Raw genomic sequence first — 57,671 nt, 5'->3', positions numbered from 1 at the left:
TGAATGCCGTATGCGGGCCGCGCTTTTGATACGAGCTTGATTCCGCACTTGCTGACAAATTGGAATTTATCACGTAACGACGGCGCCAGGCTAAGCGCCTCGCCAAGCAAAGATTCACTCTGATAATCGCCATAAATATCAGCCTGATCTATCGTAGTGATACCCAACGCCAATGCTTGCTCCAAAAACTCAACGCGAGATTGCGGCGTCATATTCCAATCCGCAAGCCGCCATAAACCAAGCACAATGCGAGAAAATTCAGGCCCTTCCGGGGCGATTTTTATGCGTGGCACGGTGAAGGATTGATTCATAGTATTTCTATACAGTTTTGATTTTTAAGAACTTACTACTTGTGTCATCGCAGCGCGCAACTCGGCAGTTTTTGTATAGCCAGCAGCGATCATGTGCAAAGCTTCATTGTGCACAATCAACAAAGCAGGAAAGCCGCGTATTCCCCAACGCTGACATTGTTCAAATTCATCGCGGACATCGGACATACATTGCGGTGACAAAAATGTTTCCAGAAAACTGTCGACATCAAAACTGTCGTGACCATCAATTTTATTGAGTGTGCTCACCACAACTTCAGCTAAGACTGCTGACTGAGTCACGTCCAGACCTTGTGCATAAAACGCATGTTGGATTGCATGAAAAATTTCCAGCAATTGTTGTCCGCTTAAATGATCAGCAATGATTTTTGCCGCGACAATGGCGCGACACGCGGGTTCGGTATCATACTTAAAACCAGCTTGTGTCATTCCTACATCAGAAAACGGCAAGCCACTGGCTTCTGCGACATGATGCCAATGTTCACGTATTGTCGTTCGCTGTGATTCGCCCATTATTTCCTGATTGTAGGCACGTAAGCCACCGACAATCATTTCCAGACTGGCACCCGGCGTTTCATCGAGCAACGCCTGTAATTCAGGCCCGAAGCCATAACACCAGGAACACATCGGGTCGGCGATATAAATAAAATGGGGCATATGTTCCTTTACTTTAATTTTTTGTAGGACGGGTGCAAACCCGCAGCGATACTTTCAGCGTAACTTGCGTTGGGTTGCATCCGCCCTACGCTACGCCGGGTACAGAGCACCGAGCACTCTCAAACCTTTGGCACCCGTAACCTCCGGCAAATTACCTGCCTGACGTAAGCAAAATTGCTGCGCCAGCCAAGCGAATGCTAATGCTTCTACGTGTTCTGGTGCGACACCTAATTGTGCCGTACTTTGTACTTGAGCGTTTGAACCCGCACTTTTTAAGGAAGCTTGCAGCATGTTCATCAATGTCGTGTTGTAAGCGCCGCCGCCGCACACATACACCGTCTGTGCTTGTATTGCGTTAGCCAGGATCGCTTGCGTCAGGCTTTGTGCTGTGTAAGCGCATAGCGTTGCCTGCACATCCACTGCGGCCAGCATCGAAAATGCCTGCAAATGCTGCTGTAACCAATCAGCATGAAATAAATCACGCCCGGTACTTTTTGGAGGAGCCAGGTGCAAATACGGTTCTGACATCAAACTCGCCAGCAAGCTTTGGTTGACCTGCCCTTGTGCAGACCAGGTACCGTTGGCATCATAACTCAAACCTTGGTGCTGTTTGATCCAATAGTCCATCAATACGTTACCTGGTCCCGTGTCAAAGCCAGTGGTTGTGCCATCTGCTGCAAGAATACTGATATTGCTGATGCCGCCGATATTAGCGACAACGCGGCACTGCTCTTTTGCAGCAAAAACGGCACGATGAAAAGCAGGTACCAAGGGTGCGCCTTGCCCACCAGCTGCTACATCACGACTACGAAAGTCGGCAATGACATCGATTCCCGTCAACTCAGCGAGTAAGGCTGGGTTATTGGTTTGCCGTGTGTAACCGAGCTCAGGTCGGTGACGTATAGTTTGGCCGTGGACGCCAATCGCATGCACGGAAACTTCCGGATGATGTGCCAATAAAGCCTTCACACAATCGGAATAGCATTGAGCAAGCGCGTTTGCCAACAAAGCTTCGCGATGTGTTTCATTGTCACCTGGCTGCTGTAATTGCAAAGCTTGTTGCCGTAATTCCTCGTTAAACGGAATGTATGCAGAACCTAGCAATTCCATGTGTTCATGCTCCGTTGCAGGCAAGCGAACCAATACGCCATCGGCGCCGTCGAGACTAGTTCCTGACATGAGTCCTATATACACAGCATTTTTATCCGGATTCTTTGTTGTCAACATATCGTTTTTTGTTATCTCAAAGCTCAATAAAAAAAAGGCCGAACATGAGGTTCGGCCTGAAGAATAGATTGCCTTTAGCTGGCGGTCGTTTTACTATTTTGCGCCACGCGTTCCGGACGCAATAAATCAAAACGGTGATGCATATCGTTAGCTACCGCTTTAAAACGTGGCAAATCAACATTCGACAATGCCTGTACATTTGGTACTACGATAGAAAGCGGGTCACGAGCATCATTATTCACACGGAACTCGTAATGCACGTGTGGGCCAGTGGACCAACCCGTTGTACCGACAAAACCAATCACCTCACCTTGAGAAACGTGGCTACCTTTACGAATTCCCGGAGCAAAACGTTGCATGTGCGCATAAGCAGTGCTATACCCACCCCAATGTTTAATCACCACCAGATTGCCATAACCGCCGCTCATCGCTGCAGAATCAACCACGCCGTCTGCAGTAGCACGGATTGGTGTACCAATACCAGCTGCAAAATCAACACCTTTATGCTGCTTCCATTGACCAGAAATCGGGTGAACACGCATAGAGAAACCTGAAGAAATACGCGTGAATGCCAGCGGCGATTTCAAGAACGCTTTTTTGAGTGATTTACCGTCAAATGTGTAATAACCGCCCTGACCACCTGCTTCATCAAACCAGACGGCTTGATATGGTTTTTCAGCATTGGTAAATTCACCTGCCAACACACGACCCGTTTTTACTTTTTGGCCATTTTGCCAAAAACTCTCATAGACGACGTTGAACTGGTCACCGCGTTGTAATTTACGGAAATCAATATTCGTTTCAAACATGCTAATAATTTGTGACGCGACGTTATCCGGAATATTTGCATCATCGGTCGCAGCAAACAGCGAGGATATGATATTCCCAGATGCCATTTCAACCCGACGCTCTAAATTGGCAGGAGTATCCACCGCTTTAAAATGTCCGTTAGCATCACGGGTAATTTCTATATTTCTGGCGGGTTTATCAGATCCATCCACAACGGTGGTCTGCAACCATTCCAGCTCACCTTCTTCATTGGTTTTAGCGCGAACCGCTTTGTCTGTGCGCAATTGCAACAAGCTACGGGCAACGCTATCAGTTTTAATGAACTTGTCAGCTTCATCATCTTCAACGCCTAGACGTAACAACAAAGCACTGAGCGTATCGCCACGGCGTACGGTTTCTTCACGCACAAAGTGTTGTTCATTTGCTTCAATGGCGGCAATTTGCTCATCAAGCGTAGGCAACGGTAATTCTTGTGTCAGTTTTTTGACTGGTAAATCGGCGGCATCTGGCGCCAGTGGCGCAACGGCTGCGGCACCAATAGCGCATACGGCAAAGAACAAAGCTGAAATCGACACCGCACGGGAAACGCGACTGGAACCGAACAACTGCCTTCTGCCAGTAGCGATATGAAGGAATTTATCTATTGGACGCATGCAATAAGTTAAAATTAACAGTGTTAGTCGAAAATGAGTCGAAAATTCGTCATTGCTGTCATGATTCAATGTGGCGCGACGACTTAGACATCGGCATCAACACATAGTCATCAACACCATTTTGGTGCAATGATTTGCAAGTAAACTTACATATCAGTGACGAACAAAGACGGGATTATAAAGCAAGTTTGCCGGGTCCCATCAAGAAACCAACACCCAGAATTTGGCAAACGCTGATTATGGATTCAGAATAGAAATCCTGACCAGCGCTGTTACAAAAAATTTGATGTAAATAAAATATGACTTCTGCACAACACTCCAATTCCTCCCCAGCATTATTGCCACTTTCCGACGCTGTACAACACGCACTTGCAGTGACTAAGCGCGGCGTTGACGAATTACTAATTGAATCCGAATTTGCCCAAAAATTGGCGCGTAGTGAGCAAACTGGCAAGCCTTTGCGCATCAAACTCGGCCTGGATCCAACTGCACCAGATTTGCACTTAGGCCACACCGTTGTTCTCAACAAAATGCGTCAATTGCAAGATCTAGGCCATAACGTGATCTTTTTGATTGGTGATTTTACTTCCATGATCGGTGATCCGTCTGGCCGTAATGCGACCCGCCCGCCATTGACACGTGAGCAAATTGAAGCAAACGCGCAAACCTACTTCAAACAGGCGAGTCTGGTATTGGATGCGGCAAAAACGGAAATCCGCTACAACTCTGAATGGTGCGATCCGCTCGGCGCACGCGGCATGATTCAGCTATCTTCCAAATACACCGTTGCCCGTATGATGGAGCGCGACGATTTCACGAAGCGCTTTAAAGCCGGCACCCCTATTTCAGTGCATGAATTTTTGTACCCACTCATGCAAGGTTACGATTCCGTCGCTTTGCAAGCAGATCTGGAGCTCGGTGGAACAGATCAGAAATTCAATCTGCTGGTCGGTCGTGAATTACAAAAAGATTACGGACAAGAACAACAATGTATTCTGACCATGCCTTTGCTGGAAGGTCTGGACGGCGTTGAAAAAATGTCAAAATCCAAAAATAACTACATCGCCATCACAGAACCCGCTAACACCATGTTCGCCAAGGTCATGAGCATCTCTGATGACATGATGTGGAAATACTACGATTTATTGTCCTTCACCTCCATCGAGCAAATTGCAGGCTACAAAAAAGCTGTCGCCGAAGGTCAGAACCCACGCGACATCAAAGTCGCACTGGCACAAGAAATTGTGGCGCGCTTCCATAGCAAACAAGCAGGTGAAGACGCATTGGCAGATTTTGTGAATCGTTCCAAAGGTGGCATCCCTGACGATATTCCAGAAGTCAGCCTCAGCGGTGCGCCAGTAGGCGTTGCACAATTACTCAAGCAAGCTAATTTGTGTGCATCGACATCAGAAGCATTGCGTATGGTAGAACAAGGCGGTGTGCGCGTTGATGGCAATGTCATCAGCGATAAAGGCTTAAAGCTTGATGCCGGTACCTTTGTACTGCAAGTCGGCAAACGTAAATTTGCGCGTGTAACCTTGGCAGCATGATCGCTTTACTGCAACGTGTATCCCAAGCCAGTGTCGTCGTCGATGGTGAAATCATTGGTGCGATTGACGCTGGCTTGATGGTTTTAATATGTGCCGAGCGTGGTGATACAGAAAAAGAAGCCGATGCGTTATTAACGAAATTGCTCGGCTATCGTGTGTTTTCTGACGCTGCTGGCAAGATGAATCTGAGCGTAAAAGATAGTGGTGGCGGTTTATTGCTGGTACCACAATTTACCCTCGCGGCAGATACCAATTCCGGCACCCGCCCATCATTCACTCCTGCAGCACCACCCGATGTCGCCAGAGAATTATTCGGCTATTTTCTCCGACAAGCCCAGCGCCAGCATCCGCTGGTGGAGAGTGGTCGCTTTGGGGCTGATATGAAAGTCTCATTGACTAATGATGGTCCGGTCACATTTTGGTTGGAAACTAAGCGCCCTGCCCCTTCGGCTTCAACGTAATGGTTTCAACATAATTCAAAACAAGAACATAATGACCGAAATACTTTTAATACGCCACGGCGAAACCGCCTGGAACGCCGTCAAACGCTTGCAAGGTCACCTCGATATTCCACTCAATGCCGAAGGCACGCGCCAGGCTAAAGCACTAGCTTATGCATTGCAAAATGAAAAATTAGACGCCGTGATTTCCAGCGACTTACAAAGAGCGGTGCAGACTGCCGGCGAAATTGCCCGCTTGCAAGGCGTGAGTACACGCCTCGATGCGGGATTGCGTGAGCGTTGTTTTGGTGGTTTTGAAGGTCAACTTTACAGTGACTTGCCGCACCTGTTTCCGCTCGAACACGCAGCCTGGCGAGCGCATGATCCGGACGCCGAATTTCCACCGGGAGAAAACCAAGGTGAAACCATTCGTCAGTTTCATCGACGCATCATGACGCACATCACCTACTACGCAAAACAATTCGAAGGCAAAAAAATTGCCATCGTGGCGCACGGTGGTGTGTTGGAATGCGCATACCGCGCCGCCAAGGATCTGCCATTGGATGCACCAAGAGAAGTGACCATCTACAACGCCAGCATCAATCGCTTTAGCTACGACCAGGATCGGCTGCTATTAGTCTCTTGGGGCGACATCGCGCATCTCGATGCTGATGCAGTGGATGAAATTAACGCGGCGATTAATCCACAAAAGCACTAGTCCGCGTTACCTTCACAACATTCACATCTGCCGGAACTGATGCTGATATGGCTGCGACACGTTCAACCATTCAGCTCTGTTTTGTAATCGTAGCGCCAGTCCATTATCGATGCGTTGTACCGTGTCGATTGCCGATACATTGACAATCGCACTACGAGAAATTTGCCAGAATTTTTCCAGATCTAATTGCTTCAATAAATCCTTAATCGGCGTTCGTATCAAGGCTTCAAAACGCGTAGTGATCAATTTAGTATATTTAGCATCGGCATGAAAACATTGGACATCATCCACATTCACAAAACGTAGCTGGTTGCCAGAGGAGGCTTGTATCCAACGCAAAGCTTCACTTTTTGCAGGAACAGATAGTGAAGACATATCCGCAGGTTGTTGATGTAAGCGTTGCTTGAGTCTTTGTATCGTTAAAGCTAAACGCGCCAGATCCAGCGGTTTAAGTAAATAATCGACTGCCCCATGATCAAATGCTGCGATCGCATGATCATTGTATGCGGTGATAAAGACAATATGACAGCGATGTGTTGCCAGACGAGCGACATCTATACCGCTTAGGCCCGGCATTCTGACATCCAGAAAAGCAATTTCCGGACGTAGTTCATTCAATTTTGCAACCGCATTTTGTCCATCTGAGACCTCAGCAACAATCTCCAGATCCGGCCATAACATGGCTAATGCCGCGACAAGTTCCTTACGTAAAATTGCTTCATCTTCAGCGATCAAAGCACGGATTGAATGAGCTAATGTTGGACTATTCATTCCACTTTACTTTCTTTGATTTGATCGTCTATCAAGCGCGGGAGTCGCAAACTGGCAATGACGCCACCACAAAGACCTGAAACAAGACTTAATTCGGCCCGGTTGCCATACATGGTATCGAGCCTTTGTTGAATATTCAGTAAGCCGATGCCATTTCCAAGTTCATCCTGAAAACCTGCACCATCGTCAGCAACAATGATATGCAAGAGATCATCTTCGCAACACGCACTGATCTTTACATGCGTCATACTAATCTTCGGTTCGACACCATGCTTGATGGCATTTTCCACCAGTGTCATTAATATTAACGGTGGAATTTCACATGCTTGTGCCTCGTCATTACATTCAATACTAAACTGCAAACGCTCAGGCAAACGAATTTGTATGATTTTCAAATACGCCTCTGCACGCTTCAATTCCTGCGCCACGCTAATGGTTTTGGCACGCATATCAGGCATCGCCTCTTGAAGATAAGCGATCAAGTGTTGCAGCATACTTTCGGCTAATGGTGGATCTTGTCTGAGCAAGGCGCGTGTGGTGGCTAAGGTGTTAAATAGAAAATGTGGTTCTATTTGCCCTTGTAATGCCATCAGTCTGGCTTCGAGTAATTGTCTGTCGGCAGCATGGGCAGACTCCGCACGCTTTAACTGCTCCGATGCGGCTCTCGACACCTCTGTTTTTATTGCTGATGGCAAAATCGTTACCAACAAAAACAAAAAAACGACAATCCAAACCGTCCATCCCTCATGCGTCATGACTGACACTGGCCATAAAAAGAACTGTAGTCGCACGCCACTGATTGTCGCTATCACAATAGCCCCACAGACAAGCAACCATCGTAGACCAGGATGGTTCAATTTTCTACTGGTCTGTGCAAAAACAAAACCAGATTGGGCTATTGCATAGGCAGTCAGCAAACATAGCAGGTCAACCAGCCATGTTTGCTGCATGGAAAAGCAAACAATCAACGACCACAACGCGACGCTCAAACAGGCTGGAAAATAGGGCCATTCGCGTTTCGTTGGAAAATAGTCGCGTTGTTGTCCATGACCCGAGATCCGGTCATTCAATAGCAATGTCAACATTAACGCTCACTGAAATTGAGATTTTTAAATTCCGCCTGGGGCTCTGCCAACTTTACTCTTTCAGCCAGAGGCTTTCTTTCAAGTGTTTTCTGATCAATTGTGGCGGTATTAAAGCGAATATCACGAATCCATAGCTGTCCTTGGCCACGCACCCCAATACCGATTTCGAGTTGACAGCCATCAGCAGGCAACTTCATGTCCATACTGACCTTACTCCAGTCTTGCATCTCTTTGCCGAAACTTGATGCAATTGCGTTCCATTTTTTAGATTTTTCAGATTTATGGCAACGTATCCAGAATTCGCTATTTTTGCTATCGCCAATAAATTTAGCCGAGACGGTAAGCTCGACGACTTTCCCGCTGAAGGCGCCTGACTCAATGACCTGCGTGAGGCTTGCAAAATCATTTTCTTTTGCCTGCTTGGCGCCAATATAGAGTACCGGATGCTCTTTGCTTCCTATCGTAGTATCGACACCAATTTGATACTTTTCTTGTGCCACGTCGTTAAAAGTCCAGCCAGCCGGAACACCCGGTGTCATTCCTTGCGCAAGCGAAAAGTTCATCCCTATCGCAGTCAACAAGGCAATCAAGATTATTTTCGAATATTTCATGACATCTTCTCCTATGGTTTGAGTAAAGATGGTCAAATTACGCCTCATGATTCGTCCTTGCAGTCTGTTTGCGATAATAGGTCAGCGATTCCCGATAAAGGACGGGAATAAACCGATCAATGATTTTCCATTGCCAGATTATTTTTTCCTGAAACGCGAGATATGGTTTTGACGACTTCTCTGCACCGACGGCAACGCGTGTGGTGATAAAAAAAAGAAAGACTCATCAGCAAACGATAAAAATCCAGCAAAATACCATCAGTTAAGCGCAAATGCGCACCTAAGTTGAAATTATTTAGAGAAACCTCTCTAAAACTATCAAAAGCGTCTTTTCATAGAAATAAATATTCCTATAAATCACACAGAATTTTGCCAATTATTTAGGCAGGTTTCAGGTAGAATAGCGCTTCTTCAAATTTCCCCCAAAGCCTCATCGTGCAAATCGGTTCCTACGTCTTGCGTAATAATATTTTCGTTGCTCCTATGGCTGGAGTAACTGATAGGCCGTTCCGGCAATTATGCAAAGAGTTAGGTGCGGGTTATGCCGTTTCTGAAATGGCAGCCTCGAATCCCAAATTATGGGAAACCGAAAAATCCACCCGCCGTACCAATCACGAAGGCGAAATGGAACCGAAAGCGGTGCAGATTGCCGGTGCTGATCCCGTCATGCTCGCAGATTGCGCCAAATTCAATGTCGATAAAGGTGCGCAAATCATCGATATCAACATGGGTTGCCCGGTCAAAAAAGTCTGTAACGCCTGGTGTGGTTCTGCGCTATTACAGCACGAAACTCTGGTCGGACAAATTCTGGATGCGGTGGTCAAGGCAGTTGATGTGCCTGTGACACTGAAGTTCCGGACGGGATGGGACAGAGCAAACAAAAATGCCCTGAATATTGCACGCATGGCGCAGTCTGCCGGCATACAAATGCTGACCTTACACGGGCGCACACGCGCAGATGGCTACAAAGGTGATGCCGAATACGAAACAATTACTGCGGTCAAAGCCGCGGTGAATATCCCTGTGGTCGCCAACGGCGACATCACAACACCGGAAAAAGCCAAATACGTTTTGGAAGTCACCGGTGCGGATGCCATCATGATCGGTCGCGCCGCCCAAGGCCGACCGTGGATTTTCCGGGAAATCGAGCATTACCTGAGGACAGGGGAACACTTACCTCCACCACTAATCAGCGAAGTCAGGCATCTGATGGATAGCCACTTAAAAGAGCATTACGCATTTTACGGTGATTATCTGGGTGTACGAACGGCGCGTAAGCATATCGGCTGGTATGTACAAGATCTGGTGGGTGGTGAGGAATTCCGGCAACAAATGAATTTACTGACCTCGTGTGATGAACAATTAGCCGCCGTCAGTCATTTTTTTGATCGCATGGCTGGGGAACGGTTACAATACCGCCCCTTTGAAGAAAAAATGGCCGCCTAAGGCAAATGTTGTAACAGCGTAGCACTACCGTAACAACAATATTGCCTGATGGTTCGTAAACACGGACTATTCCGCCGCCCGGCATAACCGAACAGTGACAATAAAATATGAGCAAAGATAGCATTCAAGACGCCGTCCACAAAAACCTGGAAAAATATTTCCGTGACCTGGGTGAACAACCCGCCTCCAATATTTACGATATGGTTGTATTAGCCGTCGAAAAGCCTATGCTTGAAATGGTGATGACACGTGCTGAAAGCAATCAATCACAAGCAGCAGACATGTTAGGCATTAACCGTAATACCTTGCGCAAAAAATTGCAGCATCACGGTTTGCTGTAATTACATGGCTGGCTCTGACACCGATTTCCTTACTCTTTCATTCTCATCATGATCAAACAAGCCCTCATATCCGTCTCAGACAAGACTGGTGTGCTCGATTTTGCACGTGAATTGTCGGCACTCGGTGTCAAGCTGCTGTCCACTGGTGGTACCGCTAAACTGTTGGCTGACAATGGCCTGCCAGTAACGGAAGTGGCCGACTACACCGGTTTTCCGGAAATGTTGGATGGTCGCGTCAAGACTTTGCATCCCAAAGTGCATGGCGGCATTCTGGCACGTCGTGATTTTCCTGAACATGTAGCAGCGCTCGAACAACACGGGATTCCTACCATCGATATGGTGGTCGTGAATCTGTATCCGTTCCAGCAAACCGTTGCCAAAGCAGAATGTTCACTGGAAGATGCGATTGAAAATATCGATATCGGCGGCCCGACCATGTTGCGCTCTTCCGCGAAAAATCACAAAGACGTCACGGTCATCGTTGATCCTAGTGATTACGCGATTGTATTGGCTGAAATGAAGGCGAATCAAAACGTCGTCAGTTACGATACCAAATTCACTTTGGCGAAAAAAGTCTTCGCACACACCGCGCAATACGATGGCGCGATCACCAACTACCTGACCAGCCTCGGTGAAGATAAAGCGCACACAACACGTAGTGCGTATCCGCAAACCCTGAACCTGCATTTCGATAAAGTTCAAGAAATGCGTTACGGCGAAAACCCACATCAATCCGCAGCGTTTTACCGCGATCTGAAAGCGGTTGACGGTGCATTGGCGAACTACAAGCAATTGCAAGGCAAAGAACTGTCTTACAACAATATCGCTGATGCCGACGCAGCATGGGAATGCGTAAAATCATTCAATGAATCGGCATGCGTGATCGTTAAACATGCCAATCCTTGTGGCGTAGCCTTAGGCGTGACGCCATTCGAAGCCTACAGCAAAGCGCTGCAGACAGATCCGACTTCAGCTTTTGGCGGCATCATTGCATTCAACCGCGAGCTCGATGGCAAAGCAGCAGAAATCGTTGCAAAACAATTTGTTGAAGTCTTGATCGCACCATCATTCACTGCCGAAGCAAAAGCAATTTTCGCCGCAAAACAAAATGTGCGTCTGTTAGAAATTTCGTTGGGCAATGCTGTTAATCAATACGACGTCAAACGCGTTGGTGGTGGTTTGTTAGTGCAAGCGCCTGATGCGAAAAATGTGTTGCAAGAAGAATTGCGCGTCGTTTCCAAATTACAGCCGACACCACAACAAATGGCCGACATGATGTTTGCGTGGCGCGTTGCAAAATACGTTAAATCCAACGCCATCGTCTTCTGCGGTAATGGCATGACATTGGGTGTTGGTGCAGGCCAGATGAGCCGCATTGACTCAGCCCGTATCGCATCGATTAAAGCACAAAACGCAGGGCTGACACTGGCTGGTTCAGCGGTCGCTTCTGACGCTTTCTTCCCGTTCCGTGATGGTTTAGATGTTGTGGTTGATGCTGGTGCGACATGCGTGATTCACCCAGGTGGTTCTATGCGAGATCAGGAAGTCATTGATGCTGCGGATGAACGCGGTGTGGTCATGGTGTATACCGGGACACGTCATTTCCGTCATTAATCAGGCTTCAAATAAGCTTCAAATGAGCTTCAAATAAATTGAAAGACATGGCCTCCGGCGCAAACTGGAGGCCATTTTTTTGCGCTTTGAATGAAGATTTACCGTAACGACATTGGATTCAGATATCATTAGCCGATCTAATTACACCCCACACATCCAGCTCGCCCAGGAAAAATAACTTCCAATGAGAATATTAGGCATAGACCCCGGCTTACGCACCACCGGTTTCGGGGTCATACAAAAGCAAGGTAACCACCTTACCTACGTCGCCTCTGGCACTATCAAAACCACAGAAGGCTCATTACCTGAGCGGCTCAAAACCATCCTTGCCAGCGTTTCAGAAGTAGTCAGCACCTACCAACCAGACTGTGCTGCGATAGAAATTGTCTTCGTCAACGTCAATCCGCAATCGACTTTACTGCTTGGTCAAGCCCGTGGCGCGGCAATTTGTGCGCTGGTAGCGGCAGATCTGGCGGTTGCCGAATACACAGCCTTGCAAGTCAAACAAGGCGTGGTTGGTCATGGCCGTGCAAAAAAAGAACAGGTACAGGATATGGTGCAACGGCTGTTGAAACTTTCTGGCAAACCTAGTCCTGACGCTGCGGATGCGTTAGGCGTAGCGATCTGTCACGCACATAGCGGCGAAGCATTAGCCACCCTCAGTGCGATTGCGCCGGAACTGGCAAAAAAGGGGTTGCGCGTCAAAGGTGGCCGTCTGATAGGTTGATTCTGCATTGCCTTCCAAACGTCCTCGTCAAGTAAGACAGAATCGTTTATTATCACTGTTTATTCATACAGTATGAAAGCCGTCTCATGATAGGTCGTATTGCAGGCACATTGCTAGAAAAAAATCCCCCACAATTGCTCATTGATTGCCAGGGTGTCGGCTATGAAGTCGACGTACCGATGAGTACTTTCTACAATTTACCTGCGTTGGGTGAAAAAGTAGCCTTGCTGACGCACCTGGCGATACGCGAAGATGCACATGTCTTGTTTGGTTTTGGCAGTGCAGAAGAGCGTGCAACGTTTCGTCAATTAATCAAAATCAGCGGCGTCGGCTCGCGCACAGCCCTGGCAATTTTGTCGGGTATGTCAGTCGCTGATTTATCACAAGCGATTACTTTGCAAGAAGCCGGACGCCTGACACGCATCCCAGGCATAGGCAAGAAGACGGCTGAACGTTTGCTGCTCGAACTCAAAGGTAAATTAGGGGCGGATCTGTTCACCAGCAGCGCAGCGGTTGCCGCAGGTGACCATAGTGGTGATATTTTAAATGCTCTGCTGGCTTTAGGTTACTCTGACAAAGAAGCAGCCATCGCCATGAAATCTGTCCCGGCTGGTACCGGCGTTTCTGACGGTATCAAACTGGCTCTCAAAGCACTGTCTAAGGCGTAAGCAATGAGCATACAAACTGATAATCTGTTTTCTGAACCAGCTGAAACCCGGATCATTTCTGCGACGCCGGTGTCTTCGCAAGAAGAAGCGATAGAACGTGCGCTACGCCCTAAGCAACTCGACGAATATGTTGGCCAGGAAAAAATCCGCGCCCAGTTAGAGATTTTCATCACAGCAGCGCGACAACGCAAAGAAGCACTCGATCACACCCTGTTGTTTGGTCCACCTGGTTTAGGAAAAACGACGCTGGCACATATTATCGCCCGCGAAATGGGTGTCAATTTACGACAAACGTCCGGGCCAGTGCTGGAACGCGCTGGCGATCTGGCTGCGCTCCTGACCAATCTGGAGGCCAATGACGTTTTGTTTATTGACGAGATACACCGCCTGTCGCCCGTGGTGGAAGAAATTTTATATCCTGCATTAGAAGACTACCAAATCGACATCATGATCGGGGAAGGCCCGGCAGCACGCTCGGTCAAACTCGATTTGCAGCCATTCACGTTGGTAGGCGCCACGACGCGTGCGGGCATGCTAACCAATCCTTTGCGCGATCGTTTTGGTATCGTGGCACGACTGGAGTTTTACACACCGGAACAGCTGACGCGTATTGTCACCCGCTCAGCATCGTTGTTAAATGCACCTATCCACGAAGAGGGAGCGCGCGAAATTGCCAACCGTGCCCGAGGCACACCCCGTATTGCCAATCGCTTATTACGCCGCGTACGCGACTATGCTGAAGTCAAAGGCAATGGCAATATCACCAAAGACATCGCCGATGCGGCATTAAAAATGCTCGATGTTGATACGGTTGGTTTTGATTTGATGGATAGAAAACTGCTGGAAGCGATTCTGTTTAAGTTTGGCGGCGGGCCAGTGGGACTTGATAACGTTGCAGCTGCGATTGGCGAAGAGCGCGATACCATCGAAGACGTACTGGAACCGTACCTTATCCAACAGGGCTATTTACAGCGAACCCCACGTGGTCGTATCGCGACAACGCTTGCGTATGAACATTTTGGTGTGAGCGCACCTGGTCGTTTAACCAGCGACGATTGATTAAGTCCTTGGCAGGTTTGCGTCTGAATGCAACGAGCCTTGGTCGTTGAATCAAATCTGCAGACAACAAAAAAGCACCCAGAAAGGTGCTTTTTTGTTCAACATAGGATTCATCTTACTAACAGGCTTGCGCCTGTCGATAATTAGAAGGAGTGCAGAATACCGAAGTTGAACACATAGTCTTTTGCACCGTTAGATGCAGCCAAACCAGCACCGTTTACGTTTGAGTCATTGCTCACGCGGGATGCGGAAGTGTACAAGTTAGTACGTTTCGACAATGCATGCGTCGCACCGATAGCAAGTTGAGTGCTTGAGCCGTTTGCGTAGTCATCTTTCAAACGTGCTGCGGTTGCCAAAATGTTGTCAGCTGCAGTTACTGGCACTGTAACACCTAATGTATAACCTTTTGTGTTCAGTGTACTATCATCAGATTTTTCAGTAGCGTAACCCAATGCCGCTTTAGCAACGCCGAAATCGTAAGTGCCACCTAACAACACTGTTTTGATTCCGTTACCTTTAGCAATCGCGTCATTAGCTTTGTAATACACAGCGCCGACATATACCGGACCAGCTGCGTACTGGCCACTAATACCAACAGAACGACCAGCTGAATTATCACCAGCGAATTCACCTGCACCGTACAAGGCCATGGCACTGAAACCTTGAATATTAGCGGATTGATAGCTAACGCTATTATTTACTCGCCATGCTGTATTTGATGTCAGGAAACCAAAAACGCCGCCTGTAGATGTAGAAGCGTTGACTGGCTTACCACCAGACAGATAAGAACCTGCGTGACCAGAAGTGAATCCCAGATCAAACGGGTCAACTGCATCATAGAAATAGAACTGTGGTGTGTATTGACGACCAGCTTTGACTGTACCAAAGTCACCTGTCAAACCAACCCATGATTGACGACCAAATGTCAGACCACCCTGGGATGCACCAGTGTCAGTCCAGATACCAGCTTCCAGAGCGAAGATTGCTTTCAGACCGCCGCCAAGATCTTCTGAACCTTTGAAGCCGATACGTGAACCAGCTTGTTCGCCACCGTCGATAGCATACTTTTTACCTGCGCCATTGCTTTCAGCTTGGAAAGCCATATCAACAACACCGTAGATAGTGACGTTAGACTGCGCTTGCGCTGCGCCAGACATTGCTGCCAATACTGACAGAGCGATAAGTGTTTTTTTCATTTTTTTCTCCAAAGGATTTAAATTTAAATCTAACTACCTTAAGCACGAAACGCGAAGATCACATACAAAAGAAGGCACGAAACGCGCTAATACTTGAAAACAACTAATTTCGACAAAACAGAAGTTAACGTATTTGACCAAATATGACGGTTTATAGCCAAGTGAAATCGAGCTTTAAAGTACTACAGATCGATAAATTGTCTCGCATTCGCAACGAAAATTATCAAAAACACATTTATTCTTACTCTTTACACTCAAAAACCTGTTTCGAAAAATATCACCCGAAAAATAGCGAAAATATCGAGCGCCAAATTAAAATATAAAAGCCTCAAAAATGAGGCTTTTATATTTGGAAAAATAAAATTTTACAGAATTAAATGCCAATCAAAATGAGTGCAGAACGCCAACGGCTGTACGTACAGCTGAGGAATTTCCCGCAGCAATTATACCCAGTGACAACCCAGTATCTTGTGGATTGGATGACCCGGCTTTTGCGTAGGTTAATGATGCATAGGCTGTCGTACGCTTACTCAATGCGTATTTACCTAAAAGAATATACTGATCTGCTTTGCCGTCCAATGCACCACCGACGTCACCAGAACGCTTGGTATCATAGTAAGCGCCAGTAATCGTTGTTTGCGGTGAGAACGTATAATCAACACCCGCGCCAATGATTGCAATCTTGCGTTGATCGGCATTCAAAGCCAGATTGGCTGCGACAGGAATCAAAATAGTACCGTCGACTTTATTCTGAGAATACGTGAAGTTAAACCTGAATTCGGGCGTAACAACATAACGCAAACCAAGCGCAACGCCCGACAAGGATGCATTACCAGAAGCATCAGTCAACTTGGCATACGACATCGCAGCACCATTTTTGCCATCAGTAAAAAATGCTGAAGCCCCCATGTAACGGTTTGCAGAGGTATCTCCAGCCTTTTCACCAAAACCGTACATCAGTCCGACACCAAAGCCCGACATATTTTGGTAAGGCGATACATATTTAATAGAATTATTCTGGCGTAACGCTGTTCCACCCTGATTTGTACCAAAACCACCGTACGTGGCGCCAGAATTCAGCGCACTGAACATCACGTTAGGGTTACTACCTGCATGCGCTAAACCCATAGGATCAGCCATACCAACAGAATCCACACCCAAAATATTATTGCGACCAGCGGTAACTGTACCAAAATCACCCGAAAGTCCGACCCAGGCAAGACGATCGAACAATGAAGTTCCACTACCAGCCTGTGTAAATGATTGCGCCCCTGTACCGCCAAACCCGGCGCCAGCTGCACCTGTATCATTGGTTAAGGTACCTTCGAGGTTAAAGATGGCTTTCATTCCACCACCCAGATCTTCGCTGCCCTTGAAGCCCCAACGCGATGTCAATAACTGACCCGCATCGACGGTAAGCTTTTTACCGCCGCCGGCCGTCTGATTAGTGTTGTACATCGCCGCAGCATCAATAATGCCGTACATGGTTACATTGGACTGTGCGGACGCGCTGGCTGCAAACGCGCTGAGAACTGCAAAAGCAATCAGTGATTTTTTCATTATTTAAGTCTCCAAATTGGTCAGTTTACGGGTCTGATGATGCAACTGAATAACAGGCTCTAGGCGGCCATTTTTTGTCGTTGACTTGCTAAAACTTCGAAACATAAAGAATCAGAAGCTAAGACTGATTGAAACAAACTCGCTGCTTTTGAGCAAAGCAAATTTGCGAACGATCGTGTTTAAACGAATAAAATGTGGCGAGGTCGCAACAAAGTTTCTATTTACCAATGAAGGTAAAAAAATGTTGAACAAAAGTTCGGCTTTCTCTTACTCTGGCTCAAATTCTGAGCAAGTCCCAGTAAATCCGAAGTGATCTACAATAGCGCTATTCTTTGCCAAATCAATTCACTCTATGTCATTACCTCACCCAGATCGCCTGCTCCTGGCATTTGATCGCGCTTTGCGTACCGTTTCTGCTCAGGCCAAAAGCTCACGCCCCAATCCGGCGGCACATATCCTGACTGACAACCTCAGCGAACAAGAACAAAAACATAGCGCAGGCTTAATGCGTGTTAACCATGTTGGCGAAATTTGCGCTCAGGCTTTGTATGATGCACAAAGTAGCTTTTCGCATACACCTGTCGTTGCACGGCAACTCCAGCATTCTTGTGTGGAAGAAGAGGATCACCTGGCCTGGACTGCAAACCGACTGAAAGAATTAAATTCTCGCACCAGCCTGTTAAGTCCGTTGTGGTACGCCGGTGCTTATGCTTGTGGCGTGGTTGCTGCCAAATGCGGCGACGCAGCAAGTTTGGGGTTCGTGGTTGAAACTGAACGCCAGGTAGAAGCCCATCTTGCAAGTCACCTGCAAGCATTGCCTCAAAATGACGCTAAATCTCGCGCCATTGTTGAACAAATGCGAGTCGATGAAGTAGCCCATGGCGCGGCTGCACAATCGCTTGGGGCTAGTGAAATGCCTTTACCTGTGCGAACTGGCATGAAGTTGATGGCAAAGATCATGACAACGACGGCCTATTACGTTTGAGTTAGTATCATTCCCCTAGCTGCCAAACAACACGACATCTGGCAATGAAGGAACGACGTCACGATGACGTTCATGGCGCTGACAGCGCCTCTTCATTGCGCCGCAATACGCTGCACACCTCACTAATAATCCTTTGTTTTTCATTTTGCGTGCTCTATTCTTAAGAAAAAAATGCACAACAAATACCTCAAGTAAAAACCAAGGACAATTCACGTGCGAAATAATCAGCCCAATTCAGGAGTTGAACAATTCATGAGCGATGGACAATCTATCGTCTCCAAAACTAACCTCAAAGGCATTATTACTTATTGCAATCCGTATTTCATTGAAATCAGCGGATATGAACAAGCAGAACTCATCGGTAAGCCACACAACCTGGTGCGTCACCCAGACATGCCAGAAGCAGCCTTTGCTGATTTGTGGAGCACAATAAAAGAGGGCTTACCGTGGTCCGGTATTGTCAAAAATCGCTGTAAAAATGGTGATCATTACTGGGTTAACGCTAACGTTACTCCCCTCATAGAAAATGGCCATGTGGTCGGTTATATGTCTGTCAGAACCAAGCCTGGACGGGCTGAAGTGAAGGCGGCTGAAGATCTATACCATCGCATGCGTACCGGTCAGGCAAAACACATCCAGCTTAAACATGGAAAAATACTTTCCACCACCCTTGGCGGGAAAATTCTGAATGTTTTACAAATGCCGGCCCACCACCGTCTGGCGCTCGGCATGTCAATTACGTTACTGTTCTTAGTCGTTTGGGGCGGCTTACATATCGCTACAGAAGGCGTCAGTTTATGGAATATCATCGGTCTCATCGCGAGTATTACACTGGTGATTTATCAATGGTTCGTTATTCAAACGACCTTACTTAATCCTATACAATCTGCGCTCGATAGTGCCAGAGCGATTGCCGGTGGTGATTTAACACGCAACATCCCCCTCGGAGATGACTCGGAGATGGGACAACTCATGCAGGCCTTGCGTCAAATGAATATCAATTTAGTTTCTATCATTGGTGATGTCCGAACCAATGTCAGATCTATTTCTACTGGCACACAAGAAATCGCCGATGCGAATCTGGATTTATCAAGCCGCACAGAATCGCAAGCCTCCAGCTTGCAAAAAACCGCCGCCAGTATGGCGCAATTTGCTGACAACGTAAGACAGAATTCGGCCAATGCCAACCAGGCTAATCAACTTGCCGATCAAACCTCGACAATTGCCAAACAAGGTGGCGAGATGGTTAATCGAGTAGGTGTGACTATGCAAGAAATCAATACCTCAGCAAAAAAGATCGAAAACATTATCAGCCTGATCGATGGCATCGCATTTCAAACCAATATTTTGGCCCTGAACGCAGCAGTAGAAGCTGCACGCGCTGGCGAACAAGGTAGGGGATTTGCGGTGGTCGCAAGCGAAGTGCGCAATCTGGCACAACGTTCGGCGTCCGCAGCAAAAGAAATTAAAGTTTTAATTGATGATTCAGTAAGCAAAGTCACTCAAGGAAATCACATGGTCAATGACACGACCAATATCATGCAAACCCTGGTTGAATCCGTGCAAAAAGTGACCCAGGTAATTCATGAAATCAGCGCTGCCAGCGGAGAGCAAAGTGTAGGAGTTGAGCAAATGAACAGTGCCGTATCGCAGATGGACGATATAACCCAGCAGAATGCCGCAATGGTTGAACAAGCTGCAGCGTCGGCGGCGAATCTGGCCGCCGAGGCCAAAGGTTTAGAGCAAGCCGTCAGTGTCTTTATTCTGGATCGCACGCACGTGCATGGCACATCCATTCATCGAGCCACCATAGGAGCTCAAATAGCGAACAAACGAAACGCTCCTTAAAACACCAGAAAGAAGAAAGCTGCCACCGCGCTTGGTATTAATGCTGATAAAAATAATCCTAAAGGACTAATCGCGCTTTCATCAAAGCATTCTTTCAAAATCGCATAACCAGCTGGGTTCGGTGCGTTGGCAATGACCGTTAAACCACCACCAGTCACCGCACCTGCTACCAGCGCATATTTCGCACTGTCAGATAAGCCACTGACCAATGAACCGAGATAAGTTAATGCAGCATTGTCTGTAATTGCAGTCAGCGACATCGCACCAAAAAATAAAACAATATCATTTAAACCCGCAAGTATCGGTTGCAACCACCACTGCTGCATCCCGCCTAATACAACCAAGCCTGCAAGAAAAAACGCCACCAGCAAGCCCTCTCGGAGCATCAGTCGGTCTTGATAACGTTCATAGGCTTCAGTAAAACCTAAGAAAAATAAAAATAAGCCTAAAAACACCACTGGGTAGTGCGCATACAAAACGGTCAATGCCAAAAATAAAATATGAATTGCGATGATGGGAACAGGCATTTTAGTGCTCGTCTCTGTCTCTTCCTCAGCAGGAAGACGCAGCAGTTCACGCTTGAACCACAAGGTTGCGATTAAACCATTCATGAGCACTGCCAGTGCGGCTTTCCAACCGAAAGTGCTACTCATAAACGCAATATCCCAGCCCCATTTTTCTGCCACCATCAATACTGGAGGTGCAGCAAACGGTGTCAGCACACCACCAATAGACACATTGACGAACAACACGCCGAGGGTCAGATATTTCATACGGGTAGAAATCGCTTTTTTGTAAAAGCGTTCACGCAACATCAACGCACCCAAGGTCATCGCTGCCGGCTCAGTAATCAAGGATCCGAGCAAAGGCACCAAGGTCAGACACAACAAATACAAGGACAATTGGCGCGAAAATGGCAGTATGTTTGCGACGCGAGAGACGAATTCCTGCACCGTCCACAACACAGGACGCGTTCCCGCCATGACGAGAATCACGAATACAAATAAAGGCTCAGTAAAATTTTGCGCTTCGAGATAATCAATCGCCTTGTGCTGATCACTCAGCAAACCAATTGCACAGACCAATAACAGCGCCCAAAATCCAAACACCACCTCCACCTCACCCAACAAATGCCACAAACCTGCATGTCGTGTGCTGCGATGAGCAAGATTTAAGAAATATTTGGTAGAAAAAGTGTGCAGCACTGCCATGAAAAACAGGCCCGCACCAATGTATTGCAATAACTGTTCTTTTACCATAAACCGTCCTTGTTCCTATCTGGCATTGCGTAAAAACGACCAGAGCGACCTGATGTAAGCCCTAAAACTTAGCTGCGTTTACCTGTGCCGGAACACCAACCATCTGGCGATACAAGACCCCGCCGACGGCACTCAAACCAGCACAGACAATCTCACTGGTGTTCCTGTGTTTAAATTTTTTCCAGCTTAGCGACGCTTAAATCGAGCAGTTTCATCCCAAATTGCCCAAAATTGATATGCGCCCGCGCGTTCGTGCCGCTACCCTCGATATTGACAATCACGCCTTCACCGAACTTGGGATGAGCAACCCCTTGCCCAATACGCCACGTCATAGACGGACTTTGCCTGGTCATTTGTTGCGCAATACGATTCGATTCTTCGATTGGCGCATCATCCCATGCCGATTTTTTGCTATTGCCAAACCAGCTAGGTTGAATTTTTGGGGACAGCCATTTCAAGGACTCTTCCGGCAATTCATCAAAAAATCGTGAACGCATGTTATAGCGCGTCTGGCCATGCAACATGCGGGTTTGCGAAAAGCTCAGATACAAACGTTTGCGCGCACGCGTAATCGCCACGTACATCAAACGTCGCTCTTCTTCAACGCCGGATTCTTCTTGTGCGCTATTTTCATGCGGGAACAAACCTTCTTCCAGTCCCGTAATAAACACCGCATCAAACTCCAGACCTTTAGCCGAGTGCACGGTCATTAGTTGCATCGCATCTTGCCCAGCCTGCGCCTGATTGTCACCCGCCTCCAAAGAGGCATGCGACAAGAAAGCAGATAATGGCGACATCAATGTTGGCAGCGCTGCATCCGCATCAATGATCGCTGTGCCGTCACCGTTTTCCAGCAAAACTGCCGCGCTGCTAGCGGGGCCGCTAAAAGCTGGCGCCTCTTTGCCGAAACCTTCTTCCGACACGAACAGCGTTGCCGCATTGACCAACTGTTCCAAGTTTTCTATCCGGTCTGCGCCTTCTTTTTCGGTTTGATAATGCGTGATCAGAGTACTCAGATCAAGCACAATTTTGACCATTTCAGGCAAAGGTAAATTTTGTGTTTCGAAACGTGCGCCTTCAATGAGCTTCACAAAATTCGCCAGCGACGTGCCAGCTTTACCGCCGACATGCCGCACCGCTGCATACAAAGAACTCCCCTGCGCTCTCGCAGCATCCTGCAATTGTTCAATCGAACGGGCACCAATACCGCGGGTGGGGAAATTCACTACCCGCAAAAATGCCGAGTCATTGTGCGGATTGTCCATCAACTGCAGATACGCAATCGCATGCTTAATTTCAGCACGTTCAAAGAAGCGTTGACCACCATACACACGATACGGAATATTGGCGGTGAATAAGGCATGTTCAATCACGCGCGACTGCGCATTGGAGCGATACAAAATCGCAATTTCGCTACGCAAAGAACCTTCGCGTATCAAACTTTTTGCCTCTTCGATAATCCAGTTGGCTTCCTGAATATCGCTGCTGGCTTCCATGACCCTAACCAATTCACCATGCCCGGCATCGGTACGTAAATTTTTACCGAGACGCTTGCTATTATTCGCAATCAGGATATTGGCGCTATCTAAGATATGACCATGGGAACGGTAGTTTTGTTCCAGCTTAATCAGATTTTTTACTTCAAATTCGCGCTCAAATGCCGACATATTTCCAACATTCGCACCGCGGAAGGCGTAAATACTTTGATCATCATCACCCACCGCAAATACTGCGCCAGCGCGGCGATTACCTGCACCAGCCATGAGTTTGAGCCATTTGTATTGCAGGTCATTGGTATCCTGAAACTCATCGACCAACACGTGGCGGAAGCGCTCCTGATAATGTTCGCGCAAAGGCTGATTGCGGCTCAACAATTCATAGGTCCGCAGCAATAATTCAGCAAAATCCACCACGCCTTCGCGTTGGCATTGGGCATCATACAAATCGTATAAGCCAACCATCTTGCGATTGAAATCGTCGTAAGCGTCGACCTGCGCTGCACGTAAGCCCTGATCCTTTGCGCTGTTGATGAAATACATCAGCGTCTTAGGTGGGAATTTTTCATCGTCGATATTATTCGCTTTCAATAAGCGTTTAATAAACGATAACTGATCGCCAGAATCCAAAATTTGAAATGTCTGCGGCAAGCCAGCATCGCGATGATGGGCGCGCAATAAGCGATTACACAAACCATGAAAAGTGCCGATCCACATGCCACGGGTATTGATGGGCAACATAGCAGACAAACGCGACATCATTTCTTTTGCCGCTTTATTGGTAAATGTCACCGCTAGAATACCGCCGGGCGAAACCTGTCCTGTTTGAATCAGCCAGGCAATGCGGGTCGTTAACACGCGCGTCTTGCCAGAACCGGCACCAGCCAAAATTAAAGCCGACTGCGCCGGCAGAGTAACAGCAGCGAGCTGTTCTGGATTGAGATTATGAAGTAAATTTTGCATACCCCGATTATACGGGACTGCAAGCTTGCTGCGCCCTTCTCTGCACTTCATCAAAGTACGATAGCGCAGCCAGGCGAGGAGTTAAATCACATACTCCCCCTTAATTTTTTATAAACACCTTATTTACCAAAGCAGATTATAGGGTGATTTTATATACTCCATACCAGTATAATAAAAACACAAAATAAGAAAAGAATACCCGAATTTACATTGTGTATTTAAGTGTCAATCCTATAGTTCGCGGCCGTACGATGCCGAGTCGTCGTGTCGTCGGCAAATCAGCAGAGATTGCCACCGGTAAACCGGTTTCGCCAATTTTATTGGTGACGTTATCGACAAATGCTGCCCACCCCCAGTGGCTGTTGCCAGGCAATTGGTTTTCACCAAGTCGCAGATTAAACATGCCGAATGCAGGGCGTTGATAAAAAGGACTCGTCCTGTCATACAAAGAATTCGTCGTTCCGGTATAGCTGTAATCAAGCCGTGCGTAACCTGGAACACCGTTTGGCATCAACGCAGAATACTCGGCCGATGCCGACATCGTCCAGCGTGGCACGTCAACCAATTGATCGCCTTTTTTCGCATTGGTGCCAGGCACGTCATTACCTAATTCAGCTTGTGTAAAATTGCCGGCAAGACGGAAATTCCATTCACGCACTGGATGATAAACTACTTCCAATTCAAGGCCTTTGCTGGTCGCCGAACCAAAATTGGCCGTAATATTAAATCCACATTGCAACACAATTTGCTGCTGTACCTGATTCCATTTAATGTAGTACAACGAGCCATTCAAAAATAATTTGTCATCCAGCCACGATGACTTGGTACCCAATTCATAATTCCAAACGGTATCTGGCGCAAATTTCACCAAAGAACTTGGACTCAGATTCAGACTAGCTACTTCGGAACCACAAACCGCAGCCGGAGCCGGATTATTCGGCCCACCAGGACGGTAACCTTTGGACGCGGTCGCATATAACAACATATCCTTATTCACTTGCCAGCCCAGATTGAATTTTGGATTCAGACCAGAGTCCGATGAGCTACCTTGCACAGTCGTAGGTACGTTTCCTACAAAAGCACCGTCAGTCTGTTGAATAAAGGTTTGATTCACTCTGAAACTGCGCAATCCAACTCTGGCAGTGAGCTGAGGTGTCATTTGGTACGAGGTTTCTTCAAACAAGGCAGTTTCACTCACCGTCGCTTCTCGTGAGCCGGTAAAAAAAGTATTTATATGCGTTCCAAACGCAGCATTGTAACCATCTGGGGTAGGAATCGATGATGCCAACGGCGCATTCACATGATGATAATATGCGCCACCAATAATTTGCCACGGTCCTTTGAAATCGGAGGTGAAACGGAATTCCTGGGTAAACTCACGATTTACATAGTCGCCCTTCATGACAGACGGATAAACGTAAGTTTGAGGTTTAGGGGAATAAAAGTAATACAACACCTTCGATGAATCTTCATCGATTTCTACATTCCTGTCGTAATAGGACGTCGATGAGAGTAATTCAAATTGATCAAAGCCTTTGCGGATAGAAACGTTTGCTAAGGTCGAGACTTGCGTACTGGGCTCAGGCACCAATCGCGCCTGCATCAAAGAGCTGATGCTGCCGGGCGGTACATCAATCTGAAATGGTGCCGCTAAAAATGTGCGTTGATTAAATATCGACGAGGTAATGGTGAGCTGATCTTCCAGTTTGAATGACACAATCGCCCTTACCCCAGTGGTCTTCTCTGAGTTAGCGCTTTCTTGCTTAGACCCACTAGTGAGCGCTCCGAGATAATTATTAGGATCAATCTGATAGCGATCAATAAAGCCATCCTGATGCCGCTCAAACGCAGCCAGCCGAAATGCGATTTTATTGTCGACCAAAGGGATGTTCAGCATCGCATTACTACCCCAATTCAAGCCACCACCTTTAGTCTCTGAAACTGTAGCGCTTCCATTGAATTGAAATTGACTAAAATTAGGCTGCTTAGTCAGATACTTGACTGTGCCACCCATGGAGCTCGACCCGTATAAAGTTCCTTGCGGACCACGCAATACCTCAACCTGATCGATATCAAATACTGAGGGGTCAATGACGCCGCGTAAAGACAATAGTGAAGCATTGCTTGATGCAGCAATTGGAATATCATCCAGATAATAACCCACTGTTCCGGCCGTACCTGCAGACGAGGAAATACCACGCATGACCAAAATGTTTTGTCCGGGACCCGATGAGACGACATTTAATCCTGGCGTCATGCGTGCCACATCCACCACACTTTCTATGCCCATTTTTTCTATTTTTTCAGCATCCAATGCCGTCACACTGAGCGGTGCATTCTGCAATCGTTCTGTCCGTCTTTGAGCGGTAATTACGACTTCTTGGGTATCTTTTTCCGCTTTTTCCGCTTTTTCCGGTTCTTCCAAGCTTGTAGCACCAGCAGAATGTTGCACCTCTTGTGCCAATACCAAAGGAAAACGCGCCAGTAGTGCTGTCGCTAAGCAAGAAAGGTAAGAAATACGACGCAGACGGAGAGGATAAAAACTGATCGGTACCATGACAAACTCCTACTATCGATGATAAGCGGGTGTTTTGTGCTCGAATCGTTGATGCGGGATGACCGTATAGTGCTTATGGTTTACTTGTTTGAACTTCGCTTGATGCGGCTAATTGAGACTTATATACCTCTATCATTTTTTCTAACTGCCCCGAATCAGAGAGTTGCTGAAAACCCTGATCAAAACGGGCAATAAATTCCTTGGCATTAGGCAATGTACGACGCACGACCAAATAAACTGGAACGATAGAAATGGCTTTATTCTGAAATTTAATTCTACGCTGCTCTTCCGCTGAAAAATTATTTTTTAGAAAATATAGTCCGACATCGTGATCGATAGGGAAAATATCGATGCGGCCAAGCAATAATTTTTTGAAATTTGATATATCACTGGGGGCTGGGTCTATCTTTAATTTTCCGGATGTCGTCAAAGCCGAAAATTCACTTGAGTAATAGTTCCCTTGAGTAATACCGATATTATAAGGACTCAAGTCTATCAAATGCTCCCATTTATATTCTTCGTTACTACGCTGAAAAAAAACGATTTTTAAAAAATAGATTGGCTTTGCTGAATACAATAACTTGGCGTCCCGTTCCGGGCTATGCGTCCAGCCATAACTCCCATCATACAAGCCCTGCATTAAGCCATTAATGGCACGATTATTCGGCACTGCTGCAAAGGTAACCTCAACCCCACGCAACTTAAACGCTTCTCGCACCATATCCGTTAGCAAACCACCGACTTGCGTATCGTAAGAAATAAGTGGGGGATATTCTTGTTCGGTGAGAGTGATTTTCAGATGTTCTTGTGAAAACGCTTGTGGCATGAAAATGCCCGCCAGCACCAATATGGCAACAAAGATGACTAACTGGCCAGAGATCATACGTAGGTAAAGCAATGTATCCCCGATATGCTGTAAGCAAAAAATGTTTATGTTCGTAAAACTACTTTTTGCGCGGTGAAGTCAGATTTTCTACATATACCTATTTGCTCAACTTGAAAACTCATTCAACATTGTCCCTCCACCAGATCACAATTCAAAGGGCAAAAATCGTACAAAACTTTACAAACTGGAGCTTATTCTCAGTTGACGATATATCGTGTTAGTTCTGGAGCTCAGTCTAAAACAATGCTGCACAGAATGCAAAAAACTTGTGGCATTCTTTACCAAAGATAAAAAAATGTCTGGCATACAAAGAACCACACTAATACATTCAAGGCTAAGAAAATTAATCCGACAGCATTATTTCTTATAATTCCGTCGGATAAACGTAAAGTATCTCAGGCGAACAAGGCGCTGAATTGTTGCGCTGCCAGCTTAGGATCATCTGTCATATACACACCACTAATTACTGCCACCATCTCAGCACCGTACTGTACCAGCGGCTGACAGTTTTCTAAGGTCATGCCACCAATCACCACCTTTGACAATTGAAATTCCTTGCCGGCATCGGCAACGATAGTCGCAGCCGTCGTTACCGCATATTTTTTGATACGCGAAGGATAAAAGCCACCAAACGCGACGTAGCTTGCGCCGCTGCTTACGGCAGTTCGTGCCAGTTCCAGATCACCATAACACGAAGCACCTAAAATTTTATCAGTGCCAATTTGTGCTCGGGCTTGTGCGACAGAAATATCCATGCCACCGACATGCAAACCGTCTGCATCCAGTTCTAAAAATAAGTCCAGATGATCATTAATGATAAATGGCTTTTGATACTGACGGCACAATACCTGCAGTGCTAGCGCCTGTTCTTTGCGCAAACCCACACTGGCAGTTTTATGACGGTACTGAACAATATTGGCGCCGCCTTGCAGTGCTTGTTCTGTGGCTTTCAATAGTTGTTCGGTGTCATCCCAATCTGGCGTGACGATATACAATCCACGTAAATTATTCATCATTATATTATTTGAAATTTCGCTGCGGAATCAGCTGGCCGGCAGCAATTGCATAGGCTTGCTGTAAACAATGTTGTGTATAGATTTGCGCTGTATTCAACGCCTGCCCCAGCGATTCACCCACAGCCAGACGACCAGCAATGGCCGATGCTAAAGTACAACCGCTACCGTGAAATTCTCCCGGCAATCGTGGCCACAACCACTCTTGTTTTGCCTGTAAATATTGTGCCTGATACCAACAGTTTTTGACCTGATCTTCAGCGCCATGACCGCCTTTCACTAAAACATCAGCTGACGTCTCTTGCAGCAAGCACTGTGCCTGTGCGACATAACCGTCAATGGATGGACACAAGCGAGACAATTCCGGAAGATTAGGCGTAATCAAGCTCGCAACGCCAAGCAAAGGCTGTATCGCCGCCACCGCATCATCGAGCGACAAACTATCCCCATGACCACTGCCCAATACCGGATCAAGTACCACCTGCAAATCTGGCTGCTGTTGTTTCAGTTTCAAAATAAAGTTGGCAATAGCTGCTGCATTTTTTTTATGTGCGACGATACCAATCTTGACGACCTTGACTGGTATTTTAGCAACCAGCGTCATCGCTTGCTGCAAGATAATTTGTGCATCAACGGCATGCACTGCATAAGCATGGTCATTATCTTGTACCGTCAAAGCGGTAATGACAGGCAAGGCATGTGCACCTTGCGCTGCGATCGCTTCGATATCAGCCTGAATCCCGGCACCACCGCTGGGATCGTGACCAGCGAACACCAACACGCAAGGACGTTTTTCAGCTTGCATCAAACTATACGTCCAGCCATCGGTGATGAAGGCGAGGCTGCGAATTTGCGTGGCATGCGACCAGCCAAAAATGCCTCGCGTCCAGCTTCTACCGCCAACCCCATCGCGCGCGCCATACGTATAGGATCTCCGGCACCGGCAATCGCGGTATTCATCAACACCCCATCACAACCAAGCTCCATCGCAATCGCCGCATCAGACGCAGTGCCGACACCGGCATCGACCAGTACTGGTACTTTAGATTGCTCGATGATCAGCGATAAATTCCAAGGATTTAAAATACCCATCCCCGAACCAATCAGCGAAGCTAAAGGCATGATGGCAACACACCCGATATCTTCCAACATTCTTGCCTGGATAGGATCATCGCTGCAATACACCATTACATCAAAACCTTCATTGACCAGGGTTTTAGCGGCCTTTAAAGTTTCTGGCATATTCGGGAATAAGGTTTTTTCGTCACCCAATACTTCGAGTTTGCATAACTTATGTCCACCTAATAATTCACGCCCCAATTGCAAGGTGTAGACCGCGTCTTCGGCGTTATAACAGCCAGCAGAATTAGGCAGTATGGTGTACTTCGAGGGCGGCACCGCATCAAGCAAACTTGGCGCATTAGGGTCTTGACCAATATTCACACGACGTATCGCCACCGTGATAATTTCTGCGCCAGCAGCTTCTGTTGCTAAGCGTGTTTGTTCCAGATCTTTGTATTTACCACTACCGACCAACAGGCGTGAGCGGTAGGTCTTTCCGGCAATCGTTAAACCATTTTCGGTTTGCATTTCAAATTCCTTTTCAATTTTGCCAACAGCACAAGCGACTCAGATTCGTCAGGCACGAAGAGCATCTTCTGATTTCCTGTCTCGTCCACTTCGTCGCTTGCAAGCGACTCAGATTCGTCAGGCACGAAGAGCATCTTCTGATTTCCTGTCTCGTCCACTTCGTCGCTTGCAAGCGACTCAGATTCGTCAGGCACGAAGAGCACCTTCTGATTTCCTGTCTCGTCCACTTCGTCGCTTGCAAGCGACTCAGATTCGTCAGGCACGAAGAGCATGCTCTTCGTGTCCTGTCTCATCCACCGCCAATTGCGCGGACGATGTCGACTTTGTCGTTGATCCGTAATGACTGACTAATCCACTCATGACGAGGAATAATCTGCCGATTCACTGCCACAGCAATATTTTTTTGGCTGAGATCGAGAATGGCGATTAAATCGTTGACTGTGTTTCCTTCAGTGAGCAGATAGGGGCTTCCGTTTAATTCAATATCCATAAAAGGTTTACTGTTTGCGGTAAATTTCTGCACCATTTTTTACGAATTCAACCGCCTTGACTTCCATGCCTTGTTTCAATGCAGCGATCTCTGAAATGCCTTGTTTTGCCGCGTAGTCACGCACTTCCTGGGTGATTTTCATGGAGCAGAAATGCGGGCCACACATAGAGCAGAAATGCGCAACTTTGGCTGAATCTTTAGGCAAAGTTTCATCATGAAATTCACGAGCTTTGTCCGGGTCAAGTCCGATATTGAATTGATCTTCCCAACGGAATTCAAAACGTGCTTTCGACAAGGCGTTGTCGCGAATCTGCGCGCCGGGATGACCTTTCGCCAGATCGGCGGCATGCGCTGCAATTTTGTAGGTAATGATGCCGTCTTTAACGTCGACTTTATTTGGTAAGCCCAGATGTTCTTTTGGCGTCACGTAGCACAGCATCGCCGTGCCATACCAGCCGATTTGGGCAGCGCCAATGCCAGACGTAATATGGTCATAACCTGGTGCGATATCGGTCGTCAATGGTCCCAAAGTATAGAACGGCGCTTCGTGGCATTGTTCTAATTGCAGATCCATGTTCTCTTTGATCAGATGCATCGGTACGTGACCGGGCCCTTCAATCATTACTTGTACATCATGCTTCCAGGCGATTTGTGTCAGCTCACCTAAGGTTTTCAATTCACCCAATTGCGCTTCGTCATTGGCATCATAAATGGACCCCGGACGCAAGCCATCGCCTAAACTAAATGACACGTCGTAGGCTTTCATGATCTCGCAAATGTCTTCAAAATGCTCGTACAAGAAGCTTTCTTTGTGATGCGCTAAACACCACTTTGCCATGATAGAGCCACCGCGAGAAACGATCCCAGTCATGCGTTTTGCCGTCAGCGGTACGTATTGCAAACGGACACCAGCGTGGATCGTGAAATAATCGACACCCTGTTCAGCTTGTTCAATCAACGTGTCGCGGAAAATTTCCCAAGTCAGATCCTCAGCTTTGCCATTCACCTTTTCCAAGGCCTGATAAATAGGCACAGTGCCGATCGGTACTGGTGAATTGCGGATGATCCATTCGCGCGTTTCGTGGATGTGTTTGCCCGTCGACAAATCCATCACATTGTCACCACCCCAACGGATTGCCCAAGTCATTTTTTCGACCTCTTCACCGATTGACGATGTAACGGCGGAGTTGCCGATATTAGCGTTAATTTTGACTAAAAAGTTACGACCGATAATCATCGGTTCAACTTCAGGATGATTGATGTTAGCCGGGATAATCGCTCGGCCACGGGCGACTTCAGAGCGGACAAATTCTGGTGTAATTTCTGCTGGAATCGATGCGCCAAAAGATTGCCCTGGATGCTGACGTCCCATCATCTCGGCCAACTTATTGCCCATAGGCCCGGAGGCTTTTAAGTTTTCTAAATATTCTTTACGTTGCAGGTTTTCACGAATCGCGATGTATTCCATCTCAGGCGTGATAATGCCTTGACGCGCATAATGCATCTGAGACACATTTTTGCCAGCTTTAGCACGGCGTGGCAAACGTTTTAAATTGAAACGTAATTCTGTCAATTGCGGATCGTTCAAACGCTCCTGACCATATTTAGAACTTGGACCAGACAGTTCTTCAGTGTCGTCTCGCTCAGCAATCCACGCACCCCGTACAGATGCTAAACCGGAGCGAATATCAATGCTGACGTTCGGGTCCGTGTAAGGGCCTGAGGTGTCATAAACATAAATCGGTGGATTTTTTTCTGCGCCAAAAGAGGCTGGCGTATCCGACTGGCTAATTTCGCGCATAGGCACGCGGATGTCAGGGCGACTGCCTTGTACATACACTTTGCGCGAATTTGGCAGCGGCGCAATGGCGGCTTCGTCAACTGTCGCTGTCGCGGACAGAAATTTAGGATTGGCATTCATTAATTTTGGCTCCTTTGCTTGTTGGCATGGAGCCAGCAAAGGAGTTTCTAAAAACACGATGCGCGGGATGTCGGGTACGGCAAACACAAAACACGACACTGGCACGATTTTTAGCGGCTTCCCTTCGCTGGCATTATCCAGATCAGGTTCGAGGGTATTTCTCACCCGATATCAACATTGATATCAGGACCCCTAGCATTGTTTAACTTGGCAGCGCTACGATGATTGGTAACTCTGCGTTTGTGGCGGCATTATAGCGCTATCTCATGATTCTGAGAAAAAGATTATGCAAGAACATTTATTTTGAAACAGGCAAATCTAATTTAGCAGGGCCAACAACTTCGATCAATTCCACCATCCCTGAACTCACGGCAGCGGCCAGATCTTCTTCTAAGAATGGCAATGCAGATTCGGAATCGACCATAATTTTGGCAATACCATAGCCACGATTACGACCATTTGCCTTACCCAGGTACAGTGCCATATCGGCGATTTGTAAGGCTTTCTCCCAATCTAATTTCAATTCAGAAATATCTGAAAATGGTAGTGAAATAAATCCGGCAGTCATGGTCACCTGAACTTCATGATCTCCAGCAACGATACTCGTCCCACCGACCGACTGTAAGACGCGATCGACCAATCCAGCAATTTGTGAAGGATTGGATTTTGGAGAATAGACTAAAAATTCCTCACCGCCCCAGCGTAACACCATATCTGTGTCGCGTACAACCTTACGCAATCGTTGTGCTACCTGAATCAGTACTGCATCCCCTGCTGCATGACCTAGGGTGTCATTAATGTGCTTGAAGTGATCGATATCAAGCAAAATCAGACAGTCAGGATTGCCTTCTCTCTCTTCTCGTCTGTCTGCTTCAAGTTGTACGCTCCTGGTTTTCATCAATTCAACAAAAGAACGACGGTTATACAATCCAGTCAGAGGATCACGTATCGCATGGAATTCTAATTGGCTATTCGCTTCACGTAATTGTTGATTGATGCGCTGGACACGTCGATAAAGCAAGTAGATGAAGATACCAACCATCACCGTCACCATAGCCCCCAACATAGTGATGACTTGTTGCAGGCTATGATTGCGGATATCCGCATCTTTTAAGGCATTTTCTTTGCCCAACAATTCAATTTGTTTTTGTCGCTGTTTGGCATTGAATTGCTCTTGCAAGCCTGCAACTGCTTTTGAGCGATCGGCGCTGAATAACTCGTTACTTAAGCTCTGCTGTTGACGCAGCGTTGCTAATGCCTCTTTGTACATACCAGCCTTTTCGTACATATTGGCTAGTTCACCGATAACGCTTTCTGCATCCGTCTTGCGTCCGGATTGCAGGAAATCATGTATCACACCATTGACTAATTCAACCCCACTTGCGATCCGTCCTTGCCCAGCCAGTGAAAAACCCAAATTAATTTTAGCGATGTCGATTGAGCCCTTATCACCAAGAGCCTCAGCACGCTTAAGGCTGAGCCTAGCGAACTCTTCGGCTTTCTTATATTCATTCGTCGTCAAATAATGATCACTGATATCAATCAGGCAAATCACTTCAAAGGTAGCCATGCCCGCTTCGCGAGCTATTTTTAATGCCCGTTTATATGCCTCAACAGCTTTAGCATCTTGATTCAAGTTCGCATAGGCAATCCCTTGGCTTAGACTCAATGATGCCAAAATCTTGGGAGCACGCGCCAGTGGAGAAATTTCTAATGCCTCATCAACGGTTGCCAGTGCCTTCTCTGGATCTTTCATGTTGATGTACAATTTTGCGATGGAATCAAGCCGGCGAATGCGATTTTCCACTTTGCGCTCAGGCAATTCATCCGTGAGCTTCAGCGCCTCCAGGAAATATCGCAATGACGAATCAAAATTTCCGAGGACATAACTGGCAGTTCCCAAGGCACTATCCAGACGCATTTTCAGCTCGGCGGATGCATCCGGTTGCAAAGAACTGTCGATCAGGTTGAGTTTATTGAGAGCTTCTTGCGGTTTGCCATCTTCGATCAACTTATATGCCGCCATAATATTGGCGATACCGATACCTTCAACATCTTTTTCTGCTGTTGCAAGAGCAAGGAGCTCGTTAATCGTCGCTTCGCTGGACTTAATTTTTCCAGCATCATAATAAAGACTGACCAATACCTCAAGAGTTTGCAGTCGAATCTGCACCGGGGTTGCAGCGCTTTGCTGCTCTTTGACCGCCATCAGGCGCTTCAACGCCTCGGTGTTATCACTATCGCCTAAGGTCAGAATGCTGGCTATTTGCTCCTTTTCAAATGCCTCGTTCGCGTAGGCACTATGTCCAAGCAACATCACTCCCACCAATGTGCACACGTAGAAACGTACGATAGCCAGCAACTTTTTATTCACCATAGGTATCAATTTGGCAGTAAATTTGGCGATAGATTCAATAATAATTTTAACAACAAAGGAGTGACAATGAATTTGTTGTTCATCCTAACACTATATAAGGAAAGTTGAAAAAAATGACAGCAAATACAAGATTTTCATTTATGTGATTGAAAAAAAGTAGCTAAAGTCCCACAGACCTGAAATATTTTTTACCAGAAATCCCCGGCGATAGCGGCGTCAACCACTGCTCAGTCATTTATAATCAATGGTTTAGCACACTCATCACAGATCATCATGGAACTAGCGAAGTCTTTCGAACCAGCAGAAATCGAACAATATTGGCGCTCTGAATGGGAGCAACGCGGCTATTTCGCAGCCAGCATGGACGATGGCAAACCATCTTTCTCTATCCTGCTACCGCCACCAAACGTGACTGGCACGCTGCACATGGGGCACGCGTTCAACCAGACGATTATGGATGGTTTGACTCGCTACTACCGCATGCGTGGTTACAACACGGCGTGGGTACCGGGCACTGATCATGCTGGTATTGCCACCCAAATCGTCGTTGAACGCCAACTCGATGCACAGAAAATTTCGCGCCATGACCTTGGTCGTGAAAAATTCTTAGAAAAAGTCTGGGAGTGGAAAGAAAAATCCGGCTCCACGATTACCAGCCAGATGCGCCGCATGGGCGCGTCAGCCGACTGGGATCGTGAATATTTCACGATGGATGCTGAACGTTCTACCGCAGTGACTGAAGTTTTTGTTCGCTTAGTAGAACAAGGCTTGATCTACCGCGGTAAGCGTCTGGTCAACTGGGATCCGGTACTCGGCACCGCAGTTTCTGATCTGGAAGTGGTATCGGAAGAAGAAGATGGCTTTATGTGGCATATCCGCTACCCCTACGCGGATGGCAGCGGACATCTGACCGTCGCCACCACCCGTCCGGAAACTCTGCTGGGCGACGTTGCGGTGGCAGTTGATCCGACGGATGAACGTTACATGCATTTGGTTGGCAAGATGCTGAAATTGCCGCTGACAGATCGTGAAATTCCTATCATCGCTGACAGCTATGTCGATAAAGAATTTGGCACTGGTTGCGTCAAGATTACGCCTGCGCATGATCTAAATGACTATGCTGTTGGTCAACGCCACCAGTTAGAGGTGATTTGCATCATGACACTGGATGCAAAGATCAATGAAAATGCACCAGCCGTTTATCAAGGCATGGATCGTTTCGTTGCACGCAAACAAATCGTTGCCGATCTCGATGCACAAGGTTTGCTGGCAGAAGTTAAGCCACATAAACTGATGGTGCCACGTGGTGATCGTACGAATGTCATTATCGAACCGATGCTGACCGATCAATGGTTTATGGCGATGAGTAAGCCAGCGCCAGAAGGGACGCACTTCCCTGGTAAATCGATTGCTGAAGTAGCGCTTGAAAAAGTCGCTTCCGGTGAAATCAAATTCGTACCGGAAAATTGGACTAATACCTACAACCAATGGCTCAACAATATCCAAGACTGGTGCATCTCACGCCAATTGTGGTGGGGTCATCAAATCCCGGCATGGTATGGTGATAATGGTGAAGTATTCGTTGCACGTAATGAAGCAGATGCCAAGGTCAAAGCAGCAGCGGCTGGTTACACGGGTGCATTGAAACGCGATGATGACGTGCTTGATACCTGGTTCTCGTCTGCACTGGTACCGTTCTCCACGATGGGCTGGCCAGAAGAAACGCCAGACATGAAGCACTTCCTGCCATCCTCCGTGTTGGTAACAGGTTTTGATATCATTTTCTTCTGGGTCGCGCGTATGGTCATGATGACCACGCACTTCACTGGCAAAATCCCGTTTAACACGGTCTACGTTCACGGTCTGGTGCGTGATTCCAGTGGTCAGAAGATGTCCAAATCCAAAGGCAATACACTCGATCCTATCGATCTGATTGACGGCATCAAGGTTGATGATCTGGTTGCCAAACGTACTGCAGGCTTGATGAATCCTAAGCAAGCGGCCTCAATTGAAAAAGCGACTCGCAAAGAATTTGCCGATGGTATTCAGGCGTATGGTACCGATGCGATTCGTTTCACCATGGCGAGTTATGCATCTTTAGGTCGCAACATAAACTTCGATCTGGCGCGCTGCGAAGGCTACCGCAATTTCTGCAATAAATTGTGGAATGCAACACGCTTTGTGCTGATGAATACCGAAGGTAAAGATTGCGGTTTTGGCGCTGATATTACTGATGCTGATCTCGATTATTCAAAAGCAGACAAATGGATTATCTCTGCGATGCAACGCACCGAAGCAGAGATCGAAAAAGGCTTTGCTGAATACCGCTTCGACAATATTGCTTCAGCGATTTATAAATTTGTGTGGGATGAATACTGCGACTGGTATCTGGAAGTATCCAAGGTACAAGTTCAACATGGCACCGAAGCGCAGCAACGTGCAACGCGCCGCACTTTATTGCGCGTATTGGAAGTGATACTGCGTCTTGCTCATCCTGTCATTCCGTTTGTGACAGAAGCGTTGTGGCAAACCGTCGCACCACTGGCTGGAAAGCAACTCAATCCAGCGGGTGACTCGGTTATGATGCAGCCGTATCCACTTGCCGTTGCTGCTAATATTGATGAATCTGCCGAAGCCTGGATGCATGCTTTGAAAGCCATGACGGATGCATGTCGCAATCTGCGCGGTGAAATGCAATTGTCTCCAGCCTTGCGCGTTCCACTGTTGTTGCAAGCTGCAAACGCTGATGACAAAACACGCCTGCAATCATTTGCTCCGTATTTGCAAGCATTAGCAAAATTGTCTGAAGTGGATGTGGTGGATAGTCTGCCAGAATCTCCGGCACCGGTTTCTATTGTTGGCGAATCCAAACTGATGCTAAAAGTTGAGATTGACGTTGCAGCAGAACGTGAACGTTTATCCAAAGAAATTACGCGTCTGGAAACGGAAATTGCTAAAGCGGAAGTCAAACTCAGCAATGAAAGTTTTGTTGCCCGTGCTCCTGCAGCAGTGGTGGCACAAGAGAAAGAAAGAATGGCGAATTTCTCTGCAACATTGGTCAAACTGCGCGAGCAATTGGCAAAACTGCCGGTAGCCTAAGCCAGCACTGCATCCGTTGTTAAAGTACTTGCTCTAAAATTTTGTACGTGGTGATCAGCTTCACCACGTACAATTAATTGAGCGAATATGCTGGCTAAATCAGAAAAACTGGCCATCAACAAAAACTATATCAACAACGGAGACAACATGAAAAAACTCGGGCTGATCGCCATCCTTTTCTCTATCGCCCTCGCGCCATTTGCGTATGCCGAAGATTCTCCAGTTGGTCTTTGGAAAAATATCGACGACAAAACAGGTAAGCCGAAAGCCTTAATTCGTATCATCGACAACAGCGGTGAATTGCAAGGGAAAATCGAGCGCTTGTTTCTTGAGCCAGATGCAGACAAAAATCCTAAATGCGACAAATGTGAAGGCGTCAACAAAGATCAGCCGATTATCGGGATGACGATTTTGTTTGGTTTGAAGAAAGACGGCGATGAATACACCGGCGGGAAAATTCTTGACCCGGGCAATGGCAAACTATACAGCAGCAAAATTACGCCGGTAGAAAACTACAAAAAACTCAATGTGCGCGGTTATATAGGCACACCATTTTTGGGACGTTCACAAATTTGGGTGCGAGAACAATAATTCAATCAACGAATAATCATTAAATAATCTAAAAAAGGGAGCAGCGGCTCCCTTTTTTATTATCGACCGAAATGGTAATTGGTAGGGCTGATCCAACCCACGCCGCTCATCAATGCGAATCGGAATTTGGCGGGTTACCGCCGGCCACAAAACTCAATCCGTTTTTTTATTAAAAACTATGACCTACTTTGATCACAGCCAGGTTTGCGCCCGGGTTAGGATGTTTGATTGCGCCATTTGAAAAATGCTGTACCTTCAACGCTACATCCCAGCCACTGTCAAATACATAACCTACGCCTAAATGATCACCGAACTGAAATGCGGTAGAAAACTGACGATTATTATTGCTGTAAATATGTGAAAACAGATGAAAACCAATCGCCGCTTCACCGTACAAACCTTTTCGGTTGTCGTTTTGCCAGCGGAATACGGGCGTGATGCCGATATCGGTAATATTCTGCGTATCTCCCTCAACACCTTTATAGGCATTGTTACGCCATTGGGTCAGTGTTGCATCCCAATAGCCACCGATGAAGTTACCATTCGATTTATACCATTGGTTGTCCCAGTTCCATTGCGCACCTGCACGCACAAATTGAGAACGGTTACCGGAAGCAAATTCACCTGATACTGAATCGATTGCGGATGCATTCAAATGCAACAGCGCCAATCCCAATCCAGCTAATATTATTTTTCGATTCAAGATTTTCATATATTGGGTCTACAAGTTGTCAAGACAGCAGCGGTACAGAATAGCATAAATTCGATTTTCACAAGCAACATCACTTCATTTGAAAAGCGTTATCATAAGAACGAGATAATAACGCGAACTGCCAACAACAAATGATGATGATGCAACATAAGAAAGAACATATCGCCTTTTTAGGCACAGGGCTGATGGGATTACCAATGGCTATGCGCTTATTGCAAGCGGGCTATCCACTTACCGTCTGGAATCGCACCAAAGCCAAAACACAGCCGCTTGCCTTGGCTGGTGCAAAAGTCACTGATTCCGCTGCCGCTGCCGTCAATCGCGATGGTTGGCATGCCGATATCATCATTACGATGCTAGATTCTGGCCCGGTAGTTGAAGAAGTATTGACACAAATTTTACCAGTACTAAGCACAGGTAGCATCGTGATTGACATGAGCTCAACCAAACAATCGGAAGCGCTTAAGTTCCACGCTTTACTTGAAAAGCAAACAGTTGCATTCATCGATGCACCGGTTTCCGGCGGCGTGATCGGCGCACAAAACGGCAAGCTCGCTATTATGGCCGGCGCAAGTGAAATCAGTTTCTCTCGCGTAAAAGAGGTCTTATCAGTTTTTGGTCAGGTCACACGCGTTGGCGAACCTGGAAGTGGTCAACTGGCTAAGTTGTGCAATCAACTTATCGTCGGCGGCACCATCAACATCGTGGCGGAAGCGCTTTTACTGGCGCAAGCTGGCGGCGCTGATCCTGCCGCTGTACGCCAAGCCTTGCGCGGTGGCTTTGCCGAAAGCCGGATATTGGAAGTACACGGCCAACGCATGCTCGACCGTAACTTTACTCCTGGCGGACAAGTGAAATCACAAGCCAAGGACATGCGCAATATACTGGACGCAGCAAAGAGTTTTCAGCTCGATTTGCCACTGACGAATCAAGCTGCCGCTATTTTTGAACACTTGCTCACCAGTCATCCGGGCGCCGATCATTCTGCGGCGTTGCTTGAATTAGAAAATAGGAATTCAGGAATACGCTTAGGAAAGCAAGAAAATCAACTTCCTTAGAATGGGGTAAACAGTTCTAAAAAAAAATGAAAACCACGAAAAATTGATGTTCTAAGAATCAAAAATCACCAAAGCTTTAATCGAAAATTTTTACTAATTTTTTGAGGAAAAGTGAGTGCAAGTAAATATAAAATCACTTTTTTAATGTTATATTTTTTAATGTTTATACTTATACCATTTCTCTCAATTCGCAGATGATCCATGAAGGCCATCATTTGAAGAAGAAATTTAAGGATCCAAAAACAGCATAATTTGGATGCGATGGATAGTATAACTGCATTCCCTGCAAATCTTGCCTCAGAAACATCCTGTAAATAGCACTTCAGGTTCTTTAATTTAACAAACTGCACCTTAGGCCTGAAGACACCCTCGATTTGCGCTCAAATTGCTTGCCTTGACGAGATTTAGGCGATAGCATCAAGCGTTGGAATACTGCCATCATTAAAAAGAACGATCATGCTTTTTTTTAGTTTTCAAATCAGGTAAAAATAGCGAATATTACAAACACAATAACGAACAGAGACGAGGAAATTTATGGATAAGTTTTGGCTTAAATCCTACCCGCAAGGGATGCCTGCAGAAATTGATGTCACGCAGTATCAATCGTTGGTGCAGTTGTTAGAAGAAGCATTTAAAAAATTTGCCGCACGTAATGCCTATGCTTGTATGGGGAAATTATTGACGTATGGCGAACTCGATACGATGTCGCGTCAGGTAGCAGCCTGGTTGCAACAGCGCGGCCTCAAAAAAGGTGCCCGTGTTGCCATCATGATGCCTAACGTGCTGCAGTATCCAGTAGTGATGGCGGCGATTTTACGTGCTGGCTATGCTGTAGTGAACGTGAACCCACTGTACACTCCGCGCGAATTAGAGCATCAGCTAAAAGATTCCGGCGCCGAAGCGATTTTTATCCTCGAAAATTTTGCGACCACACTGGAACATGTGATTGCCAAAACCGACGTCAAGCATGTTGTCCTAGCGAGTATGGGCGATATGTTAGGCGGTTTCAAAGGCACCTTAGTTAATTTTGTTGTTCGCAATGTTAAAAAAATGGTGCCGGCATTTAAGCTGCCGACCGCGATTCGCTTCAACAAAATGCTGTCGGATGCCCGTCAATTGAGTTTTAAACCTGTAGAGATTTTGCACACGGATGTAGCTTTTCTGCAATACACCGGTGGCACGACTGGTGTTTCAAAAGGGGCGACACTGACACATCGCAATGTTGTTGCTAACGTTTTGCAAAACGACGCATGGTTGTCACCTGGTATGGCGGGGCATGAACACGAATCCAAAGTGATCGTTTGCGCGTTGCCGCTTTACCATATTTTTGCGTTGACAGTATGCAGCTTGCTTGGAACCCGCATTGGTGCGATGAATTTGTTGATTCCAAATCCTCGTGACATTCCGGGTTTTGTTAAAGAATTGCAGAATTACAAAATCAATATTTTCCCTGCCGTGAATACTTTGTATAACGGTCTGTTGAACAATCCTGACTTTGCTAAGCTCGATTTTTCTGGCTTGGAAATTTGTAGTGGCGGTGGTATGGCAGTACAAAAAGCAGTAGCCGACAAGTGGCTCCATGTCACCGGTTGTGCGATTGCAGAGGGTTATGGTTTATCTGAAACTTCACCAGTAGCAACGGCAAATCTGGCGAACACCAAAGAGTTTTCCGGCACCATAGGCATGCCGATTCCTTCGACAGAAATTCTGATCCTTGATGATGATGGTAATCCAGTTCCACTGGGGCATCCAGGTGAAATCGCAATTCGTGGTCCACAAGTCATGGTCGGCTACTGGAACCGTCCGGATGAAACAGCCAAGGTGATGACAGCTGATGGCTTCTTCAAAACTGGTGACGTCGGGATTATGGATTTCCGCGGTTACACGACGATTGTTGACCGCAAAAAAGATATGATTCTGGTGTCTGGCTTTAATGTCTATCCAAATGAGATCGAAGGCGTAGTCGCGCTGCATCCAGGCGTACTCGAATGCGCCTGTATCGGTGTGCCAGATGCTAATTCTGGTGAAGCCGTGAAATTGTTTGTGGTACGCAAAGATCCTAATCTGACCGTTGATCAACTCATGGATTATTGCAAAGAGCAATTCACCGCCTACAAAAAACCGAAGTACATTGAATTCCGCATGGAGTTACCGAAAACCAACGTCGGTAAAATTCTGCGCCGTGAATTACGTGACGAGAAAAAAGCAGCTTAAAAAATAAAATGGAAGGCAACGCGCCTTCCATTTTATTTTGTTCGGGTGCTAGCTGCACTGATAGGTTGTTGCATCGATATGAGGGGTTGCATCCGCTCAATAATCAATGAAATTAGCGTTTATAATAAAAAACTAGTCAGTAAAATATCAGGCTGTGACTACACCAGTTTTTCCATCTTCCACCACAAAAGTCTGCAACGTACTGATCCCCGAATCCGCCCTCAAGACATCGTCCAGCGCCACAAACTGGGTCAGCATTTTTTTCTCTGTAATTTCCATCAATATATAACCGCGTTTATCACTACGGCCATATTTGATGTGACGGTTTCGAGCCAAAATTTGCTCGGTACTTTCTTGCGGGCGTGAATTGGACGTAATCGACGTGCCGCAAAATTCAGTAGCAATAACCGGATTACTCGCCGATGCTTTTGCATCAAAATCGCGCTTCAGATTTGCCGCATAAAACGTATGTACATCACCTGAAATGACGACAGGATTGGCGGGCTGATGCTTTTGAATATCTTCCAATAATCGTTGACGTCCGGCGGGGCAACCATCCCAACCGTCAGTCCAGAATTTTGCTTCTGGCGTATGAAAATCAGCACCTACATCACATTGTGCCATCAAGGTTTGTTGCGTCAGAATATTCCATTTCGCTTGGGAACTGGCAAAACCACGCGCGAGCCATTGCTCTTGTTCAGTGCCAAGCAATGTGCGGGTAGAATCACGCAAATCACTACATTCAGCACGGCTAACGATACTGGAACCACCCTGCCCCGCTTTGACGCACGGTTGATAAGACCGGTACTGCCTGTCATCGACCACATGAAAACGAGCTAACCGTCCCCAGTCATAGCGATCATAAATCCGCATATGGGAAAATTGTTCAGAAGTGGTGGTCGGCTGTTGCAGGCGCACAGGCATATGTTCATAAAATGCCTGATAAGCAGCAGCGCGTCGTTGCAAGAAATTCAGGTCTAATCGCTCGTCTCTGTCATTGCCGTAATCATTACTGACTTCATGATCATCCCAGGTCACAATCCAAGGCGCGGCATGATGTGCCTCTTGTAGTAAGGGATCGGTTTTATATTGAGCATAACGGGAACGGTATTCTGCTAAGCTGAAACTCTCTATATCCCGGCGTCGCGGTTTTAGTGGGTGCTTGGTATCGTAAGGTCCCCATTCATAAATGTAGTCACCGAGAAAAGCCACCAAATCCGGTGCTGACCGCGCTATATGATGGTGTGCTGCATATTCGCCAAACTCCCAATGCTGACACGATGCAACAGCCAGTTTTAAGCTGCTCCCTTGGGCATCAACTGCCGGTGCGGTGCGGGTACGACCATAGGGACTAACTGCATCACCCACCATAAATCGATACCAATACCAGCGATCCGGACGCAACGCAGTCACATCCACATGCACACTATGCGCCAGCTCGGGCAAAGCAATCGCTTCGCCTTTATCGACAATGCGCTTAAATGCTTCGTCCTCTGCGATTTCCCAACGCACTTTATACGCCACTGGTGGCAACAGTAATGAATTCAAAGGTCCAGGCAACAGCCGGGTCCACAACACCACACTGTCATGTCGCGGCGAACCAGATGCCACACCCAAAGTAAATGGGTAGGATGGCGTACCACCGGATATTTTCTCAGCGGCATAGCCTGGAAACGCCTGTGCCAGTGCTGCCAGCGAACCAAGTTGTAAAGACCGCTGCAAAAATTGACGCCGCGACCACATTTTATTTGCCAGCGGAAAATGCCTCAATTGCTTCTAAAGGCGGAATCTGGCGTGGCTTACGATCTTCACCGGTTGCTACATAGGTCAAGGTTGCTTCAGTCACCTTCACGGTATCAGCTTGCAACCGGTTTCGCTCCGCATAGACTTCGACTGCAATCGTGATCGAGGTATTGCCGACTTTGACCACGTCTGCGTAAAACGATAACAAATCACCAACAAATACCGGCTGTTTAAACAAAAATGAATTCACCGCAATGGTCGCCACACGGCCATTGGCGCGTCGGGCAGCCGGAATCGCGCCCGCAATATCCACCTGCGCCATAATCCAGCCACCGAACACGTCACCATGCACATTGGCATCGGAAGGCATAGGCATCACACGCAAAGTAGGCATGTGTGGAGGAAGCGTGGTTTGGGTATGGTTTGTCATCATTATCTTTCTAAAACTAAATCATTTGAATTGGGTGCAACATCAATGCAAAAACTATTCCTGAGAGGCTGACCGCGCAGACAGTACACATCAGACGCTGCTAACGGTTACAATCTGAAGCGTAAGTCCAAGCTTAAATTCAAGCTTAGCTCGCAAATCAACAAAGTAAAGATCGTCCTGTAGCAAGGCTTTCACCGCATTGCTTTTGACCTGAAATTACCCGGAACACGTACGCCAGCTTTTGCCAGCAGGGCTGACATCATAAACTACTTCTAGAAAAGACTCTTACGATGCGCAATCGCAGAGAAAACACCGGCAACAGCGTGCCACCCGCTGCACCTGTAAATCGTCAACGTAGTGATTGGGCAACCATCAAGACGCTGTTACCGTATTTGTGGGCGTATAAGCTACGCGTCCTGCTCGCTTTGAGTATGTTGGTCGGCGCAAAATTAGCTACGGTAGGCGTGCCTTTGGTGTTAAAGCGCTTAGTGGACAGTATGACCATTACACCGACGCATCCGGCCGCGATGGTCGTGTTACCGATTAGCTTAATCATTGCTTACGGCGCTTTACGCTTATCGACGACCGTCTTTACCGAGCTACGCGAGTTTGTATTTGCAAAAGTGACGCAAAGAGCGGTTCGCAACATTGCGCTCAAGGTATTTCGCCATCTCCATGCGTTGTCTTTGCGTTTTCATCTGAACCGCCAAACTGGTGGTGTGACGCGGGATATCGAACGCGGAACGCGTGCCGTTTCTTCATTGGTTGCTTATGCACTGTTCAGTATTTTTCCGACCTTGTTAGAAATCACGCTGGTATTAATTTATCTGAGTACGCATTACGATAAGTGGTTTAGTATCATCACGTTTGTCGCGCTCACGACCTATATCGTGTTTACGATTTCAGTCACAGAATGGCGTACGCATTTCCGTCGCACCATGAATGACCTCGACTCTAAAGCCAGTACCAAAGCCATCGATTCTTTATTGAACTACGAAACCGTGAAGTATTTCGGTAACGAAGAATACGAAGCACAACGCTATGATCAGGGTTTAAAAAATTACGAAACAGCGGCAGTCAAATCACAGAGCAGTTTGTCTTTATTAAATACCGGCCAATCGATGATCATTGCCACCGCCGTGACCTTGATTTTATGGCGTGCAACACAAGGTGTCATAGACGGAAATATGAGCATCGGTGATCTGGTGTTGGTCAATTCCTTCATGCTGCAATTGTATATGCCTTTGAATTTTCTCGGCGTGCTCTATCGCGAAATCAAACAAAGTCTGGCGGACATGGAAAAACTGTTTTCCTTACTTGATCAGAATCAGGAAATCGCAGATCCAGTTAGTGCCAAACCATTGATGATCAAACATCAACAGGGTGGCGAAATTGTCTTCAATCACGTCGATTTCAGCTACGAAAGCAAGCGTCAGATTTTGTTTGATGTCGACTTTAAAATTGCCGCCGGCACTACCACGGCAGTGGTTGGTCATAGTGGTTCAGGCAAATCAACCTTGTCCCGTTTGCTGTTCCGTTTTTATGATATCCAAGCCGGCACCATCAGCATCGATGGGCAGGATTTACGTCAGGTAACACAAGCATCAGTACGCGCTGCGATCGGTATCGTACCGCAAGATACGGTGCTGTTTAACGACACGATTGAATACAATATCGGCTACGGCAAACCTGGCGCAACGAAAGAAGAAATCGTCGCCGTTGCCAAGGCGGCGTATATCCATGAATTTATCGAATCACTACCCGACGGTTATCAATCGATGGTGGGTGAGCGCGGCTTAAAATTATCTGGCGGTGAAAAGCAACGTGTGGCTATTGCGCGTACGTTACTGAAGAATCCAGCTATCCTCATTTTTGACGAAGCGACCTCGGCACTCGATTCGCGCTCTGAACAAATGATACAAACGCAGTTAAAAGAAATTGCTCGCAGCCGCACCAGCCTGGTGATTGCGCATCGCTTGTCGACCATCGTCGATGCACATCAAATTTTGGTCATGGACAATGGCAGGATTATTGAACGCGGCACACATCAGGAACTGTTAAATTTACAGGGCGCTTACGCACAAATGTGGGAACGTCAACAAACCGGCATTACTGACAATGACGGCAATACTGAAGACGAGCAATTACAAGTAGCAGGGGTGTAAATGGAAACCAAGTGGTTAGAAGATTTTGTCTCACTCGCAGAAACCAATAGCTTTAGCCGTTCGGCAGAATTACGGCACGTAACGCAGCCGGCTTTTTCTCGTCGTATCCAATCGTTAGAAGCTTGGTTAGGCAGTGATCTGATTGACCGCACATCATATCCGACCCGTTTAACCCATGCAGGTGAAGTGTTTTACGAACAAGCGATTGCGATGTTGGGGCAAATCAATAACGCCCGCGCTTTGTTGCGTGGTAAGCGCACCACTACCCAGACCACGATCGATTTTGCGGTTCCGCATACACTATCGCTCACGTATGTGCCGCGTTGGCTGACGGGCCTGGAAGCAACGTTTGGAGAAATCCATAGCCGCTTGCTGGCTTTGAATGTACATGATGCGGTCATGACCTTGGTCGAAGGTGGTTGCGATCTCTTATTGTGCTACCACCACCCGCGCCAGCCTTTACTGCTCGACGCAAGTCAGTACGACATGATCAGCATGGGTCATGAAGCATTACGCGCCTACACCCGCTGCGACAAACAAGGCAATCCAGAGTTACTTTTGCCCGGTAATGAAAACGAACCGATACCGTTTTTAGCCTATGCAAACAATGCCTATCTGGGACGCATGGTGGATCTGATTCTAAACGACACCCGCACGCCTTTGCATCTGGAAAAATGTTACGAAACCGATATGGCAGAAGGCTTAAAAATGATGGCACTCGAAGGCCGCGGTATCGCCTTTTTGCCAGAATCCGCCGTCACTCGTGAGATCAAACAAAAACAACTCGCACGTGCCGACGACGGCACCGGCGCATGGGAAGTCAACATGGAAATTCGCCTCTATCGCGAACGCCCATCATTACAAAGACCCGGCAAAATGATCGTCTCACGATTATGGGATTATCTGGAACAGCTTCAGACCGCAGAAAATAAAAAAGCGCACAGGGCAGCGAAGCGAGTTTAGTACTTTGGGTAGTGCTGGATGCAACCCGCATAGTGATGGCGAATTACACGGCTCAGGCGGCTTGCCCCCCATGATGTACCTTGTCGTCGGTCCACTTTCATAGTTATGCAATTCCTGCATAGATTAATGCAAACAAAGCATTGGCTGAACAATGACCAGAACGACTACTATGCCTCACCTTTTTAGTGCGAATTTAAAAATAACGCACCAAAAGAAGCCATTTTTTGTCTTTTCTGTTTACATCATCAGGAGATACCATGTCCAGCCAACACCAGATCCCGTCCTATCTTACCCCGACAGAGACCGGTCCTTGGTCCGTTTACCTCGAGCAGATTGATCGCGTCACCCCTTACCTCGGCAACCTGTCGCGTTGGGTAGAAACGCTGAAGCGCCCAAAACGTATTCTGGTGGTGGATGTGCCTATCGAACGTGATGACGGCACGATTGCCCATTTTGAAGGCTATCGTGTGCAGCACAACACTTCCCGTGGTCCAGGTAAAGGCGGCGTGCGTTTCCACCAAGACGTGACTTTGTCGGAAGTGATGGCCTTATCAGCCTGGATGACGATCAAGAACTCCGCGGTTAACGTTCCATACGGTGGCGCCAAAGGCGGTATCCGTGTTGATCCTAAAACCCTGTCTAAGGGCGAATTGATGCGTATGACACGTCGTTATACGTCTGAAATCGGTATCATCATCGGACCAGACAAAGATATTCCTGCACCAGACGTCAATACCAACGAGCAAACCATGGCATGGATGATGGATACCTATTCCATGAATGAAGGCCGCACCGCAACTGGCGTTGTGACTGGTAAACCAATTTCTCTCGGTGGTAGTTTAGGTCGTCGTGAAGCAACTGGGCGCGGTGTATTTGTAGTAGGCTCTGAAGCCGCAGCTAAACGTGGCTTGAACATCTCAGGCGCAAAAATCGCTGTACAAGGTTTTGGTAACGTCGGCGGTATCGCAGCACGTTTGTTTGCAGAAGCTGGGGCGAAAATCGTTGCTGTTCAAGATCACGGCGGCACGATTTTCCATTCCAACGGCCTGGATGTGAATAAACTGTTAGAACACGTTGCAGCTAAAGGTAGCGTTGCTGGTTTCGAGGGTATTGAAGCGGTATTGCCGGATCACGAATTCTGGTCAGTCAATTGCGACATTATGATTCCAGCAGCACTGGAACAGCAAATCACCACCAAAAACGCGGATCAGATCAAAGCCAAAATCATTCTGGAGGGCGCAAACGGCCCAACGACACCAGAAGCGGATGACATTCTGCGCGACAAAGGTGTGTTGGTGGTGCCAGACGTGATCGCTAATGCTGGTGGCGTGACTGTTTCTTACTTTGAATGGGTACAAGATTTCTCCAGCTACTTCTGGTCTGAAGACGAAATCAATCAACGTCTGACCCGTATCATGAAAGAAGCATTTACATCGGTATGGCAAGTAACTGAAGACAAGAAGGTATCCCTGCGTACTGCAGCGTTTATCATCGGTTGCTCACGCGTCTTGCAAGCCCGTGAAGTGCGTGGTCTGTATCCATAATCTGTAAAGCATAGTCACACGAGCAAATTTTTTTGCATGTAATGTGGTAACTGCAACGCCCATCGCCTAAGCTGGAACTGAGTTAGAACTCAATCGAATCCAGTACCTTAGGTTAATGGGCGTTTTTATTTGTCGTAAACACACAATGGTGCTTTTTTAACGCGTTAAAGCTTCAAAAAAATCAATTTCTGATAGCAAGGATTGATGCAAATGCGACACAAAATAATTAACTTTTAAAAAACTAATTATCAATAAATAATTCATTTAAAACACTATTTGTCTTTATATTAAGAAGAAAAATACGACATTTACCTTACAAAGTTTTGAAAGAAATTGCAATTTCCCTTGAACAACTAAGTGGTTTGTCATTACCATCCTGAGCTACTTAACTCGGAGGTCTTATGAAAGTAGTGCAAAAATGGTTGAAGGCAAGTTTACCTTGCGTGCTGGCTTTCGGAATTCCGCTTACATGCGCAGCCGATACTCTCAGCAATATCAAAGCAACCCAAACTATCACAATCGCACATCGTGAATCTTCTGTGCCGTTTTCCTATTTGGTCGATGGTAAGCCTGTCGGCTATTCAATGGATATTTGCCTTAAGTTTGTGGACGCTATCAAAAAAGAACTCAAGCTCCCCCAATTAAAGGTCAACTACTTGCCGGTGACATCGAGTAATCGTATTGCTGCGATTATCGATGGCAAAGCGGATATGGAGTGCGGTTCGACAACTAATAATGCTGAACGCCGCAAGCAAGTCAGTTTTACTATTCCTCATTTTTTTGCTGCGGCTCGCATGGTGGTGCGTAGTGATGCTGGCATTAAAAATTGGCCCGATTTGAAAGATAAAAAAGTTGTCACTACCAAAGGAACCACGACCGTCAAATTACTCAATGACCGCGATAAAGTGCGCGGACTGAATGTGCGTTTTCTTGAAGGCAGTGAACACGCAGAATCATTTTCGATGGTAGAAAAATTTCAAGCCGATGCTTTTGTGATCGATGATGTATTGTTGTATGGCTTACGCGCAAATAATGCTAATCCAGATAAATTCACCATTGTTGGCGATGCTCTATCCACGGAACCCTACGCCATTATGTTACGCAAAGATGATCCAGCATTCAAAGATCTGTTGGATCGAGAAATGGCAAAAATGATGAACGATGGTGACGTCACAAAACTCTACGACAAATGGTTTAAAAAGCCGATTGCACCTAAAGGTATCAATTTGAATATGCCGATGGGCTTTTTATTGCGCGATAACATTCGTTTTCCTAGCGATAAAGTTGCTGATTAACATCCTGACAACAATAAAGCCGCTCATAGCGTTATCGCATGGTACGCCCCATGAGGTAACGCCATACACTGATAATTTTTTGTGGTTTGTGCGATTTTTATGGTTATAAAAAGGGTGTGAAAGCCTTAAAAATTACTTACAACTTAATTTTAAAATATGAATGCATAGATCGCATGTTTTGATACACTCTGTTATACGAATTTCGTCGTTTAATTTTGGAGACAGTATGAAATTATTGAAAACATTAGTTTTGATGATCAGTGTTGGTATGACGTGTAACGCAGCACAGGCGCAAGAGAGTGGAACATTAAAAAAAATCAAAGACAGCGGCACCATCATTCTAGGTGTACGCGATTCATCTATTCCGTTTTCTTACCTCGATGATAAGCAATCGTATCAAGGTTACTCGGTTGACCTGTGTATGAAGATTGTGACTTCAGTGCAGCGACAATTAGGTTTAAGCACATTAAATGTGAAGTTGAACCCGGTAACCTCAGCAACACGTATTCCCTTGATGGCCAACGGCACTATCGATCTGGAATGCGGCTCTACCACCAATAATCTAGAACGTCAAAAACAAGTATCGTTTGCGCCAACAACATTTGTTACCGCTAACCGTATCCTGTCTAAAAAATCGGCTCACATTAAATCGCTTGCCGATTTACGCGGTAAAGTCGTCGTTTCAACATCGGGAACTTCGAACTTGAAACAATTAACGACCTTAAATGCAGATCAAAACCTGGGCATCAATATTCTGCCTGCGAAAGATCATGCTGAGGCTTTCCTGATGGTAGAAACTGGCCGCGCTGCTGCGTTTGTGATGGATGATATTTTGCTCGCATCACTGGCAGCAAATTCTAAATCCCCATCCGATTTCGAAATCAGTAAAGAAGCCTTATCGGTAGAACCATATGGCATCATGCTGCGTAAAGATGATCCTGCATTCAAAAAGGCAGTCGATACGGCGATCAGTAACATCTTGACTTCGGGTGACATCAATCGCATCTACGATAAATGGTTCATGCAACCAATTCCACCAAAAAGTATTACGTTGAACTGGCCTATCTCTGACCAATTTAAAGCAGTCATTGCAAAACCAACTGATTCCGGTGAGCCATCAGCGTATGCAGCTGTACCAGAAGCGCAAAAAGCCGTACTGAAAAAGAAAAAGTAATCTTTTCTGAATTGAGCCACATCATTTGCTGTTGATTGGTTCAAGGATGATCAAAGAGCGGGGGGTGAGTTCACCTCCCCTTTTATTTGGAATAGTTGAAATATTACTTTCACCAGAATGTAAAAGGTGGCATGCGTGCTATCTTTTAGTAGTCGACAATCAGAAGTGCGAATCAGAAATACAAATCGAGAGATGGTAGTGAGGAGATACACATGAATTACAACTGGAACTGGCAGATTTTCTGGGAGGATGCGCCAGATGGCACGGGCACTTACCTTGACTCCCTGATTTCTGGCATGCAATGGACATTAGCCACCGCGGGAGCGGGTTGGGTGATTGCGCTGGTATTGGGAGCAATCATCGGTACCATGCGCACGGCACCGAATAAATGGATGGCAAAATCGGCCAATGCTTACGTCGAGTTATTTCGGAATATTCCTTTATTGGTACAGATGTTCCTCTGGTATTTCGTCATGCCTGAAGTTGTGCCAACCGCACTTGGTGACTGGCTCAAATCATTACCCAATATGGCGTTCATTACTGCCGCGTTGAGTCTGGGTTTCTTTACCTCAGCCCGCGTTGCAGTCCAGGTCTCAGCAGGTATTAATGCGCTGCCACGCGGTCAACTCATGGCAGGGACTGCGCTTGGCTTAACCTTGCCGCAAACCTATCTTTACGTGCTGCTGCCGATGGCGTTTCGCATCATCATTCCTTCACTGACGAATGAAGTCGCGGCGATCATTAAAAACAGCTCGGTCGCTTCCAGTATTTTTGTGGTTGAACTGATGCAAAGTGCCCGTTCCATGCAAGAATTTTCAGCACAAGTATTTGAAGCATTTACAGCCGTAACGCTGATCTATCTTGGTATCTCCGTCATTGCGATTCTCTTGTCGAATTTGCTGGAACGGGTCACCGCAGTTCCGGGGTTCATTACCTCTGGCTCCGCTAAAGTGAAAGGGAATTGATCATGTTAGGCTCTTTCGACTTTGATGTGATTCAACGCACCTGGCAGCATTTGATTTTTGAAGGTCTGTTATTCACGGTTAAATTAACATTGGTCGCCATGCTGGGTGGCATCATCCTCGGTACCGTGCTGGCAATGATGCGCTTATCGAGCAATCGCCTTATTTCTTTCGTTGCCACCACCTATGTCAACCTGATTCGTTCGGTACCCCTGTTGTTGGTGATTTTCTGGTTCTATTTCCTCGCACCGTATATTGGCGCATGGATTATCGGGGCGCATGAACCAGTGCAAGTTGGCGCTTTCTCATCTTGCCTGATTACCTTCATTCTGTTTGAAGCAGCCTACTACTGCGAAATTATGCGTTCCGGTATTCAATCGATTCCGCGTGGTCAGATTTCCGCCGGGTATGCGATAGGAATGAACTACTGGCAAACGATGGCTTATATCGTTTTACCGCAAGCATTCCGCAACATGATTCCTATCTTATTGACGCAAACGATCGTGTTATTTCAAGACGTTTCCCTGGTGTCTGTGCTTGGGATTCCGGACTTTGTCGGCTCCGCCAATGCCGTTGCGCATCGTGATGGACGATTGGTAGAAATGTATACCTTTGTGGCCGTCATCTATTTCATTTTATGTTTTAGCTTGTCTAGCCTGGTTAAAAAATTACAGCAAAAAGTGGCGATTATTCGCTAGGAGTGGGTCAGATTCCATTCCCCTGAAAGATTTTGGAGATAACATGATTACATTAAACAACGTTAGCAAATGGTATGGTCAGTTTCAGGTATTGACTGATTGCAGCACCCAAGTCGCCAAAGGTGAAGTGGTGGTCGTATGCGGCCCTTCTGGTTCGGGCAAATCAACACTGATCAAGACTGTCAATGGTTTAGAACCTTTCCAAAAAGGTGAGATTATTGTTGATGGCATTTCTGTGGGCGACCCCAAAACGAATTTATCCAAACTGCGCGCTCGCATCGGTATGGTGTTTCAAAACTTTGAGCTGTTCCCACATTTAACTATCCGGCAAAATCTGACGCTGGGTCAGGTCAAAGTATTGGGACGTTCTGAAGATGAAGCGACAGAACGTGGATTGAAATATCTGGACCGCGTCGGGCTGTTGAATCAGAAAGATAAATTTCCTGGTCAATTGTCCGGTGGTCAGCAACAACGTGTGGCGATCGCCCGTGCCTTATCGATGGATCCTATCGCCATGTTATTTGACGAGCCGACATCAGCACTTGACCCTGAAATGATCAATGAAGTGCTGGACGTGATGGTAGGTCTGGCACAAGAAGGCATGACCATGATGGTGGTGACGCATGAAATGGGTTTTGCCAAAAAAGTAGCAAACCGCATCGTTTTCATGGACAAAGGTGTCATTGTCGAAGATTGTCCCAAAGATGATTTCTTTACCAATGCCCGCTCAGATCGCGCCCGCGATTTCCTGGCGAAGATCATCGCGCATTAAGCAAGGATCAGCAAATGTGAAACCTGTTTCTGCGTTTGTTCATCACGGATGACAAATGTAGATGCGGTTTCACACCGTCTTTAAATATACTCCCCCAATATTTTTAATTTTTACCCTATTTGTCATTATCAAACATGGGAGAAAATTACATACTATGGTGGAGTATATTTTTATCCTTTCAGCCTGTCGTGCAGAAAGGTAAAATGATGGCTATCGAGAATTTGACACCGAAAGCGATCATGTCCACACCATCCTCACAATCTCTGACCATCACCCGACCAGACGACTGGCATTTGCATTTGCGTGATGGCGCCGCACTCGCAAGCGTCTTACCGCACACTGCTGCGCAATTTGGCCGTGCCATCGTCATGCCTAACCTGAAGCCACCAGTCACGACCACGGAACAAGCCGCAGCCTATCGCGAGCGTATCCTGGCCGCGTTGCCAGCAGGGATGAAGTTTGAACCATTGATGACTTTATATCTGACCAATAACACACCACCAGATGAAATCCGACGCGCCAAGGACAGCGGTTTTGTCCATGCTGTGAAACTCTACCCGGCTGGCGCAACGACCAATTCAGATGCTGGCGTGACCGATCTGAAAAAATGCTACAAAACACTGGAAGTCATGCAAGAAGTCGGCATGCCTTTTCTGGTTCATGGCGAAGTCACTGATTCAGACATCGACTTATTCGATCGTGAAGCTGTATTTATTGATCGCGTAATGCAACCTTTACGCAAAGACATGCCAGAGCTTAAGGTCGTGTTTGAGCACATCACCACCAGCGATGCTGCGGCTTACGTTGCAGAAGCGCCTGGTGCGATTGCAGCGACGATTACTGCACATCATTTGCTGTACAACCGCAATGAGATCTTTAAAGGCGGCATCCGCCCGCATTACTATTGCCTGCCAGTCTTAAAGCGTGAAACCCATCGCCAGGCTTTGTTAAAAGCGGCAACATCAGGCAGCGCACGCTTTTTCCTCGGCACGGACTCCGCACCACACGCTAAAGGTGCAAAAGAGCACGCTTGCGGCTGCGCTGGATGCTATACCGCTCTGCACGCGATGGAACTGTATGCACAAGCGTTTGATCAAGCTGGTGCACTCGATAAACTCGAAGCGTTTTCCAGCTTTAATGGCCCCGATTTTTACAATCTGCCTCGCAATACTGACAAAGTTCAGTTGCTGCGGCAGGAATGGACAATGCCGGATGAGTTACCGTTCGCCGATGCCAGTATCGTGCCACTTAATAGCGGTGAAACCTTACATTGGAAATTACAGGCAGTCAGCGCCTAAGCCAGATGTCTGAACGTTTTTTTGACCAGATAGACTGGTCTGCCCGTTGGTTTGATACCGTACGCCCTTATGCGCAGCAATTGATCGCTGCGCAAGATTGGCGTGCATGCCTGAACCGGCTCGCAGGTGAAATGCAATTGCAAAATCATCTTGGGCTAGCAGTTCAGTTTATTCCGCAAGAAGAATTACCGGAAGGCACAGCATATGAGGCGCATATTAACGCGACGGGCAAAGTACCCACGCGGGAAAATCTGCATGATTTTTTTAATGCCTTAGTATGGCTGAGTTTTCCAGAAATTAAGCGTCAGCTCAATGCCTTGCAAGCCGCACAAATTGCCGCACTAGGGATAGGAAAATCGCGCGGCCCTGCGCGTGACGCTGCGACCATCTTTGATGAAAATGCAGCACTTTTAGTCGTTGAAAATTCTGAAGCTGGGGACGATTTAATTGAGGCATTACGTCTGCATCAATGGGATTCCGCTTTTGTACAACAACGATCAAAATTTGATCGTTGCGCCAAAGTTTGGAGTTTTGGTCACGCCTTAATGGAAAAATTAGTCAATCCATATAAGGCGATCACTGCGCATAGTTGGGTACTCAGAGTTGAACCACAACACTTTGCTTTATCGCGTGATAATAGTTTGATGCAGATCGACCAACTCGTATCTCAACAATTGTTGACCCATGGATTGACCACCGCTGATTACACGCCGCTACCAGTGTTAGGTATTCCTGGTTGGTGGGAAGAGCAAAATCCCGGGTTTTACGCGGATCAGAGCGTTTTCCGTCCACCACGGCAAAAAAAATAAGCGGCCAAATATTGACCGCTTATTTTGAAGGCTTATTTTGAACGCTTATTTTTCGCTGCAAGAATTCGCAGCAGGTTTTCTTTAAAGCATTAAGCTTTCACCGTTGCCTGCAACTTTTGAAATAACTGGTCTTTCAAGTGAATGCGCACTTTCTTGAGTGCTTCAAGAGCGACGTCACCTAAGTGCTCAACACCGTTCTCAGCGCGGTTAACTGCCTTATCCGTTGCTTCATACTCATCAAACAATTTTGCAAAATGCGCGTCGCTCGATTTCAGGTCATGAATTTGTTCTTTGAACTCTGGAAAATCAACAGCCAATTGGTGATGTTCAACTTGCATAATAACTCCTGAATAGATGAGGAAAATTCCTGCTGCATCTATGATATTCGCATCCGCAAAGTCAATTGTGATCCAGATCAAGGTCATGCTGAATTGATCATCATACTCGATCAATTTTCGACGAAGCACTCAAATGCTATAAAAACAAAACCCTCGCTACCTAAGTAACGAGGGTTGGTGTATGGAGCCTGACGATAACCTACTTTCACACTGGTTGCAGCACTATCATTGGCGCAGAGTCGTTTCACAGTCCTGTTCGGGATGGGAAGGGGTGGTACCAACTCGCTATGGTCATCAGGCATAACTGGGTGATTCATTGTATTTTCGCTGTTCTGAGAAATACAAAAAATCGAATTTTGTAGGGCGAGTGCGACCCGCCAAATACTATTCTGCAAATACTTCAGTGCGTGTTAGGACCGCGCTACCAAATTCATATATTTACATTTTTTATTCACATCTTCACGAAGATAGGTATCTATAAAAGACGTATCTATACTTTTATAAAAGCAAAACCCCTCGCTGTTTTCACAGAGAGGGGTTGCAATTTGGAGCCTGACGATAACCTACTTTCACACTGGTTGCAGCACTATCATTGGCGCAGAGTCGTTTCACGGTCCTGTTCGGGATGGGAAGGGGTGGTACCAACTCGCTATGGTCATCAGGCATAACTTGTCGATCTACTGTGTGTGCGTTGTTCTGCAGCCCACAGCAAATCCAATTCAGAAGAAGTTTCGTAGAGTGTGCGCTCCGAGTGATTCTCATCTCTCTTTCGCACTAATCTTGATTCATTTATTACTGGTTATGATTCGTACCAAACTCTCTTTGGCATTCACTTCATAATTTCTCTCGTAGCCTACAACCTGCTAAGGTTATAGGGACAAGCCTTACGGGCAATTAGTACTGGTTAGCTTAATGCATTACTGCACTTCCACACCCAGCCTATCAACGTCCTGGTCTCGAACGACCCTTTAAAGAGATCA

General features: G+C 46.7%; 50 protein-coding genes, 3 rRNA genes and 1 riboswitch (1 of these 54 running past the window's edge). Of the genes, 25 read left to right on the top strand and 28 right to left on the bottom strand.

Annotation, left to right across the window (positions count from 1 at the left end; translation table 11 throughout):
• The 4 genes from H8K32_RS04565 to H8K32_RS04550 form a co-directional block, all read right to left on the bottom strand.
• A protein-coding gene (locus H8K32_RS04565) for an aldo/keto reductase (RefSeq protein WP_186911298.1) crosses the window boundary here: on the bottom strand, nucleotides 1-311 show its 5' end (the start). 613 nt of this gene lie to the left of the window's left edge; the window shows 311 of its 924 coding nt (coding positions 1-311); its start codon is at nucleotides 309-311; its stop codon lies off the left edge, out of view.
• 24 nt (nucleotides 312-335) lie between these two features.
• Nucleotides 336-986 carry a DsbA family protein gene (locus H8K32_RS04560; RefSeq protein WP_186911297.1) on the bottom strand — a complete coding sequence of 217 codons (651 nt, stop codon included), beginning with the start codon at nucleotides 984-986 and terminating at the stop codon, nucleotides 336-338.
• Between the two features lie 90 nt (nucleotides 987-1,076).
• Nucleotides 1,077-2,213, bottom strand: coding sequence for an anhydro-N-acetylmuramic acid kinase (locus tag H8K32_RS04555; RefSeq protein WP_186911296.1), 1,137 nt, complete (start codon nucleotides 2,211-2,213; stop codon nucleotides 1,077-1,079).
• A gap of 74 nt (nucleotides 2,214-2,287) precedes the next feature.
• Complete coding sequence (locus H8K32_RS04550; RefSeq protein ID WP_186911295.1) at nucleotides 2,288-3,655, bottom strand: M23 family metallopeptidase; 1,368 nt, start codon at nucleotides 3,653-3,655, stop codon at nucleotides 2,288-2,290.
• A 299-nt stretch (nucleotides 3,656-3,954) separates the two neighbouring features.
• On the opposite strand from H8K32_RS04550, the gene tyrS reads away from it, so the two are divergent.
• The 3 genes from tyrS to H8K32_RS04535 are packed head-to-tail and all read left to right on the top strand — an operon-like array spanning nucleotide 3,955 to nucleotide 6,363.
• Nucleotides 3,955-5,205 (top strand): tyrosine--tRNA ligase, encoded by a 1,251-nt coding sequence (tyrS, locus tag H8K32_RS04545; RefSeq protein ID WP_186911294.1) that lies wholly within the window; start codon nucleotides 3,955-3,957, stop codon nucleotides 5,203-5,205.
• Nucleotides 5,202-5,666 (top strand): D-aminoacyl-tRNA deacylase, encoded by a 465-nt coding sequence (gene dtd / locus H8K32_RS04540; RefSeq protein ID WP_186911293.1) that lies wholly within the window; start codon nucleotides 5,202-5,204, stop codon nucleotides 5,664-5,666. The genes tyrS and dtd overlap by 4 nt, the downstream gene beginning before the upstream one ends.
• A gap of 31 nt (nucleotides 5,667-5,697) precedes the next feature.
• Nucleotides 5,698-6,363: a histidine phosphatase family protein gene (locus tag H8K32_RS04535; protein WP_186911292.1), complete on the top strand. Its 666-nt coding sequence runs from the start codon at nucleotides 5,698-5,700 to the stop codon at nucleotides 6,361-6,363.
• A gap of 21 nt (nucleotides 6,364-6,384) precedes the next feature.
• Here H8K32_RS04535 and H8K32_RS04530 read toward each other — a convergent pair whose 3' ends face one another.
• From H8K32_RS04530 to H8K32_RS04520, 3 genes are read right to left on the bottom strand one after another with little or no spacing between them, the layout of a single operon-like run.
• On the bottom strand, nucleotides 6,385-7,134 hold the full coding sequence (locus H8K32_RS04530) for a LytR/AlgR family response regulator transcription factor (protein ID WP_186911291.1): 750 nt from the start codon (nucleotides 7,132-7,134) through the stop codon (nucleotides 6,385-6,387).
• Complete coding sequence (locus H8K32_RS04525) at nucleotides 7,131-8,219, bottom strand: sensor histidine kinase (protein ID WP_186911290.1); 1,089 nt, start codon at nucleotides 8,217-8,219, stop codon at nucleotides 7,131-7,133. The genes H8K32_RS04530 and H8K32_RS04525 overlap by 4 nt, the downstream gene beginning before the upstream one ends.
• The gene (locus tag H8K32_RS04520) at nucleotides 8,219-8,830 is read right to left on the bottom strand and encodes a hypothetical protein (RefSeq protein ID WP_186911289.1); all 612 of its coding nucleotides are present in this window, start codon (nucleotides 8,828-8,830) and stop codon (nucleotides 8,219-8,221) included. Before H8K32_RS04520 ends, H8K32_RS04525 begins: the two co-directional genes overlap by 1 nt.
• Before the next feature lie 435 nt (nucleotides 8,831-9,265).
• On the opposite strand from H8K32_RS04520, the gene dusB reads away from it, so the two are divergent.
• The 6 genes from dusB to ruvB all read left to right on the top strand — a co-directional run bounded on the left by dusB (nucleotide 9,266) and on the right by ruvB (nucleotide 14,685).
• Nucleotides 9,266-10,276 carry a tRNA dihydrouridine synthase DusB gene (dusB, locus tag H8K32_RS04515; protein ID WP_186911288.1) on the top strand — a complete coding sequence of 337 codons (1,011 nt, stop codon included), beginning with the start codon at nucleotides 9,266-9,268 and terminating at the stop codon, nucleotides 10,274-10,276.
• Between the two features lie 107 nt (nucleotides 10,277-10,383).
• Entirely contained in the window at nucleotides 10,384-10,617 is a 234-nt protein-coding gene (locus H8K32_RS04510; RefSeq protein WP_186911287.1) for a helix-turn-helix domain-containing protein, read from the top strand.
• Between the two features lie 48 nt (nucleotides 10,618-10,665).
• On the top strand, nucleotides 10,666-12,231 hold the full coding sequence (gene purH / locus H8K32_RS04505; RefSeq protein WP_186911286.1) for a bifunctional phosphoribosylaminoimidazolecarboxamide formyltransferase/IMP cyclohydrolase: 1,566 nt from the start codon (nucleotides 10,666-10,668) through the stop codon (nucleotides 12,229-12,231).
• A 184-nt stretch (nucleotides 12,232-12,415) separates the two neighbouring features.
• A complete protein-coding gene (ruvC, locus tag H8K32_RS04500; protein ID WP_186911285.1) occupies nucleotides 12,416-12,958 on the top strand; it encodes a crossover junction endodeoxyribonuclease RuvC in 543 nt (180 codons plus the stop codon).
• Nucleotides 12,959-13,044: 86 nt separating this feature from the next.
• On the top strand, nucleotides 13,045-13,626 hold the full coding sequence (ruvA, locus tag H8K32_RS04495; protein WP_186911284.1) for a Holliday junction branch migration protein RuvA: 582 nt from the start codon (nucleotides 13,045-13,047) through the stop codon (nucleotides 13,624-13,626).
• 3 nt (nucleotides 13,627-13,629) lie between these two features.
• Nucleotides 13,630-14,685 carry a Holliday junction branch migration DNA helicase RuvB gene (gene ruvB, locus H8K32_RS04490; RefSeq protein WP_186911283.1) on the top strand — a complete coding sequence of 352 codons (1,056 nt, stop codon included), beginning with the start codon at nucleotides 13,630-13,632 and terminating at the stop codon, nucleotides 14,683-14,685.
• A 143-nt stretch (nucleotides 14,686-14,828) separates the two neighbouring features.
• On the opposite strand, the gene H8K32_RS04485 is transcribed toward ruvB, so the two are convergent.
• Nucleotides 14,829-15,881, bottom strand: a complete 1,053-nt coding sequence (locus H8K32_RS04485) for a porin (RefSeq protein WP_186911282.1) — start codon at nucleotides 15,879-15,881, stop codon at nucleotides 14,829-14,831.
• 384 nt (nucleotides 15,882-16,265) lie between these two features.
• Nucleotides 16,266-17,441: a porin gene (locus H8K32_RS04480; RefSeq protein ID WP_186911281.1), complete on the bottom strand. Its 1,176-nt coding sequence runs from the start codon at nucleotides 17,439-17,441 to the stop codon at nucleotides 16,266-16,268.
• A 352-nt stretch (nucleotides 17,442-17,793) separates the two neighbouring features.
• On the opposite strand from H8K32_RS04480, the gene coq7 reads away from it, so the two are divergent.
• Nucleotides 17,794-18,426: a 2-polyprenyl-3-methyl-6-methoxy-1,4-benzoquinone monooxygenase gene (gene coq7, locus H8K32_RS04475; RefSeq protein ID WP_186911280.1), complete on the top strand. Its 633-nt coding sequence runs from the start codon at nucleotides 17,794-17,796 to the stop codon at nucleotides 18,424-18,426.
• A 15-nt stretch (nucleotides 18,427-18,441) separates the two neighbouring features.
• On the opposite strand, the gene H8K32_RS20550 is transcribed toward coq7, so the two are convergent.
• Nucleotides 18,442-18,570 (bottom strand): hypothetical protein, encoded by a 129-nt coding sequence (locus H8K32_RS20550; protein ID WP_281388383.1) that lies wholly within the window; start codon nucleotides 18,568-18,570, stop codon nucleotides 18,442-18,444.
• 108 nt (nucleotides 18,571-18,678) lie between these two features.
• Here H8K32_RS20550 and H8K32_RS04470 point away from each other — a divergent pair, with 108 nt between their 5' ends.
• Complete coding sequence (locus tag H8K32_RS04470) at nucleotides 18,679-20,274, top strand: methyl-accepting chemotaxis protein (RefSeq protein ID WP_222613013.1); 1,596 nt, start codon at nucleotides 18,679-18,681, stop codon at nucleotides 20,272-20,274.
• Here the strand turns inward: H8K32_RS04470 and H8K32_RS04465 are convergent.
• From H8K32_RS04465 to H8K32_RS04415, 11 genes are all read right to left on the bottom strand, one after another.
• Nucleotides 20,271-21,533, bottom strand: a complete 1,263-nt coding sequence (locus H8K32_RS04465; RefSeq protein WP_186911278.1) for a putative Na+/H+ antiporter — start codon at nucleotides 21,531-21,533, stop codon at nucleotides 20,271-20,273. The genes H8K32_RS04470 and H8K32_RS04465 overlap by 4 nt on opposite strands.
• A gap of 170 nt (nucleotides 21,534-21,703) precedes the next feature.
• A complete protein-coding gene (locus tag H8K32_RS04460) occupies nucleotides 21,704-23,992 on the bottom strand; it encodes a UvrD-helicase domain-containing protein (RefSeq protein WP_186911277.1) in 2,289 nt (762 codons plus the stop codon).
• A gap of 205 nt (nucleotides 23,993-24,197) precedes the next feature.
• The gene (locus tag H8K32_RS04455) at nucleotides 24,198-26,549 is read right to left on the bottom strand and encodes a TonB-dependent receptor (protein ID WP_186911276.1); all 2,352 of its coding nucleotides are present in this window, start codon (nucleotides 26,547-26,549) and stop codon (nucleotides 24,198-24,200) included.
• Nucleotides 26,550-26,622: 73 nt separating this feature from the next.
• A complete protein-coding gene (locus tag H8K32_RS04450) occupies nucleotides 26,623-27,447 on the bottom strand; it encodes a substrate-binding periplasmic protein (RefSeq protein ID WP_246447127.1) in 825 nt (274 codons plus the stop codon).
• 383 nt (nucleotides 27,448-27,830) lie between these two features.
• Nucleotides 27,831-28,451, bottom strand: coding sequence for a thiamine phosphate synthase (gene thiE, locus H8K32_RS04445; protein WP_186911275.1), 621 nt, complete (start codon nucleotides 28,449-28,451; stop codon nucleotides 27,831-27,833).
• A 4-nt stretch (nucleotides 28,452-28,455) separates the two neighbouring features.
• Complete coding sequence (gene thiD / locus H8K32_RS04440; RefSeq protein ID WP_186911274.1) at nucleotides 28,456-29,253, bottom strand: bifunctional hydroxymethylpyrimidine kinase/phosphomethylpyrimidine kinase; 798 nt, start codon at nucleotides 29,251-29,253, stop codon at nucleotides 28,456-28,458.
• Nucleotides 29,253-30,038 (bottom strand): thiazole synthase, encoded by a 786-nt coding sequence (locus H8K32_RS04435; RefSeq protein ID WP_186911273.1) that lies wholly within the window; start codon nucleotides 30,036-30,038, stop codon nucleotides 29,253-29,255. The genes thiD and H8K32_RS04435 overlap by 1 nt, the downstream gene beginning before the upstream one ends.
• Entirely contained in the window at nucleotides 30,017-30,310 is a 294-nt protein-coding gene (locus H8K32_RS04430) for a hypothetical protein (protein ID WP_186911272.1), read from the bottom strand. Before H8K32_RS04430 ends, H8K32_RS04435 begins: the two co-directional genes overlap by 22 nt.
• A 17-nt stretch (nucleotides 30,311-30,327) precedes the next feature.
• Entirely contained in the window at nucleotides 30,328-30,528 is a 201-nt protein-coding gene (thiS, locus tag H8K32_RS04425) for a sulfur carrier protein ThiS (protein WP_186911271.1), read from the bottom strand.
• 7 nt (nucleotides 30,529-30,535) lie between these two features.
• Entirely contained in the window at nucleotides 30,536-32,449 is a 1,914-nt protein-coding gene (gene thiC / locus H8K32_RS04420) for a phosphomethylpyrimidine synthase ThiC (RefSeq protein WP_186911472.1), read from the bottom strand.
• A gap of 102 nt (nucleotides 32,450-32,551) precedes the next feature.
• Nucleotides 32,552-32,653, bottom strand: a riboswitch (TPP riboswitch).
• Nucleotides 32,654-32,747: 94 nt separating this feature from the next.
• Nucleotides 32,748-34,826: a tetratricopeptide repeat-containing diguanylate cyclase gene (locus H8K32_RS04415; RefSeq protein ID WP_186911270.1), complete on the bottom strand. Its 2,079-nt coding sequence runs from the start codon at nucleotides 34,824-34,826 to the stop codon at nucleotides 32,748-32,750.
• Between the two features lie 273 nt (nucleotides 34,827-35,099).
• Here H8K32_RS04415 and H8K32_RS04410 point away from each other — a divergent pair, with 273 nt between their 5' ends.
• Together H8K32_RS04410 and H8K32_RS04405 are read left to right on the top strand one after the other, a co-directional pair.
• Complete coding sequence (locus H8K32_RS04410; protein WP_186911269.1) at nucleotides 35,100-37,925, top strand: valine--tRNA ligase; 2,826 nt, start codon at nucleotides 35,100-35,102, stop codon at nucleotides 37,923-37,925.
• Between the two features lie 147 nt (nucleotides 37,926-38,072).
• A complete protein-coding gene (locus H8K32_RS04405) occupies nucleotides 38,073-38,516 on the top strand; it encodes a DUF2147 domain-containing protein (RefSeq protein ID WP_186911268.1) in 444 nt (147 codons plus the stop codon).
• A gap of 169 nt (nucleotides 38,517-38,685) precedes the next feature.
• Here the strand turns inward: H8K32_RS04405 and H8K32_RS04400 are convergent, their stop codons facing one another.
• Nucleotides 38,686-39,228 (bottom strand): acyloxyacyl hydrolase, encoded by a 543-nt coding sequence (locus tag H8K32_RS04400; protein WP_186911267.1) that lies wholly within the window; start codon nucleotides 39,226-39,228, stop codon nucleotides 38,686-38,688.
• Between the two features lie 137 nt (nucleotides 39,229-39,365).
• Between H8K32_RS04400 and H8K32_RS04395 the strand changes: the two genes are divergently transcribed.
• Together H8K32_RS04395 and H8K32_RS04390 are read left to right on the top strand one after the other, a co-directional pair.
• Nucleotides 39,366-40,286, top strand: coding sequence for an NAD(P)-dependent oxidoreductase (locus H8K32_RS04395; protein WP_246447134.1), 921 nt, complete (start codon nucleotides 39,366-39,368; stop codon nucleotides 40,284-40,286).
• Between the two features lie 534 nt (nucleotides 40,287-40,820).
• A complete protein-coding gene (locus H8K32_RS04390; protein WP_186911265.1) occupies nucleotides 40,821-42,500 on the top strand; it encodes a long-chain-fatty-acid--CoA ligase in 1,680 nt (559 codons plus the stop codon).
• Between the two features lie 147 nt (nucleotides 42,501-42,647).
• Here the strand turns inward: H8K32_RS04390 and H8K32_RS04385 are convergent, their stop codons facing one another.
• Entirely contained in the window at nucleotides 42,648-44,243 is a 1,596-nt protein-coding gene (locus H8K32_RS04385; RefSeq protein ID WP_186911264.1) for an alkaline phosphatase D family protein, read from the bottom strand.
• Nucleotide 44,244: 1 nt separating this feature from the next.
• Entirely contained in the window at nucleotides 44,245-44,673 is a 429-nt protein-coding gene (locus H8K32_RS04380; RefSeq protein WP_246447133.1) for an acyl-CoA thioesterase, read from the bottom strand.
• A 290-nt stretch (nucleotides 44,674-44,963) separates the two neighbouring features.
• Here H8K32_RS04380 and H8K32_RS04375 point away from each other — a divergent pair, with 290 nt between their 5' ends.
• From H8K32_RS04375 to H8K32_RS04330, 10 genes are all read left to right on the top strand, one after another.
• A complete protein-coding gene (locus H8K32_RS04375; RefSeq protein WP_186911263.1) occupies nucleotides 44,964-46,838 on the top strand; it encodes an ABCB family ABC transporter ATP-binding protein/permease in 1,875 nt (624 codons plus the stop codon).
• A complete protein-coding gene (locus H8K32_RS04370) occupies nucleotides 46,839-47,801 on the top strand; it encodes a LysR family transcriptional regulator (RefSeq protein ID WP_186911262.1) in 963 nt (320 codons plus the stop codon). It begins immediately after the preceding gene.
• Between the two features lie 257 nt (nucleotides 47,802-48,058).
• A complete protein-coding gene (locus H8K32_RS04365; protein WP_186911261.1) occupies nucleotides 48,059-49,345 on the top strand; it encodes a Glu/Leu/Phe/Val family dehydrogenase in 1,287 nt (428 codons plus the stop codon).
• 401 nt (nucleotides 49,346-49,746) lie between these two features.
• Nucleotides 49,747-50,640 (top strand): amino acid ABC transporter substrate-binding protein, encoded by an 894-nt coding sequence (locus H8K32_RS04360; protein ID WP_186911260.1) that lies wholly within the window; start codon nucleotides 49,747-49,749, stop codon nucleotides 50,638-50,640.
• A gap of 226 nt (nucleotides 50,641-50,866) precedes the next feature.
• Entirely contained in the window at nucleotides 50,867-51,814 is a 948-nt protein-coding gene (locus H8K32_RS04355) for a transporter substrate-binding domain-containing protein (RefSeq protein ID WP_186911259.1), read from the top strand.
• A 212-nt stretch (nucleotides 51,815-52,026) separates the two neighbouring features.
• Nucleotides 52,027-52,779: an amino acid ABC transporter permease gene (locus H8K32_RS04350; RefSeq protein WP_186911258.1), complete on the top strand. Its 753-nt coding sequence runs from the start codon at nucleotides 52,027-52,029 to the stop codon at nucleotides 52,777-52,779.
• 2 nt (nucleotides 52,780-52,781) lie between these two features.
• Nucleotides 52,782-53,474, top strand: coding sequence for an amino acid ABC transporter permease (locus H8K32_RS04345; RefSeq protein ID WP_186911257.1), 693 nt, complete (start codon nucleotides 52,782-52,784; stop codon nucleotides 53,472-53,474).
• Between the two features lie 43 nt (nucleotides 53,475-53,517).
• A complete protein-coding gene (locus H8K32_RS04340) occupies nucleotides 53,518-54,246 on the top strand; it encodes an amino acid ABC transporter ATP-binding protein (RefSeq protein WP_186911256.1) in 729 nt (242 codons plus the stop codon).
• A 203-nt stretch (nucleotides 54,247-54,449) separates the two neighbouring features.
• Nucleotides 54,450-55,544, top strand: a complete 1,095-nt coding sequence (gene pyrC / locus H8K32_RS04335; RefSeq protein WP_246447125.1) for a dihydroorotase — start codon at nucleotides 54,450-54,452, stop codon at nucleotides 55,542-55,544.
• A gap of 5 nt (nucleotides 55,545-55,549) precedes the next feature.
• The gene (locus tag H8K32_RS04330; RefSeq protein WP_186911255.1) at nucleotides 55,550-56,353 is read left to right on the top strand and encodes a DUF3025 domain-containing protein; all 804 of its coding nucleotides are present in this window, start codon (nucleotides 55,550-55,552) and stop codon (nucleotides 56,351-56,353) included.
• An 89-nt stretch (nucleotides 56,354-56,442) separates the two neighbouring features.
• Here H8K32_RS04330 and H8K32_RS04325 read toward each other — a convergent pair whose 3' ends face one another.
• The 4 genes from H8K32_RS04325 to H8K32_RS04310 form a co-directional block, all read right to left on the bottom strand.
• Nucleotides 56,443-56,691 (bottom strand): YdcH family protein, encoded by a 249-nt coding sequence (locus tag H8K32_RS04325; RefSeq protein ID WP_186911254.1) that lies wholly within the window; start codon nucleotides 56,689-56,691, stop codon nucleotides 56,443-56,445.
• A 186-nt stretch (nucleotides 56,692-56,877) separates the two neighbouring features.
• Nucleotides 56,878-56,990: ribosomal RNA gene (gene rrf, locus H8K32_RS04320) — 5S ribosomal RNA — on the bottom strand.
• Nucleotides 56,991-57,241: 251 nt separating this feature from the next.
• Nucleotides 57,242-57,354: ribosomal RNA gene (rrf, locus tag H8K32_RS04315) — 5S ribosomal RNA — on the bottom strand.
• A 210-nt stretch (nucleotides 57,355-57,564) separates the two neighbouring features.
• Nucleotides 57,565-57,671: ribosomal RNA gene (locus H8K32_RS04310) — 23S ribosomal RNA — on the bottom strand; the annotation flags it as partial.

The sequence above is a fragment of the Cognatundibacterium jejuense genome, from assembly GCF_014284255.1.
GTDB lineage: Bacteria > Pseudomonadota > Gammaproteobacteria > Burkholderiales > Burkholderiaceae_D > Undibacterium > Undibacterium jejuense.
This window is presented reverse-complemented; position numbering and strand designations above follow the sequence as displayed.

What these genes read in the sequence shown, in the direction of transcription:
- pyrC (WP_246447125.1), top strand. Translation starts at nt 54,450, where the DNA reads ATGATGGCTATCGAGAATTTGACACCGAAAGCGATCATGTCCACACCA.
- H8K32_RS04470 (WP_222613013.1), top strand. Translation starts at nt 18,679, where the DNA reads ATGAGCGATGGACAATCTATCGTCTCCAAAACTAACCTCAAAGGCATT.
- H8K32_RS04330 (WP_186911255.1), top strand. Translation starts at nt 55,550, where the DNA reads ATGTCTGAACGTTTTTTTGACCAGATAGACTGGTCTGCCCGTTGGTTT.
- H8K32_RS04510 (WP_186911287.1), top strand. Translation starts at nt 10,384, where the DNA reads ATGAGCAAAGATAGCATTCAAGACGCCGTCCACAAAAACCTGGAAAAA.
- H8K32_RS20550 (WP_281388383.1), bottom strand. Translation starts at nt 18,570, where the DNA reads ATGAAAAACAAAGGATTATTAGTGAGGTGTGCAGCGTATTGCGGCGCA.
- ruvB (WP_186911283.1), top strand. Translation starts at nt 13,630, where the DNA reads ATGAGCATACAAACTGATAATCTGTTTTCTGAACCAGCTGAAACCCGG.
- H8K32_RS04555 (WP_186911296.1), bottom strand. Translation starts at nt 2,213, where the DNA reads ATGTTGACAACAAAGAATCCGGATAAAAATGCTGTGTATATAGGACTC.
- H8K32_RS04455 (WP_186911276.1), bottom strand. Translation starts at nt 26,549, where the DNA reads ATGGTACCGATCAGTTTTTATCCTCTCCGTCTGCGTCGTATTTCTTAC.
- H8K32_RS04380 (WP_246447133.1), bottom strand. Translation starts at nt 44,673, where the DNA reads ATGACAAACCATACCCAAACCACGCTTCCTCCACACATGCCTACTTTG.
- ruvC (WP_186911285.1), top strand. Translation starts at nt 12,416, where the DNA reads ATGAGAATATTAGGCATAGACCCCGGCTTACGCACCACCGGTTTCGGG.
- H8K32_RS04325 (WP_186911254.1), bottom strand. Translation starts at nt 56,691, where the DNA reads ATGCAAGTTGAACATCACCAATTGGCTGTTGATTTTCCAGAGTTCAAA.
- H8K32_RS04465 (WP_186911278.1), bottom strand. Translation starts at nt 21,533, where the DNA reads ATGGTAAAAGAACAGTTATTGCAATACATTGGTGCGGGCCTGTTTTTC.
- thiE (WP_186911275.1), bottom strand. Translation starts at nt 28,451, where the DNA reads ATGATGAATAATTTACGTGGATTGTATATCGTCACGCCAGATTGGGAT.
- H8K32_RS04530 (WP_186911291.1), bottom strand. Translation starts at nt 7,134, where the DNA reads ATGAATAGTCCAACATTAGCTCATTCAATCCGTGCTTTGATCGCTGAA.
- dtd (WP_186911293.1), top strand. Translation starts at nt 5,202, where the DNA reads ATGATCGCTTTACTGCAACGTGTATCCCAAGCCAGTGTCGTCGTCGAT.
- H8K32_RS04405 (WP_186911268.1), top strand. Translation starts at nt 38,073, where the DNA reads ATGAAAAAACTCGGGCTGATCGCCATCCTTTTCTCTATCGCCCTCGCG.
- H8K32_RS04560 (WP_186911297.1), bottom strand. Translation starts at nt 986, where the DNA reads ATGCCCCATTTTATTTATATCGCCGACCCGATGTGTTCCTGGTGTTAT.
- H8K32_RS04345 (WP_186911257.1), top strand. Translation starts at nt 52,782, where the DNA reads ATGTTAGGCTCTTTCGACTTTGATGTGATTCAACGCACCTGGCAGCAT.
- thiD (WP_186911274.1), bottom strand. Translation starts at nt 29,253, where the DNA reads ATGCAAGCTGAAAAACGTCCTTGCGTGTTGGTGTTCGCTGGTCACGAT.
- H8K32_RS04400 (WP_186911267.1), bottom strand. Translation starts at nt 39,228, where the DNA reads ATGAAAATCTTGAATCGAAAAATAATATTAGCTGGATTGGGATTGGCG.
- H8K32_RS04550 (WP_186911295.1), bottom strand. Translation starts at nt 3,655, where the DNA reads ATGCGTCCAATAGATAAATTCCTTCATATCGCTACTGGCAGAAGGCAG.
- H8K32_RS04415 (WP_186911270.1), bottom strand. Translation starts at nt 34,826, where the DNA reads ATGGTGAATAAAAAGTTGCTGGCTATCGTACGTTTCTACGTGTGCACA.
- H8K32_RS04485 (WP_186911282.1), bottom strand. Translation starts at nt 15,881, where the DNA reads ATGAAAAAAACACTTATCGCTCTGTCAGTATTGGCAGCAATGTCTGGC.
- H8K32_RS04430 (WP_186911272.1), bottom strand. Translation starts at nt 30,310, where the DNA reads ATGCTCTTCGTGCCTGACGAATCTGAGTCGCTTGCAAGCGACGAAGTG.
- H8K32_RS04435 (WP_186911273.1), bottom strand. Translation starts at nt 30,038, where the DNA reads ATGCAAACCGAAAATGGTTTAACGATTGCCGGAAAGACCTACCGCTCA.
- H8K32_RS04480 (WP_186911281.1), bottom strand. Translation starts at nt 17,441, where the DNA reads ATGAAAAAATCACTGATTGCTTTTGCAGTTCTCAGCGCGTTTGCAGCC.
- H8K32_RS04385 (WP_186911264.1), bottom strand. Translation starts at nt 44,243, where the DNA reads ATGTGGTCGCGGCGTCAATTTTTGCAGCGGTCTTTACAACTTGGTTCG.
- H8K32_RS04350 (WP_186911258.1), top strand. Translation starts at nt 52,027, where the DNA reads ATGAATTACAACTGGAACTGGCAGATTTTCTGGGAGGATGCGCCAGAT.
- thiC (WP_186911472.1), bottom strand. Translation starts at nt 32,449, where the DNA reads ATGAATGCCAATCCTAAATTTCTGTCCGCGACAGCGACAGTTGACGAA.
- H8K32_RS04365 (WP_186911261.1), top strand. Translation starts at nt 48,059, where the DNA reads ATGTCCAGCCAACACCAGATCCCGTCCTATCTTACCCCGACAGAGACC.
- H8K32_RS04375 (WP_186911263.1), top strand. Translation starts at nt 44,964, where the DNA reads ATGCGCAATCGCAGAGAAAACACCGGCAACAGCGTGCCACCCGCTGCA.
- H8K32_RS04525 (WP_186911290.1), bottom strand. Translation starts at nt 8,219, where the DNA reads ATGTTGACATTGCTATTGAATGACCGGATCTCGGGTCATGGACAACAA.
- H8K32_RS04360 (WP_186911260.1), top strand. Translation starts at nt 49,747, where the DNA reads ATGAAAGTAGTGCAAAAATGGTTGAAGGCAAGTTTACCTTGCGTGCTG.
- ruvA (WP_186911284.1), top strand. Translation starts at nt 13,045, where the DNA reads ATGATAGGTCGTATTGCAGGCACATTGCTAGAAAAAAATCCCCCACAA.
- tyrS (WP_186911294.1), top strand. Translation starts at nt 3,955, where the DNA reads ATGACTTCTGCACAACACTCCAATTCCTCCCCAGCATTATTGCCACTT.
- H8K32_RS04395 (WP_246447134.1), top strand. Translation starts at nt 39,366, where the DNA reads ATGATGCAACATAAGAAAGAACATATCGCCTTTTTAGGCACAGGGCTG.
- H8K32_RS04390 (WP_186911265.1), top strand. Translation starts at nt 40,821, where the DNA reads ATGGATAAGTTTTGGCTTAAATCCTACCCGCAAGGGATGCCTGCAGAA.
- thiS (WP_186911271.1), bottom strand. Translation starts at nt 30,528, where the DNA reads ATGGATATTGAATTAAACGGAAGCCCCTATCTGCTCACTGAAGGAAAC.
- coq7 (WP_186911280.1), top strand. Translation starts at nt 17,794, where the DNA reads ATGTCATTACCTCACCCAGATCGCCTGCTCCTGGCATTTGATCGCGCT.
- H8K32_RS04355 (WP_186911259.1), top strand. Translation starts at nt 50,867, where the DNA reads ATGAAATTATTGAAAACATTAGTTTTGATGATCAGTGTTGGTATGACG.
- H8K32_RS04535 (WP_186911292.1), top strand. Translation starts at nt 5,698, where the DNA reads ATGACCGAAATACTTTTAATACGCCACGGCGAAACCGCCTGGAACGCC.
- H8K32_RS04460 (WP_186911277.1), bottom strand. Translation starts at nt 23,992, where the DNA reads ATGCAAAATTTACTTCATAATCTCAATCCAGAACAGCTCGCTGCTGTT.
- purH (WP_186911286.1), top strand. Translation starts at nt 10,666, where the DNA reads ATGATCAAACAAGCCCTCATATCCGTCTCAGACAAGACTGGTGTGCTC.
- H8K32_RS04340 (WP_186911256.1), top strand. Translation starts at nt 53,518, where the DNA reads ATGATTACATTAAACAACGTTAGCAAATGGTATGGTCAGTTTCAGGTA.
- H8K32_RS04370 (WP_186911262.1), top strand. Translation starts at nt 46,839, where the DNA reads ATGGAAACCAAGTGGTTAGAAGATTTTGTCTCACTCGCAGAAACCAAT.
- H8K32_RS04520 (WP_186911289.1), bottom strand. Translation starts at nt 8,830, where the DNA reads ATGAAATATTCGAAAATAATCTTGATTGCCTTGTTGACTGCGATAGGG.
- H8K32_RS04410 (WP_186911269.1), top strand. Translation starts at nt 35,100, where the DNA reads ATGGAACTAGCGAAGTCTTTCGAACCAGCAGAAATCGAACAATATTGG.